Source organism: Neoroseomonas marina, from assembly GCF_012927745.1.
GTDB lineage: Bacteria > Pseudomonadota > Alphaproteobacteria > Acetobacterales > Acetobacteraceae > Neoroseomonas > Neoroseomonas marina.
In genome coordinates, this window is sequence record NZ_JABBKX010000015.1 from 1 (window position 1) to 57671 (window position 57671).

Genomic DNA, 57671 nt, shown 5'->3' on the forward strand with positions numbered 1-57671 from the left:
CTGCTGGCCTCCTGCCCAGCCAGCAGCTTGAATCACATCAGACGCCCGTGCCGGAATCCCCCACGACTCAAAAAGATGCGATCATGCTCTAGCGCCCGGCACGCGGCTCAGCGTTCCGCCCGCCAGCGCGCCCAGGGCGCGACTTCGGGTTGCCGCCGCGGCGCCTCGGCGGGGCCTGTGACCCGCAGCGCGATGGGGGGCGCGCCGTCACCCGGCGGCTGGACCGCCAACCGCAGATCCAGGGCGCCGCGCACGATGTCGATGCGCCCTTCGATCGTCCCGGTCGCGCCACCTTCCGCCGCGAGGCCCACGCCTTCCAGCGAGACCTCCCCATCCGCCGTCCGCCAGCCGCCCGTCAGCCGGTCGACCGCCGTCGCTCCGCCCTCGAGCGCCTCGCGCACCCCCTGCTCGGCCGCGACGCCGTCGTCCAGCGCGGCCGCCGAGGCGGCGCCCGCCAAGGCGACGCCGCCGAGGACGCCATTCGCGATGGCGAAGCGTCCCTCCCCCGTCAGGGTGGACAGCAGCGCCGAAGCACCGTGTCCGCTGGCGGTGAACCGCCCCTGCGCATCGAGTTGCCCGGACGCGATGTCGATCGGGGTGCCGAACAGCGGCCCCGTCAGCGTCGCCCCGGTGAGGCCCAGGGCCCCCGAGACGACCGGCGGCTGCGCCATCGCGTCGAGGGCGAGCCGCCCGTCGAGCCGCCCACCGCCCAGGCCGGCGCGCAGGCCGTCCAGGACTGCCCGCCCTTCCTCGATCGTCAATCGTGCCGCGAAGGCCTGGAGCACGGGCAGATCGGGGGTGACGACCTCGACGGCCTCGACCGCGACATCCGCATCGATCCGGCCGATCGGCGCCAGCACGAGCGGCGGCGCCTCCCGACCGGGCAGGCCCGGCAACGGCAGCCGGTCGGCAGCCAGGCGCCCCGTCAGCCGCGGCCGGGCCCCGTCCAGCGCCAGAGCCAGTTGACCGCGCGCCCGGAGGCCGCCCGCGACCAGTTCCAGGTTCTCGGTCGTGACATTGTCCGGCGCGACGGCCAGCGTCGCGACCAGCGAGAGCGAGCCCTCCCCGAGCCATTCCGGCGGCTCGGGCGCCCCCAGCAGGAAGGCCAGACGCGGCGCGCCCGGATGCCGCAGGGTCACCGAGCCGGTGCCGCGCCCCTGGCCCAGCACCAGATTGGCCTGGCCGGCGAGGCGGAGCTCGCCGAGTTCGCCCTCCGCCGTCACCGCCAAGGCATCGGCGGGGCCGGTACCGGCGATGCGCACCCGCAGGGGCTGACCGAGCAGCGCGTCCGACAGCCCGGCGTTGGGCAGCAGGGCCCGCGCCACGCCGCCCGCGGTCCCGCCGCCGAGGTCGAGCGCGACATCCGTGAAGCGCGGCGTCGCGCCGAAGGCGATGGTGCCAGCCAGGCTCACATCATCCTCGCCCAGCCGGGCCGCGGCGCGTCGGATCGTCAGCCGGCCCTGGTCCACCGCCGCATCGAGGCTGGCGCGGTCGGCCCGCACGCCCGCCCAGGCGATGCTCTCCGCCGCGAGGCGCAGGTTGACGTCCATGCCGGGCGCCGCGCGCAGCGCGTCGAGTGGCGCGATGCGGGTGGGCAGCAGACCGTCCAGGTCGAGATGATCGAAGGTCAGACCCGCGGCAATGACGGGCCGAACGCCGAAGCGCAGCACGCCCGCGCCGCTGAGGCGGGCGCCGTCCACCATGCCCGCGAGTTCGGGCACCGCCAGCTGCGCGGCATCGAGGTCGACGCGGCCCGTTCCCTCGAAGGCGCGCAGGCGCGTGGCGGCGAAGCGATCGACCGGCACGCCGAAGGCCGCCAGGGTGGCGCGCAAGCTCGGCCCGCTCACCTGGCCGGTCAGTTCCAGTCGCCCCCCCTGCGCGCTGCCGGAGGCCGTGAGCTGCGCCTCTCCCGGCAACATCGTCGAGATGTTGGACAGGACCAGGCGATCGCCTTCCCGCATCACGCCGCCACGCAGGCCGCGCAGGGTCGCGCCGTGGAAGGCGGCGACCTCGGCCGAGAGATCCAGCCCCATGGGCAGCGGCGGCTGCGGCGCGCGCCGCAGCGCCGCGACCCACGCATCAAGGTCGAGCCGCGCCAGGGCCAGCGCGACGTCGAGCCGCGGTTCCGGCGCAAAACGGAAGGTCGCCGCCCCGCGCCCGGTCACCCCGGCGATGTCGAGGGCCAGGTCGTCCGCGGCGGCGAGCTCCCCGGTGACGGCAAGCCGGCCGGTCGCCCGGAAGGCGCCCGACGGCGCGGCGAACAGCGCCGCGATATCGCTGCCCGACGCTTCCACCCGCCCTTCGAAGCCGCCTTCCGCCACCAGCACGCCGCGGGCCGAGGCCGAGGCCCCGGTCACGCCCAGCACGACGTCGAGCGTCGCGACGCCGTCATGGCCCGGACGACCGACCACGGCCTGGAAGCGCACCGGCGCGCTGCGCCAGGTGAAGCTGCCTTCGATGCGGACCGCGTCGAGCGGGCCGGGAGCCGCGAGCCGTGCCGCCACGCCTTCGAAGACCGCGCCGCCAACCGAGACACGGCTGGATTCGATGCGCGCGTCGAAATCCGTCAGCCAGGGCGGCGGCCGCAGCGCGCCGATGGTCTCGGGCGGCCAGGGGAGCCGGACATCCGCGCCCACCAGGACGAGGTCGCGCGGCTCCAACCGTCCGAGCAACAGCGGCAGCAAGCCGAGACGCAGCCGCAGCGCGCGCGCGGTGATGCCAAGTCCGTTCCCATCCGGCGTCCCGACATGCACACGCGATGCCTCGACCATCGGCTGCGGCAGAAACGTGACGCGCAGCGGGCCGCCGAGCCCGACCGGTCGGCCAAGCCGCGCCTCGGCGATCGCGGCAACCCGCAGGCGCTGCGCCTCCCAGTCGAGCAACCGCGGCGCGAACCAGGCGAGCCCGAGCAGGGCAAGCGGCAGGCCGAGAAACAGGAGGAGAAGACGACGGCTCACCCCGCGGGCGGCCCCCACCCGCCGCCGCCCGGCGTCTCCAGCCCGAAGACGTCGCCGGGTTGCAGGGAGGCGCGGTCGCTGCCCTTCAGCACCTGCACCGCGCCATCAGCCCGCTCCACCCATTGCCGCCCGGCCGCGCCGTCCCGCCCGCCATGCAGGCCATGCGGCCCCACGTCGCGGCGAGAGGCGACGATCACGGCCTCCATCGGGCGGAGGAAGCGGATGCGCCGGCGCGACCCGTCGCCGCCGCGCCACTGCCCTGCGCCACCCGAGCCGCGACGGATCCCGAATTCCTCGAGCCGCACCGGGTAGCGCAGTTCCAGGATCTCGGGGTCGGTCATGCGCGTGTTGGTCATGTGCGTCTGCACCGGCCCGCTGCCGTCGAAGCCGGGGCCGGCGCCGGTGCCGCCGCAGATCGTCTCGTAATACTGGTAGGTCGCGTCGCCGAAGATGAAGTTGTTCATCGTCGCCTGGGCGGAGGCGCAGGCGTCGAGCGCGGCGAGCACCGCGTTGCAGGTCATCTGCGAGACCTCGGTGTTGCCCGCGACCACCGCCGCGCCGGGGCGCGGCGAGAGGAAGGTGCCCTCCGGGATCACGATCTCCAGCGGCTTGAGGCAGCCGTCGTTGAGCGGGATGTCCTCCCCCACCAGGCAGCGGAAGCAGTAGAGCACCACGGCCCTGCACACGGCGGAGGGCGCGTTGAAATTGTCCGGCCGCTGCGGCCCGGTGCCCGCGAAGTCGATCACCGCGCGCCGGTTCGCGTGGTCGACGCGCACCGCCACCTTGAGCGGCGTGCCGTCGTCGATGGTGGTCGCGAAGGCGCCGTCCGGCAGGCGTTCCAGCACGCGACGGACGGATTCCTCGGCATTGTCCATCACGTGACGCATGTAGGCCCGCACCGTGTCGAGGCCGAATTCCGCGACCGCGCGCTGCAGTTCCTGCACCGCCTTCTCGTTGGACGCCACCTGCGCCTTGATGTCGGCGACGTTCACGTCGGGGCTGCGCGCGGGATAGGTCGCGGCGGCGAGGATGGCGCGGAATTCGGCCTCGCGGATCCTGCCGCCATCGACCAGCAGGAAATCGTCGATGACGACGCCTTCCTCCTCGAGCGTCTTCGATCCTGGCGGCGTCGAGCCGGGCGTCAGCCCGCCGACATCGGCGTGGTGGCCGCGGCTGCCGACGAAGAACAGGATCTCGCGCCCCGCCTCGTCGAAGACGGGGGTGATGACGGTGATGTCCGGCAGATGCGTGCCGCCGTTCGACGGGTTGTTGAGCGCCACCACGTCGCCCGGCTTCAGCGTCGTACCGCGGGACCGGATGACGGTCCGCACGCTTTCGCCCATGGCGCCGAGATGCACCGGCACATGCGGCGCATTCGCCACCAGGAAGCCCTGCGCATCGAAGATCGCGCAGGAGAAGTCGAGCCGTTCCTTGATGTTCACCGACAGCGAGGTGTTCTGCAGCACCGCGCCCGCCTGCTCGGCGACGTTCATGAAGAGGTTGTTGAACAGCTCGAGCATCACCGGATCGGGCCGCGACGCATCCGCCAGCCGCGCCGCTGCGCGCTTCTCGGTCCGGCGCAGGACCAGGTGGTTGCGCGCCGTGATCTCGGCGGTCCAGCCAGGCTCGACGACGGTCGTCGCATTGGCCTCTCGGATCAGCGCGGGGCCCTTCAGCCGATCGCCCGCATGCAGCGTGTCGCGGTCATAGACCGGCGCGGCATGCTCGGCGCCTTCGGTGAACAACGGCACGGTGTCGATGACCGCGGGCGCGTCACCACCGGCACGGGCGGGCAGCGCGGCTTCGTTCACCTGCTCGCCGGGCATGGTGACCTCGGCGATGCAGGCCTCGACCACCACCGGGCGTTCGGGTGTCGCGAAGCCGAAGCGGCGGCGATGCGCGTCGGTGAAATCGGCGAGGACCGTCGCGTGGTCCCCGAAGGCCACCGGCAGGAAGGCGTCGGTGCCGGCGTAGCGCAGGTGCAGGCGCCGGGCGACCTGCAGTCGCGCCGGATCGGCCCCCTGCCGGATCAGTTCCGCCCGCCCCTCCCCGGCCAGCGCGTCCAGCCGCGCGGCGAGGTCCGCCATGCCCTCGGCCGAGAGCGGCGCCTCGACCGCGCCCTCCCGGATTGCCGCCTGGTCGGCGAGGCCCATGCCATAGGCCGACAGCACCCCGGCGAAGGGATGGATGAACACCGTCTCCATCCCCAGCGCATCCGCGACCAGGCAGGCATGCTGCCCGCCCGCGCCGCCGAAGCATTGCAGCGCGAAGCGCGTCGCGTCGTGGCCCTTCTGGATGCTCACCTGCTTGATCGCGTTCGCCATGTTGGCCACTGCGATGCGCAGGAAGCCTTCCGCGACCTTGCGCGGGTCCTGCGGCGTGCCGGTCGCGCGCGCGATCTCCGCGGCGAGCGCGGTGAACTTCTCCCGCACGACCTCGGCATCCAGCGGCTGGTCGCCGTCCGGGCCGAAGATCGCCGGGAAATGCCGCGGCTGGATCTTGCCGACCATGACGTTCGCGTCGGTGACCGCGAGCGGCCCGCCGCGCCGGTAGCAGGCCGGCCCCGGCACCGCGCCGGCGGAATCCGGCCCGACGCGCATCCGCGCGCCGTCGAAATGCAGGATCGACCCGCCGCCGGCCGCCACCGTGTTGATCGCCATCATCGGCGCGCGCATGCGCACGCCGGCGACCTCGGTCTCGAAGGCGCGCTCGAACTCGCCGGCATAGAGCGCGACGTCGGTCGAGGTGCCGCCCATGTCGAAGCCGATGATGCGGTCGAAGCCGCCCATCCCCGCCGTGCGCGCCGCACCGACGATGCCGCCCGCCGGGCCCGACAGGATCGCATCCTTGCCCTGGAAGCGCCCGGCCTCGGTCAGGCCGCCATTGGACTGCATGAAGTATAGGCGCACGCCCGGCAGTTCGGATGCCACCTGGTCGACGTAGCGACGCAGCACGGGCGACAGATACGCATCGACCACCGTCGTATCACCGCGCGGCACGATCCGCGGCAGCGGGCTCGCCTGGTGGCTGAGCGAGACCTGGGTGAAGCCTTCCTCCCGCGCGATCTCGCCCAGGCGCATCTCATGCGCCGGATGCGCCCAGGCATGCATCATCACGATGGCAACGGCGCGGATACCATCGGCGAAGCCCGCCTTGAGCGCCGCCCGCGCCGCGGCCTCGTCCAGCGGCTCGATCTCTGCGCCATCGACGGCGACGCGCCCGCCGACCTCCGTCACGCGCTCATGCAGCAGTTCCGGCAGCCGCACGTCGAGGTCGAACAGCCGCGGCCGCGCCTGGTTGCCGATGCGCAGCATGTCGGCGAAGCCGCGGTTGACGATCAGCAGCACGCGTTCGCCCTTGCGCTCCAGCAGCGCATTGGTCGCGACCGTGGTGCCCATCTTCACCGCGTCGATCGCGCCGGGCTGGATCGGCGCGCCCGGGGCGACGCCCAGCACCTCGCGAATGCCGGCCACGGCGGCGTCGCGGTAGCGCTCGGGATTCTCCGACAGCAACTTGCGGGTGGACAACCGTCCCTCCGGATCGCGCGCGACGATATCGGTGAAGGTGCCGCCGCGATCGATCCAGAACTGCCAGCCGGCCATGAGGTCCCCGTCCTTGCGTGAAGTCGGCCGGAGAATGCGAGCCCGGCCGCGCCAGGACAAGCCGGACCGGCGCTTCAGGCCGCGGCGAAGCTGTCCGGCCGCGCCATCGCCCAGGCCGCCGCGAAGCGCGGATCGTCGGTCCCCTCCAGCAGCGCGCCGGGCCGCAGCAGGGGATAGAGCGTGGCGAAACTCGCCACCTCATGTTCCGAGATGCGGCGGAAGAGATGCTCGCGCCGCACCTCGGCCGGGGAGTCGAGCCCCGCCGCGGCGACCAGTTCCGCCAGCGCATGCAAGGTCTGGGCGTGGAAATTCGCCACCCGCGGCGCCTTGTCCCGGATGACGAGGGCGCGCTGCCGCGTCGGGTCCTGGGTCGCCACGCCGGTCGGGCAACGGTCGGTGTGGCAGGACTGGGACTGGATGCAGCCCAGCGCGAACATGAAGCCGCGTGCCGCGTTGCACCAGTCGGCCCCCAGCGCCATGGCGCGCACCATGTCGAAGGCGGTGACGATCTTCCCGCTCGCCCCGATGCGGATGCGGTCGCGGGCATGGATCCCGACCAGCGCATTGTGGACGAAGTCCAGCCCCTCGCGCAGCGGCGTGCCGAGGTGGTCCATGAACTCCATCGGCGCGGCGCCGGTCCCCCCTTCCTTGCCGTCCACAACGATGAAGTCGGGATAGATGCCGGTCTCGAGCATGGCCTTGCAGATGGCAAGGAACTCCCAGCGATGCCCGATGCAGAGCTTGAACCCCGCCGGCTTCCCGCCCGAAAGGCGCCGCATCTGCGCGACCATCTCCAGCAGGCCGATGGGTGTCGAAAAGGCGGAATGGGACGAGGGCGAGATGCAATCCGCCCCCATCGGCACCCCGCGTGTCGCGGCGATCTCGGCACTCACCTTCGCCGCCGGCAGCACGCCGCCATGGCCGGGCTTGGCACCCTGGCTCAGCTTCAGCTCGACCATTTTCACCTGCGGATGCGCCGCCGTCTCGGCGAAGCGCTCGGGCGAGAAGCGCCCCTCCGGCGTGCGGGCGCCGAAATAGCCCGACCCGATCTCCCAGATGATGTCCCCGCCGGGCGCGAGGTGATGCGGGCTCAGCCCGCCCTCGCCCGTGTCGTGGGCGAAGGTCCCCAGCCGGGCCCCCTCATTCAGCGCCCGGATGGCGTTGGCGCTGAGCGACCCGAAGCTCATCGCCGAGATGTTGAAGACGGACGCGGAATAGGGCTGCGCGCAGTCCGGTCCGCCCACCGTCACGCGGAAATCCGCACGTGGCAGCGGCCGCGCTGCGATCGAATGCAGCAGCCATTCGTAGCCGCGGTCATACACCTCGAACTGGGTGCCGAACGGTCGCTTGTCGGGCTGGGTCTTGGCCCGCTGGTAGGCCACGGCACGTTGGTCGCGGCTGAACGGAAGGCCCTTCTTCTCATCCTCGAAGAAGTACTGCCGCATTTCCGGACGGATATCCTCCAGGATGAAGCGCAGATGCGCCGCGATCGGGTAGTTGCGCAGGATCGCGTGGCGGTCCTGCGTCAGGTCGTGCAGGCCGAGCGCCGTCAATCCCCCGAACAGGCCAAGACCGGGCAGCCACCAGGCCCAGGCGCCGGGGCTGGCTCCCAGGCCGACAAGGCATACGAGGCTCGCGGCCGTCACCAGGGTCAAGGTGACGTAGCGCGGCGCGAAGGCGAGTTGCCAAGCCTGCATGAGCGATTCCCTCCGGGGTTACGCACGCTAGCGGAACGCTCGCCGTCTGGTGAGGGGGGCGGAAGGCCGCCGGGCCGGCCGGAGGGGCATCCGAAGCGCCTGACGCGAGCGCGCCGGCGTGCTAGCACGGCCGCGACGATGAGCTTCTGGGGCAAGATCCTGGGCAGCATGGCAGGCTTCGCCATGGGCGGCCCCTTCGGCGCGATGGTGGGCGCGGCGCTCGGCCATGCCGCCGACCAGGGCGCCGGCCCTGGCGGCGCCCGCATTCCGCCCAATGCGGCGGACATGGTCCACATGCTCGGCGGGAAGGAGAACCTGTTCTCCTTCGCCATCGTCGTGCTCTCCGCCAAGCTCGCCAAGGTGGACGGCCCGGTGAAGCGGGCCGAGATCGACGCCTTCCGGCAGATGTTCCGCGTGCCCGAGGAGTCGCTGCGCGATGTCGGCCGCCTCTTCGACCAGGCGCGCGAGGATGCCGAGGGCTGGGAATCCTTCGCCGAGAAGCTCGGCGAGGCCTTCGCGGACAACAAGGCGATGCTCGAGGACGTGCTCGCCGCGCTGGTCCGCATCGCCCGCGCGGACGGCCCGGTCACCAGATCCGAAGGCGACATGCTGCGCGGCATCCATGCGCGCTTCGGCCTCGATCGCGCCGCATGGGAACGCGCCAAGGGCGGCACGCCGCGCGGCGTCACCGCGCAGCAGGTCGAGGATCCCTACCGCATCCTCGGCCTGACGCGCGACGCGACGGACGAGGAAATCCGCGCCGCCTGGCGCCAGCTGATGCGGGAGAACCATCCCGACAGCCTCGCCTCCCGCGGCGTGCCCGAGGAGTTCGTGAAGCGCGCCACCGCGAAGGTCGCCGACATCAACGCCGCGTGGGACTGGATCAAGCGGGAGCGCGGCCTCTGACGCTGCGCGTCATCGATGCCCCGAGCCCGAACCAGGACGACCGGCCCGACGGCGTCCCGGTCGATACGCTCATCCTGCACTACACCGGCATGAGGACCGGCCCGGACGCGATCGACCGGTTGCGCGACCCCGCGGCCAAGGTCTCGTCGCACTATGTCGTCGAGGAGGACGGCACCGTCTTCCGCCTGGTGCCCGAACAGCGCCGCGCCGCCCACGCCGGCATCTCGCACTGGCGCGGCCACACCGCGCTGAACGGCCGCTCGATCGGCATCGAGATCGTCAATCCGGGGCACGAATGGGGCTACCGCCCCTTTCCCGCGCTGCAGATGGCCGCGGTCTGCGACCTCTGTCTCGAGATCATCGCCCGCCACCCCATCCCGGCGCGCAACGTCGTCGCGCACAGCGACGTCGCACCGGACCGCAAGGAGGACCCGGGCGAGCTCTTCGACTGGGACGGCCTCGCGCGGAACGGTGTCGGCCTCTGGCCTCGGCACGATCCGGCACCGCCGCCCGACGCCGCAACGCTGCCGCTGCTCGGTACCATCGGCTACCGGACCGACCTGCCGCTGCCCGTGCTCGTCACCGCGTTCCAACGCCACTGGCTGCAGCATCGCACGGATGGCATCGCGGATGCGGACACCCGGGCGCGCATCGCCGCGGTCGCCGCGCTCTGCGGCTGACCAGCCGGTGACCCTCGCGCAGGTCGTCGCGCGCGAGCCGCATCTGATGCGGGCGCTGTCGGCCGTGGCGGCGCATGGCCCACCCGGCGCCTGGATCGGCGCCGGCCTGCTGCGCAATGCGGTCTGGGACCGTCTCTCCGGTCGCGACCCCGCAGAGATGCCCCCAGCCGACATCGACGTCGTCTTCCACGACCCCACGGATGCGACCGCGGCGCGCGACGCCGCCTACGAACAGGATCTGAGGGCCACCGCGCGTGACCTGCCCTGGTCGGTGACGAACCAGGCCCGCATGCACGGGCGCAACGGCCACGCGCCCTATGCCGACGTCGAGGACGCCATCGCCCATTGGCCCGAGACCGCAACCGCCATCGCGGCGCGGCTCGGGCCGGCAGGCATCGAGATCCTCGCCCCCTGGGGCGAGGCCGACCTTTTCGCGCGCGTCGCGCGCCCGACGCCGGCCCATCGCGCCGATCCCGCGGCGATGCTCGCGCGCATCGCCGCCAAGGGCTGGATCGTGCGCTGGCCGACGTTGCGGGTCAGGCTCGACTAGCGGTTGGTCGGATCGCGCCACCATGGCAGGATCGGATCCGGACTGGCGTGACCGAAACGCGCGGCCCGATCGATGTCGCTGCGCGTGATGCCGATGTCTTTCAGCATGCGGTCTTCCATCTCCGCCATCAGGGTGCGCGCGCGTTGGCGCTCGACGAACGCCGCCAGCGCCAGCCAGACGCGCGTCGCGATGCCGGGCGCGGTCTCGCGCCGGCCGGTCGCGGCACGGATCGACAGGGCAGAGGGCTCGACGGACATGGGTCTCTCCATCGGCGCGGGGGTTACGGTCCGCGCCGCGGGAGAAGCCTTGCGCTGAAGGCATGGCTCGCGGAAGCGCCTAGCATTCACGCCGCATGTGAGGAATACTCACGCCCATGCGCCCGACCCGCCTGCCGAGCATGGAGCAGCTCCGCGCCCTCGACGCGGCGCTCCGCGCAGGCTCCTTCGGGCGCGGCGGCGCAGCCCTCGGCCTGACGCATGGCGCCATCAGCCGTCACATCGCGGCACTGGAGGAGATGCTCGGCGCCAGGCTCTTCACCCGCGGCCCCCGTGGGGCCGAGCCGACCGCCCTCGCGCTGCGTTACCACGCCGAGGTCACGCCCCTGCTCGCCGCCATCGAGGAGGCGACGCAGCGCGCCGCGGCCCCCCGACGCCGCCGGGCGCAGGATACTGCCGGCGAGGTCCGCGTCGGCCTCGTCCCGTCCTTCGCCGCCCGCTGGCTGCTGCCGCGCCTGCCCGGCTTCACCCGCGCGCATCCCGCGATCCGCGTTGACCTGATGGCCACGACCGACCTGCAGGATCCCGGTCGCAGCGGCCTCGACTTCCTGGTGCGCTACGGCGTGCCACCCTGGCCCGGGCTCGAGGCCGAACGGCTGCTCGCCGAGACGCTTCGTCCCGTGTGCGCGCCAGGCTTCCCGCTGCGCGGCACGCCGTCGGTGCGCGCCATCGCGACACGACTGCCGCTCCTGTTCGACACCAACGCCGACACCTGGGAAGCGTGGCTGTCGGCGGCTGGCTGGACCGGGCCGCGGCCGACCAAAGGCACCGTGTTCAGCGACTACACGCTGACGCTCGAAGCCGCGGCGGCGGGCATCGGCCTCGCCCTCGCGCGCGGGGACCTCGCGGATCGCGAATTGCTCTCGGGGCGTCTGGTGTACGCGCATCCGCTCACGGCGCCCGGACCCCGCGCCTTCCATCTCGCGAAGCCGCCGGGGCCCTTGCGCCGTCCCGCGCAGGCGTTCTGGGACTGGCTGCGCGCGCAGGCCGCCGCGCCGGCTTGACGCGTGGCCTCGCGCCGGCGCACACCGCGCACGGCGTCAGACGGCCGGGCGGCCGCTGGCGCGGGAGCGATCCCGCGCTGGAGGAAAGTCCGGGCTCCACGGGACTACGGTGCCGGTCAACGACCGGCGGGGGCGACCCCAGGGAAAGTGCCACAGAGAACAGACCGCCCGGCCGGCTTCGGCCCGACGGGCAAGGGTGAAACGGTGGGGTAAGAGCCCACCGCGCTTCCGGCAACGGCGGCGGCACGGCAAACCCCACCGGGAGCAAGGCCGAATAGGGGCGGACGGCGAGGCGCCGAGAGGCGCTGACGCAGGGGCGGTCCCGCCCTTCCGCCCGGGTTGGCCGCGCGAAGTCCGCAGCGATGCGGGCTCCAGAGGAATGGCCGTCCATGCCCGAAAGGGCATGACAGAACCCGGCTTACAGGCCGTCTGACGCCGCCTTCCGCACACCATTCCGCGATTTCATTCGCCATGCTTCAGCAGGCCATGCAGTCTCGCGCCGCAAGCATCTCGATTCATGTTGTTTTTCGAGTTGCTCCTTGATCCGGCAACAACGTTTCTCGCTTGCTGTCCCGGATTTTCCCATGTTATCCCATGTCATCCCGTGAGGGTCCCACAGCGCTCGGGGGGGCGAGCGGGGCACGGAGCGGGATGGTCGGGCGAGCCGGCGGGGTCGGGGGGCCTCGCCGGCCGCTGACCCGGAACAGTGAAATTTTCGGCGGCATCGCGCAGCCGGCAGCGGGGGGCGATGACCCAGTTCCTGGGCACGCACAAGGGCAAGCTGGACAAGAAGGGCCGCATCTCGGTCCCGGCCCAGTTCCGTGCGGTCCTCGAAGCATTGGGTACCGCTGACATCGTGCTCTTCCCCTCCTTCCGTCATCCCTGCATCGAAGCCTGGCCCGCGCCCGCGTTTGCCGCGCTGTCGGCCGGCCACACGCGCCTCGACGTCTTCTCCGACGCCTCCGACAATCTCGCCGCCGCGCTGTTCGCCACCGCGCATCCCGCGCGCCCGGATGGCGAGGGCCGGCTGGTGCTCCCCGAGGATCTCGTCGCCGAAGCCGGCCTGTCGGAAGCGGTGTCCTTCATCGGCGCCAACCAGTGCTTCCAGATCTGGGACACCGAGCGCGCACTCGCGCATATCCGCGACGCTCGTGCCCGCGCCCGCGATTTCCGCCTCACCCTGCCCTCGCCGGGCCGCAGCGACGGAGAGGCCCGATGAGCGGCCATCTCCCCGTGATGCTGCGCGAAGTGCTCGACACGCTCGCCCCGCGCGATTCGGCGACCTACCTCGATGCGACTTTCGGCGGCGGCGGCTATTCGGCGGCTATCCTCGACTCCGCGCCGCACTGCACCCTGTTCGCAATGGACCGCGACCCAGACGCGATTGCGCGCGGCGCCGGCCTCGTCGCGCGCTACGCCCCCAGGCTGCACCTGATCGAGGGCCGCTTCGGCGACATGCTCGAGCATCTCGCCGCGCGCGGCGTCACCGCGCTCGACGGCGTGGTGATGGATCTCGGCGTCTCCTCCTTCCAGCTCGACCAGGCCGAGCGGGGATTCTCCTTCCGCGCCGACGGCCCGCTCGACATGCGGATGGAGAAGTCCGGCCCCTCCGCCGCCGACCTCGTCAACACGCTTCCCGAGGCCGAACTCGCCGACATCTTGTTCCGGCTCGGCGAGGAACGCTTCGCGCGCCGCATCGCGCGGGCCATCGTCGCGCGGCGGGCCGAGCAGCCCTTCGCCACCACCGGCGACCTCGCCGCGCTGGTGCGATCCAAAGTGCCGCGCGATCCGTCCGGCATCGATGGCGCGACGCGGTCGTTCCAGGCGCTGCGCCTCGCGGTGAACGACGAACTCGGCGAGGTGGAGCGCGGTCTCGACGCGGCCGCGCGCCTGCTCGCCCCGGGCGGGCGGCTCGTCGTCGTCGCCTTCCATTCGCTCGAGGACCGCATCGCCAAGCGCTTCATGGCCGAGGCCACCGGCCGCGCCGGCGGCGCCTCCCGCCACGATCCCGGTGCGCTGACGCAGCGTGCCGCACCCCGCTTCCGCCTCGTGACGCCGCGCGCCCTGCGCCCGGCCGATGACGAGACGTCCGACAACCCCCGAGCCCGGTCCGCCCGCCTGCGCGCGATGGAACGGCTGGAGGAGGCCGCATGATCCGACCCCTGACGCTGCTGAGCATGGCCGCTGCCGCCGGCGCCGGCCTCTACCTGTACCAGGTCAAGCATTCCGTCGCGGAGCTCGATCGGGAGCTGCGGAACATCAACCGGCAGACCGAGCAGGCGCGCGAGCGGACGCAGGTGCTGCGCGCCGAATGGGCGCTGCTGAACGAGCCGGAGCGCCTGCGCCAGGTGGCGCAGCGGCACCTGCCGCTCGAGCCGATGGCGCCGACGCAGTTCGTCCGCCTGAGCGAGATGGAGCGCCGCCTGCCGGCCGCGCGCCTCTTCGCCGCGCCCGCCTCCCTCTTCGCGCCCACCGAGCCGGCCGGCGACGGTCGTGCCGCGCCGCTCGCCATCGCCACGGCCGAACCGCGGAACCGGCCGGCCGCTGCCGCACCGGCCGCACCCGCGACGCCGGTCGCGGCCGAGCCCGCCCCCACGGAGCCGCCGGCCGCAGCCGTCATCGCCGCCGCCATGGCGCCCGCCGCCGCTGCGACGCCCGCGCCCCTGCCCGCGCCCGCCGCCGCCGCGGCTGCCGTCGCGGCCGTGCAGGCGACGCGGGCGGCAGCGCCGCGCACCACCGAACCGCCAGCGACGCGCCTCGCCGCCGCCGCGACCCGCCCGGCGCCGGCGCCGGCCGCGCCGCGTCCGCCGGTTCAGCGTGCGCTGCATGTCGAACAGGCGGCGCCGACCGCACCGGTGCAGCGCGTCGCGGCGCCGCCGATCACCTCCGTGCTCGCCACCGGCGGGCCCGCGCTGGCGCCGCCCGTTCCCATCTCGCGCGCATCCGCCGCCACGCTTTCCGGCGGGGCGGGGCGGTAGCCGCCGCGCAGACCATGACCCACATCCCCCCCCACACGCCGGTCGCCGCTCCGGCACCGCATTCGGCCCCCGCCGATGCGCCCATGCTGCGACGTCCCGCCATGCCGGCCGATCCGCCGCGCGCCGTCGTCCGGGTCACCCAGCCCGACCTGATGCGCCGGGCGATCCTCGACAAGACGCGCGGCCGCCTGGTCATCGCCGCCTTCGGCTTCGCCACGCTGTTCGGTGCCGTCGCGCTCAAGCTCGCGATGGCCACCGTCATCCATCCGGCCGAGCCGCGCCGCGCGGTCGCCCTCTCCCGCCCGCCCGCGCCGCCGGCCGAGGCACCGGTCGCCCGCGCCACCGTCACCGACCGCAACGGCGAGATCCTGGCCGTCTCGCTGCCGCTGACCGCGCTCTATGCGAACCCGCGTCAGATCGAGAACGCCCCCGAGGCCGCCGACCGGCTCCGCCGCGTCCTGCCCGAGCTCGACCGCGAGCGCTTGATCCAGCGCCTGTCGGGCGAGCGGCAATTCGCCTACATCGCGCGCGCCCTGACCCCGCGCCAGGTCGCCCAGGTCAACACCCTCGGCATCCCGGGCCTGTACTTCGAGGAAGCCGAGCGGCGCTTCTTCCCCCAGGGCCGCACGGCCGCGCACATCATCGGCGGCGTCGACGTCGACGGGAACGGCATCGCCGGCGTCGAGCGCTCCTTCGACCAGCGCCTGCGCGCCCAGCCGAACGAACGCCTGCGGCTGTCGCTCGACATCCGCGTGCAGCTCGCGCTGCGCGAGGCGGTGCAGCGCGCGATCGACGAGTTCAACGGCATCGGCGGCGCCGGCGTGGTGATGGACGTCAACACGGGCGAAGTGCTGTCGATGGTCAGCCTGCCCGACTACGACGCCAACGACGTGGGCGCGGCCACCAACGACCAGCGCTTCAACCGCGTCACGGTCGGCGTCTACGAACCGGGCTCGACCTTCAAGCTGCTCACCGCCTCGATGGCGCTGGAGAACGGGCTGCAGCCCTGGCAGGGCTATGACGCGTCGCGTCCGATCTCGGTCGGCCGCTTCACCATCAACGACTATCGCGGCAAGGGGCGTTGGCTCGCCCTGCCCGAGATCCTCGCCTACTCGTCCAACCTTGCCTCGGCGCACATGGCCGCCGCCGTCGGCGTCAATCGCCACCGCGACTTCCTGCAGCGCATGGGCATGACCGCCCGCCTGCGCATCGAGATCCCCGAGACCGCGCTGCCGCTGGTTCCCTCCCAGCGGACGTGGCGCGAGCTCAACACCATGACGATCGGATTCGGCCACGGCATCTCGGTCACGCCCCTGCATGTCGCGACGGCGGGCGCGACCATCGCCAATGGCGGCATCCTGCGCCAGCCGACCATCCTCGCCGTGCCGCCCGGCACCCAGCGCGAGGGCACGCGCGTCATCAGCGAACGTACCTCCGAGATCATGCGCCGCATGATGCGCCTGGTGGTGACCGACGGCTCGGGCCGCGGCGCCGACGTCCCCGGCTATTTCGTCGGCGGCAAGACCGGCACGGCGCAGAAGACCGGCCCCCGCGGCGGCTACCTCGAAAACAAGCGCATCGCCGCCTTCATCGGCGCCTTCCCGATGTACGCCCCGCGCTACGCCGTCTACGTCATGGTCGACGAACCGAAGCCGAACGCCCGCAGCCACGGGTTCGCGACGGCCGGCTGGGTCGCGGCGCCGGCGGCCGGCATGGTCATCTCCCGCATCGCGCCGATCCTCGGCATGCTGCCCGAGCCGGTCACACCCGAGATCACGCGCGCCATCACCATGCCGATGAACGGGCGCGGCATCCCGGGCTACAACCCGCCGGCCGCCGCGCCGGCCACCCGACCTGCCGCGCCCGCCCGCCCGTCCGGTCAGCCTGCCGCCGCCGCTCCGCAGCGGGAGGCGAGCCTTGTTCCTCGGTGAGCTCATGCGGCGCGCCGGCCTGCCCGGGTTCCCCGAGAACCGCGACGTCGCAGGCCTGACCGCGGACAGCCGGGCCGTCGCACCCGGCATGATCTTCGCGGCGCTGCCCGGGCTGCGCGCCGATGGCCGCGCCTTCATCGCCGATGCGGTGGAACGGGGCGCCGCCGCCGTGATCGCGCCGGACGGCACCGACTGGCCGCCGGGCGTGCCGGTGCGCCCGCTGATCACCTCGGGCGACCCGCGCCGGACGCTCGCGCTGATGGCCGCCGCCTTCCATGGCGCGCAGCCGCGCACCGTCGTCGCCGTGACCGGCACCAACGGCAAGACCAGCACGGTCGATTTCCTGCGCCAGATCTGGTCCCTGGCTGGCGAGCGCGCCGCTTCCCTCGGCACCCTCGGCCTGATCGCCGAGGGCTTCCCGCGCGGCCCCTCCCTGACCACGCCGGACCCCGTTGCGCTGCATGCGACGCTCGCGGCCCTCGCCCGTGCGGGCTTCGGCGCGGCGGCGATGGAAGCCTCCTCCCACGGCCTCGACCAGCGACGCCTCGACGGCGTGGTGCTGACTGCGGCGGGCTTCACCAACCTCACGCGCGACCACCTCGACTACCACGGCTCGATGGAGGCCTATCGCGCGGCCAAGCTGCGGCTGTTCGACACGCTGCTGCCGGCCGGGGCGACCGGCGCCGCCTGCACCGAGATGGACGCCGCGACTCTCGACGCCCTGCGCGCCGCGGCACGCGCCCGCCACGTCAACCTGCTGACCGTGGGCGAGGCCGGGGAGGATGTGCGCCTCCTCGCCGCCCGCCCGTTGCCGGATGGCCAGGCGCTCGAGGTCGAGGCCTTCGGCGCGCGCCACGACCTGCACCTGCCCCTGCCCGGCCGCTTCCAGGCCGACAACGCGCTGCTGGCCGCGGCCCTCGCCGTCGGTGCGGGCCTGCCGGCCGACCAGGTCTTCGCCACGTTGCCGCGCCTCGTCGGCGTGCATGGGCGGATGGAGCGCGCCGCCGTGCTGCCGAACGGCGCCGCCGTCTATGTCGACTACGCGCACACGCCTGATGCCCTGGCGCGCCTGCTGGCGGCCCTGCGCCCCCACACCCCCGGCCGCCTCCATGCCCTGTTCGGCGCCGGCGGCGACCGCGATCCGGGCAAGCGTCCGCTCATGGGTCGCGCCGCGGCCGAAGGCGCCGACAAGGTCTGGGTCACCGACGACAATCCCCGCAGCGAGGATCCCGCCACCATCCGCGCCGCGGTGATGTCGGGCGCACCGGGCGCGATCGACGCCGGCGCGCGGGAGGACGCCATCGCCGCCGCGCTCGCCGACCTCCGTCCCGGCGACGTGCTCGCCGTCGCCGGCAAGGGCCACGAGGCCGGCCAGGAGATCGCCGGCATCAAGCACCCCTTCGACGACATCGAGGTCGTCCGGCGGCTCGCCGGGGTGGTATCGTGACCGCCCTCTGGACCAGCGACGAGCTCCGCGCCGCCACCGGCGGGACGCTGGCGGCCGAGGTCGCCGTGACCGGCATCTCGATCGACACGCGCAGCCTCGCGCCGGGCGACCTCTTCGTCGCGCTGCGCGATACGCGCGACGGGCACGACTTCGTCGCCGACGCGCTGGCCAAGGGCGCGGCCGCCGCGCTGGTCGACCGCGACCCGCCCGGCGTCGCGCCGGACGCCCCGCTGCTGCGCGTGGCCGAGACGCTGGCCGGCCTCACCGCCCTCGGCGCCGCCGGCCGCGCGCGGTCGGATGCGCGCGTCGTCGGCGTCACCGGCTCGGTCGGCAAGACCACGACGAAGGAGATGCTGCGCGTCGCGCTCGCCGCCTTCGGCCCGACGCATGCCTCCGCGGCCTCCTTCAACAATCACTGGGGCGTGCCGATCACCTTGGCCCGCATGCCGCGCGACGCCGCCTTCGCGGTGATCGAGATGGGCATGAACCAGCGCGGCGAGATCGCGCCCCTCACCCGCCTCGCCCAGCCGCATGTCGGCGTCATCACCACCACCGGCACCGCGCATATTGGCAATCTCGGCAGCGAGGAGGCGATCGCCGAGGAGAAGGGCGACATCCTCCTCGGCATCGAAGCGGGCGGCACGCTGGTCATCCCGGCCGACAGCCGCTTCGCCACGCGCCTCGCCGCCCGCGCCAAGGAGACCGGCCTCGCCGTCCTGACGCATGGCGAGGCGCCCGGCGCCGATGCCCGCCTGCTCTCCTATGAGGGCTCCGAGGATGGCGGGCGCGCCGAGATCCTTCTGCGCGGCGAACGGATCGGCGTCATGCTGGCCGCGCCGGGCCGCCACGTCGCGCTCAATGCCTGCGCCGTGCTCGCCGCCGTCGCGGCCCTTGGCCTGTCGCCGCGGACCGCCGCGGCCGCCCTGCCCGCCTTCGGCGCGCCCGCCGGGCGCGGCCGGCGCAGCCGGGTCGTCGTGCCGGGCGGCGAGGCGCTGCTGATCGACGATTCCTACAACGCCTCCCCGCCCTCGATCCGCGCCGGGCTTGCCGTGCTCGCGGCCCAGGCCGCCACCCGCCGGATCGCCGCCCTTGGCGACATGCGCGAATTGGGCGATGAGGCCCCCGCCATCCACGCGAGTCTGGCGCCCGACGCGGCGCAGGCCTGCGACCTCGTCTTCTGCTGCGGGGAGATGATGGGCCACCTCTACCGCGCTTTGCCCGAGGGGCGGCGCGGTGCGCACCTGCCGGATTCCGCGAGCCTCGCGCCGGTGCTGAAGCAGGCGCTGCGTCCGGGCGACGCGGTGCTGGTGAAGGGCTCGCTCGGATCGCGCATGGCGGTCGTTGTGGAGGCGCTGACCGAAGGCATGCGGCCGTGATCTATAATTTCCTCACTCCCTTCGCCGAGGATTTCGCGCTCTTCAACCTCGCGCGCTACCACACCTTCCGCGCGGGGGCCGCGTGCCTGACGGCGCTGCTGATCTGCCTCGTCTTCGGCGGCGCGATCATCCGCTGGCTGCGCTCCTTCCAGCGCGGCGGCCAGCCGATCCGCGACGACGGGCCGGAACGCCACCTGATCGAAAAGAAGGGCACGCCGACCATGGGCGGGGTGATGATCCTGCTCGCCCTCGTCGTCTCGACGCTGCTGTGGGCCGACCTGCGGTCCGGGATGGTGTGGGCCGTGCTCGTGGTGACCATCGGCTATGGCGCGCTCGGCTTCGCCGATGACTGGCTCAAGGTGACCAAGCGCAACACCAAGGGCGTCTCCGGCCGGATGAAGCTGATCTGCCAGGCCGGGCTCGGCCTCGCGGTCGCCGTGTGGATCACCGCGCTGATGCCCGGCCCCCTGGCCGACAAGCTCGCCTTGCCGGTGTTCAAGGAATTGCTGATCCCCTTCGGCATCTTCTTCCCGCTCATCGGCATGCTGGTGATGATGGGGTCGTCGAATGCAGTGAACCTCACAGACGGGCTCGACGGACTCGCCATCGTGCCGGTCATGATCGCCGCGGCCGTCTTCGCGCTGATCGCCTACCTGGTCGGCAATCGCGTCTTCGCGGACTACCTGCAGCTCCATTACGTCCCGGGTACGGGAGAGCTCGCGGTCTTCGCCTCGGCGCTGATCGGCGCGGCGCTCGGCTTCCTGTGGTTCAATGCGCCGCCGGCGGCCGTCTTCATGGGCGACACCGGCTCCCTGTCGCTCGGCGGCGCGCTCGGCGCGCTCGCGGTCGCCACGAAGCACGAAATCGTTCTCGCCATCGTCGGCGGTCTCTTCGTTGTCGAAACCGTCTCCGTGATGATCCAGGTCTTCTGGTTCAAACGGACCGGTCGCCGCGTCTTCCTGATGGCGCCCCTGCACCACCACTTCGAGAAGAAGGGCTGGGCCGAACCCACCATCGTCATCCGCTTCTGGATCATCGCGATGATCCTCGCACTCGTCGGCCTCAGCACGCTCAAGATCCGATGACCGTCCCGGCCCCGCCCTTCACCCCGTTTCTCGGCGCGCGCATCGCGGTCGTCGGGCTCGGTCGGGCCGGGCTCCCGGCCGCGCTGCGCCTCGCCGATTGGGGCGCGGAGGTGGTGGCCTGGGACGATGAGGAGACGAAGCGGCGCGCGGCCGCCGCTGCGGGCCTGGTGGTCCGCGACCCCACGGAGGGCCGCTTCCGCGCCGACGCCCTGCTGCTGTCCCCCGGCATCCCGCACCGCCTGCCGAAGCCGCACCGCATCGCCGCGGCGGCACAGCAGGCCGGAACGCCGATCCTGTGCGACGCGGAATTCCTCTACCGCGCGGTGCTCGCCGCCCATTCCGGCGCCCGCTTCGTCGGGGTGACCGGCACCAACGGCAAGTCCACCACGACGGCCCTGATCAACCACATCCTGCTGCGGGCGGGGCGCGAGGCGGAGGTCGGCGGCAACCTGGGGCCGCCTGCGCTGGGACTCAACATCTTGGGGTCCGAAGGGGTCTACACCCTCGAAATGTCGAGCTACATGTTGGAGCGAATCGCCACGCTGCGCTTCAACGTGGCTGTCATGCTGAACCTCAGCCCGGATCACATCGACCGCCATGGCAGCATGGCCGGCTATGCCGCTGCGAAGGCGAATATCTTCGCGCGGCAGGGGGTCGGGGACGTCGCGGTGCTGGGGCAGGACGACGCCATGACCGCGGCCTTGTCCCGCGGTATCGCCGCGCGGATCGTTCCGGTATCGGGCCTCGCGCCGCAGCCGGGCGGGGTCTGGGCCGAGGGTCGCTCCCTGCGCGACGATTCCGGTCCCATCCTCTCGCTCGACGACGCGCCGGCCCTGCCGGGCAGCCACAACGCGCAGAATGCGGCCGCCGCCGCAGCGACCGGCTTCGCGCTCGGCCTGTCGCGGCAGGATGTCGCGGCCGGCATCGCCACCTATTCCGGCCTGCCGCACCGGCAGGAACGCGTGGGCACCGCCCGCGGCGTCACCTTCGTCAACGACAGCAAGGCGACCAACGCCGACAGCGCCGCCCGGGCCTTGGCCTCCTACGACCGCGTCGTCTGGATCGCCGGCGGCATGGCCAAGGAAGGCGGCATCGAGGGCTTGGCCCCCTTCTTTCCCCGCATCGCCAAGGCGCTGCTGATCGGCCGCGATGCCTCCGCCTTCGCGGCGACGCTCGCCGCTCATGGCGTTGCCCATGAGGTCGTCGGCACGCTCGATGCCGCGGTGCCCGCCGCCGCCGCGGCCGCCTTCGCCGGTGCCGCGCCCGTCGTGCTTCTCTCCCCGGCCTGCGCCTCCTGGGACCAGTTCAGCGGCTTCGACGCCCGCGGCGACCGCTTCCGCGAGCTCGTCGCCGGCCTGCTTTCGGCGGGTGCCGCCTGATGGCCTTCTCCCGCGCCGACACCTCCGTCCTTGGCCGCTGGTGGTGGACGGTCGACCGCTGGACGCTCGGCGCGCTGCTGATCCTGATCGGCTTCGGCTACGTGATGATGCTCGCCGCCTCCCCGGCGGTCGCCGAGCGCATCGGTGCCTCCTCGCGCCACATGTTCTTCATCAAGCAGGTCGCCTACCTCGCCATGGCGGCGCTGCTGATGGTCTCGGTGTCGCTGCTCTCGGTCCGCGGGGTGCGGCGGCTGGCCCTGTTGGGCTTCACGGCGGCGCTGGTGCTGACCGCGGCGACGCTGGTCGTCGGCGTCGAGATCAAGGGCGCGCGACGCTGGCTGCCGATCCCGGCGCTGTCGCTGCAGCCGTCGGAATTCCTCAAGCCCTTCTTCGCCGTCGTTGCCGCCTGGCTGATTGCCGAGGGCAAGGCGCCGGGATCCAAGGTCTGGGGCGCGACGATCGCGCTGGTCCTCTACCTGACCATCGCGGCAATCCTGAAGGGGCAGCCGGATATCGGCATGCTCATCGTCATCTCGGCGGTGTTCTTCGCACAGTTCTTCGTCGCCGGCATGAACCTGTTCCTGGTCGGCGCGGTCGGTGGGATCGGCGTCGCGGGTGCGGTCGCGGCGTATTTCATGTTCCCGCACGTGCAGTCGCGCGTGCAGCGCTTCCTCGACCCGTCGTCCGGCGATTCCTACCAGGTCAGCGTCGCGCTCGAGGCCTTCGCCAATGGCGGCCTGCTCGGCCGCGGCCCCGGCGAGGGCCGCGTGAAGAACGTGCTGCCCGATGCCCATGCCGACTTCGTCTTCGCCGTGGCGGCGGAGGAATACGGGATGGTCCTCTGCCTCGTGATCATCGCGCTGTTCGCCTATGTCGTGGTGCGCGGGCTGATGCGGCTGCTGGGCGAGAGCGACCTCTTCGTCATGCTGGCCGGCACGGGCCTGCTGACGCAGTTCGGCCTGCAGGCCTTCGTCAACATGGGCTCGACCCTGCACCTCATCCCGACCAAGGGCATGACGCTGCCCTTCGTCTCCTACGGCGGCTCCTCGGTGCTCGCCATCGCGATCGGGATGGGCATGCTGCTCGCGCTCACGCGCCGGCGGACCGGCACGCGGGCCGGAGAGGATGCCGACCCCGCTGCCCCCGCCGTCCCGGCGGGAGGACTCCGGTGAGGGGCCCCGCCGTGCGCCCCATCGTCATCGCCGCCGGCGGGACCGGCGGCCATCTGTTTCCGGCCGAGGCCCTGGCCGCCGAGTTGCTGCGCCGTGGCGAGCGCATCGCGCTGATGACCGATGCGCGCTCCGCCGCGTACGAAAGCGCCGCCTTCGCGGCGGCGGAGCGCTTCGTGCTCAGCGGCGCCGGCCTGTCCGGCCGCGGCGTCCGCGGCGCGGCCAAGGGCGCGGTCGCGCTCGTCGCCGGCACGGTCCAGGCGCGCCGGCACCTCGCGGAGCTGAACCCCTCGGCCGTGGTCGGCTTCGGCGGCTATGCCTCCTTCCCGCCCCTCGCCGCGGCCCGTCTGACGGGCGCGGCACGCCGCCCCGCCATCGTGCTGCACGAACAGAATGCCGTGCTCGGCCGCGCCAATCGCCTGATGGCCCGCGCCGCCGACCTGCTCGCCCTGTCCTTCGAGGGCACGACGAATGTCCCCGCCGGGACGACCACCGCCGTGGTCGGCAATCCTGTGCGCCCGGCGCTCGCCGCGCTGGCGGGCCAGCCCTATCCGCTGCCGCCCGAAGGCGGCGCGCTGCGCCTGCTGGTCACCGGCGGCAGCCAGGGCGCGCGGATCTTCGCCGATGTCGTGCCCCCCGCCGTCGCCGCGCTGCCCGAGGAGATCCGCGCGCGGCTGCTGGTGACGCAGCAATGCCGCGCCGAGGACCTGGCCCGTACCGAGAGCGCCTATCGCGCCGCGGGTGTGGTCGCCGACCTCGCGCCCTTCTTCCCCGACATCGCCGGGCGGATCGCGACCGCGCATCTCGTCGTCGCCCGCGCCGGCGCCTCGACGGTCGCCGAACTCGCCTGTGCCGGGCGGCCCTCCATCCTGGTGCCGCTCCCCTCGGCGATCGACGACCACCAATCCGCGAACGCCCGCGCGCTCGCCGAGGCCGACGCCGCCTGGGTCTACCCGCAGCCCTCCTTCACCTCGGCAGCGCTGGCCGAACGCCTCCTCTCGCTGTTCGCGGTTCCGCTTCGCCTTGTCTCGGCCGCCGCCGCGGCGGCCGCCCTCGCCCGCCCGCATGCGGCGCGGGACCTTGCCGATCGCGTGCTCGCGCTCGCCCACCACGACGCCATGGGGACCGCCTGATGCGCGCGCTTCCGCTCAACATCGGCCCGATCCATTTCGTCGGCATCGGCGGCATCGGCATGTCCGGCATCGCGGAGGTGCTGCACAACCTCGGCTACCACGTGCAGGGCAGCGATCTCGCCGAGGGCTACAACGTCACGCGACTGCGCGAGGCCGGCATCCACGTCGCGGTCGGCCATGACGCCGCCCATCTCGGCGACGCGCAGGTCGTCGTGGTCTCCACGGCGGTGAAGCGCGACAATCCCGAGGTGGTCGCCGCCCGCAAGCGGTTCATCCCGGTCGTCCGCCGCGCCGAGATGCTGGCCGAGCTGATGCGGCTGAAATGGTCCATCGCCATCGGCGGCACCCACGGCAAGACGACCACCACCTCCCTCGTCGCCGCGGTGCTCGAGGCCGCGCGCCTCGACCCCACCGTCATCAACGGCGGCATCGTCAACGCCTACGGCACCAACACCCGCATGGGCGCCGGCGATTGGATGGTGGTCGAGGCCGATGAATCCGACGGCTCCTTCCTGAAGCTGCCCGCCGTTGTCGCGGTCGTGACGAACATGGACCCCGAGCACCTCGACCACTGGGGGACGGGCGATGCCATGAAGGAAGGCTACGCCCAGTTCGTCGGCAACATCCCCTTCTACGGCTTCGCCGTGCTCTGCATGGACCACCCCGAGGTCCAGGCGATGATCCCGCGCCTGTCGGACCGCCGCATCGTCACCTACGGCTTCTCGCCGCAGGCCGATGTGCGGGCCGAACGCATCATCACCGACCGCATGGGTGCGACCTTCGAGGTGACGGTGACCGACCGCGCCACGGGCCGGTCGCGCACGATGAAGCCCTTCCGCCTGCCGATGCTGGGCCAGCACAACGTGCAGAACGCGCTCGCGGCCATCGCGATCGGCGTCGAGATGGACGTCGACGAGAGCACCATCCGCACCGCGTTGGCCGGCTTCAAGGGCGTGAAGCGGCGCTTCACCCGCACCGGCGAGGCCGGCGGCATCACCGTCATCGACGATTACGGCCACCACCCGGTCGAGATCGCGGCCGTGCTCAAGGCCGCCCGCCAGGCCGGCGCGCGGGACGTGATCGCCGTCGTCCAGCCGCATCGCTACTCGCGCCTGCATACGCTGTTCGAGGAGTTCTGCACCTGCATGAACGACGCCGGCACGGTCATCGTCGCCGATGTCTACGCGGCGGGCGAGCAGCCGATGGCCGGCGTCGACAAGGACGCGCTGGTCGAGGGCCTGCGCGCCCGCGGCCACCGTTCGGTCGTGCCGCTGCCCGGTCCCGACAGCCTGCCCGAGATGATCCACGCCATCGCCAAGTCCGGCGACTACGTGGTCTGTCTCGGCGCCGGCAACATCACCGCCTGGGCCCATGCGCTGCCGGGGCAGCTCGGCGATCTGCAGTCGCGCGCGCGCGGGCGTCTGGCCGGAGCGATGAAGTGAGGCCCGGGATGGAAGCGCATGCCACGCTGCCCCCGCTGCGCGGCCGCGTGCAGCGCGATGCGCCGCTCGGCCCCGCGACCTGGTTCCGCGTCGGCGGCCCGGCCGATGCGCTCGTGCGTCCGGCCGATGTCGATGACCTGCTGTTGTTGCTGCGCGACCTCCCGGACGACGTGCCGCTGACCGTGATCGGCGCGGCGTCGAACATGATCGTGCGGGATGGCGGCGTGACCGGCGTCGTGGTGCGCCTGGCGCGCGGCTTCGGCGACATCGTGGTCGAGAATGACGGCATCGTCGCCGGTGCCGCCGCGCTCGACGTCACGGTCGCGGAGACGGCCGCCGCCCATGCCCTGGGCGGCCTTGAATTCCTCGTCGGCATCCCCGGCACCATCGGCGGCGCGGTGGCGATGAACGCGGGCGCCTACGGGGCCGAGATCAAGGACGTGCTGGACTGGGCCGAGGTCGCCACACCCGCCGGGCTGTTGCGCCTGACCGCCGCGGAACTGCGCTTCGCCTATCGCCGTGCGTCGCTGCCCACCCGCGCCGTCGTCACCCGCGCCCGCCTCCACGCGACGCCTGGCGACGCCGCGGTCACCGCCGCGCGCCTCAACGAGATCCGCGCCGCGCGCGAGGCGACCCAGCCCGTCCGGGCCCGCACTGGCGGTTCCACTTTCAAGAATCCACCAGGTGCGAGGAAGGCCTGGGAACTGATCGATGCCGCCGGCTGCCGCGGCCTGATGCACGGCGCCGCGCAGGTCAGCGAGAAGCACTGCAACTTTCTCCTCAACACCGGCGGCGCCACCGCCGCCGATATCGAGGCTCTCGGAGAAGAGGTGCGCGCCCGCGTGCGCGCCGCCTCGGGCATCGACCTCGAATGGGAGATCAAGCGCGTCGGGAGGCCCGCATGACCCAGAACGTCGCGGTCCTCTACGGCGGCATCTCGGCCGAACGGGAGGTCTCCCTCTCCTCCGGGGGCCAGGTCATCGTCGCACTGCGCGAGGCCGGCTTCCACGTCACGCCGATCGATGTCGGGGAGGACCTTGGCGCCGTCATCCACGCCCTGACGCATCCGCGCCCGGACGTGGTGTTCAACGCCCTCCATGGCCGATTCGGCGAGGATGGCTGCATCCAAGGCGTGCTCGACTGGCTCGGCCTGCCCTACACGCATTCGGGCCTGCGCGCCTCCGCCCTCGCCATGGACAAGGCCGCGGCGAAGGCCGTGTTTCGCTCGGCCGGCCTGCCGGTGGTGCAGGACCGCCTGGTGACACGCGAGGAACTCGAGGCCGCCGATCCCCTGCCTCTCCCTTACGTCGTGAAGCCGGTGAACGAGGGCTCCTCGGTCGGCGTGCACATCCTGATGGCCGGCGACAACCGCCGCGCCGAGATCGCGCGCAACTGGCGCTATGGCGCCCACGCCATGGCCGAGACCTATGTCCCAGGCCGCGAGCTCACCGTCGGCGTGATGGGGGACCGGGCGCTCGCGGTGACCGACATCCTCGCCGACGCCGGCACCTTCTACGACTATGACAGCAAGTACGCCGCGGACGGATCGCGCCATGTCCTTCCGGCGCAGATGCATCCGGACGCCTATGCCCAGGCGCTCGACATCGCGCTGCGCGCGCACCAGGCGCTGGGCTGCCGCGGCGCCTCGCGCGCCGACCTGCGCTACGACGACACGACGGGCGAACCCGGCCGCCTGGTGCTGCTGGAAGTGAACACCCAGCCCGGCCTCACGCCGACCTCGCTGCTGCCCGAACAGGCGGCCCATTGCGGCATTCCCTTCGGCGCGCTCTGCGCCTGGATGGTGCGGGAGGCCCGGTATGGCGCGTGAGCGGCTCGCCCGCACCTCCGCAACCCAGAAGGAACCATCCCGCCCGTCACGGCTGCGCATCTGGATGCGCCGGCGGCGTGGTCTCGCGCGGCCGTCGCTCTATGCCGCGATGGGCCTCGGCGCGATCGGCGTGCTGGTGCTCGCCGTCCGCGCGATCGACCCGGGGGCGCGGATGCGCGACGTCGCCTCCTCGCTGGCCGGCCTCGGCGATACTGCCGGGCTGAGCGTGAACGCGGTGATCCTGGAAGGCCGTCACAACACGCCACGCGACATGATCGTGGCCGCCCTGGGTGTCTCGCGCGGCGATCCGATCCTCGACTTCTCCCCCGAGGCCGCGCGCCAACGGCTCGAGACCATCGCCTGGGTCCAGCGCGCGCATGTCGAGCGGCACCTGCCCTCGACCATCGTGGTGCGCATCGAGGAACGCCAGCCCTTCGCGATCTGGCAGCACAATGGTCGCTTCGTGATCATCGACGCCGCCGGCAAGGTGGTGGCGACGGAACGGCTCGACCAGTTCGGCTCCCTGCCGCTGCTCGTCGGCGCCGGCGCCGACACCAGCGGCCACGCGCTCTACACCGCGCTCGCCCGCCACACGGAACTGCGGGATCGCGTGCAGGCGATGGTGCGCATCCAGGAGCGCCGTTGGAACCTGCGCCTGCACAACGGCACCGACGTGCTGCTGCCGGAAGGCCATGAAGCTGCGGCGCTGGAGCGCCTCGCCGAGTTGCAGCAGGAAGCGCGCCTCCTCGACCGCCCGCTCGCAGCGATCGACATGCGCCTGCCGGACCGCCTGGTACTGCGCCCCACCCGCCAGGCCGAGCCCGCCGAGCAACCCTCTCCCCAGCAGGCCAGCCGGGCGCGGCGCGGATGAACCAGTTGACCCGCCTGCCCGCCCCCATCGAGCCTGGCACGCCACAACGCAAGCGCCGCCACGCGCGCAGCGGCACCTTCGGCGTGCTCGACATCGGTTCGACCAAGGCGGTCTGCCTGATCGCGCGGATCGAAAGTGACGGGGCACCGCGCGTGCTCGGCTTCGGCTGGCAGCGCGGCCGCGGGGTGAAGGGCGGGTCGATCGTCGACCTCGAGGAAGCCGAGCGCGCCATCCGAGCCGCTGTCGGGCAGGCCGAGGACATGGCCGACACGCGCCTGCCCGGCGTGATCGTCAATCTCTCCTGCGGCCAGCCGGACAGCCGGCAGCTGCACATCCAGTGGGGCATTGGCGGGCGCGCCGTCACCGATCAGGACCTGCGCGCCATCCTGCACGAAGGCCGCCGTCGCACCTCGGAGGAAGGGCGCGAGACGGTCCACGCCATCCCGCTCGGCTTCACCGTCGACGCGACGCCGGGCGTCGACGATCCGCGCGCGATGATCTGCGACACGCTGGCCGCACGGCTGCACATGGTCTCGGCCTCCCAGGCCTCGCTGCGCAACCTCGGCGCCTGCCTGATGCGCTGCGACCTCGAGGTGGAGGAACTGGTCTCCGCCCCCTTCGCCGCGGGTCTCGCGACGCTGGTCGAGGACGAGAAGCAGCTCGGCTGCACCGTCATCGACATGGGCGGCGGCGCGACCAGCCTCGCGGTCTTCAGCGAGGGCCATCTCGTCCATACCGCCCAGGTCGCGGTCGGCGGGGGGCAGGTGACGAACGACCTCGCCACCGTGCTGTCGACGCCCGTCGCGCATGCCGAACGCATCAAGACGCTGCACGGCAGCGTCCATGGCGGCGCCGACGACGACCGCGAATTCCTCCCCGTCCCCTTGCTCGGCGAGGACGAGCACGCCATCGCGCGCATCCCGCGCGCCATGGTGGTCGGCATCATCCGCCCGCGGCTCGAGGAGACCTTCGAGCTCGTGCGCGACAGGCTGGAGGCCGCGGGCCTCGGCAAGGAAGGCGGCAACCGCGTCGTGCTGACGGGCGGCGCGAGCCAACTCGTCGGCGTGCGCGAACTCGCCGCGCGGATCCTCGATCGGCAGGTGCGCGTCGGACGCCCGCTGCCGGTGCGCGGACTCGCCGAAGCAGCGTCCGGCCCGGCCTTCGCCGCGGCGATCGGCCTGCTGCTCTGGGGTGCGGGCGAAGGTCGTCCCGTGCTCGACATCGCGCCGGGCCCCGCGCGGTCCGAAAGCGCGTTCCGCCGCTTCGTCAATTGGGTGAAGGACCGCGTGTGATGCGACCCCTCGCCCCGACTCGATTCCACCGCGTAGAGAACCTCAAAGAGGAGGCTCGCCCATGACCCTGAACCTGACCGTGCCGCAGAGCGCGCACACGGATTTCAGCCCGCGCATCACGGTCGTCGGCGTCGGCGGCGGCGGCACCAATGCCGTGAACAACATGATCGCGATGGGCCTCGACGGCGTCGAGTTCCTCGTCGCGAACACCGACAGCCAGTCCCTCTTCCACTCGCGCGCCGAACGTCGCGTGCAGCTCGGCCCGCACCTGACGCAGGGGCTCGGCGCCGGCGCGAAGCCCGAGATCGGCCGCGCGGCCGCCGAGGAAGCGATGGAGGAGATCGCGCGCCACATCGAAGGCGTGCACATGATCTTCATCACCGCCGGCATGGGCGGCGGCACCGGCACGGGTGCCGCGCCGGTCATCGCGCGCATGGCGCGCGAGCGCGGCATCCTGACCGTCGGCGTGGTCACCAAGCCCTTCGACTTCGAAGGCCCGAAGCGCCGCAAGTCGGCCGATTCCGGCATCGAGGAACTGCAGTCCTTCGTCGACACGCTGATCATCATCCCGAACCAGAACCTGTTCAGGCTGGCCAACGAACGCACCACCTTCCAGGAAGCGTTCAAGATGGCCGACAACGTCCTCTACATGGGCGTGCGCGGCGTGACCGACCTGATGGTCAACCCGGGCATGGTGAACCTCGACTTCGCCGACATCCGCACCGTGATGGCGGAGATGGGCAAGGCGATGATGGGCACCGGCGAGGCCGAGGGCGAGGATCGCGCCCGCAAGGCCGCCGAGAGCGCGATCAACAACCCGCTGCTCGAGGACATCTCGATGGCGGGTGCCAAGGGCGTGCTGATCAACATCACCGGCGGCTACGACATGACGCTGTTCGAGGTCGACGAGGCCGCGAACCGCATCCGCAAGGAAGTCGACGAGGAAGCCAACATCATCTTCGGCACCTCGGTCGATGAGGGCATGAACGGCCGCGTGCGCGTCTCGGTCGTCGCCACGGGCCTCGATGCCGTCGCGGCGCGCGAGGCCGAGCGTCCGCGCCTCGTCGCCGTCGGTGGTGGTGCCGCGGCGCCGGTGTCCGCCGTCGCGACCCAGGCGGTCCCGACGGGACCGGCCGCGGCAGGCGGCGCGCGCGCGCCGCAAAGCTTCATCCGCACCGCCACCCAGCCGGTGGCGATGCCGACGATGCGGCCCGCCGTCGTCGAAGCTGCACCGGAGCCCACCGCCGAAGCCCATGCCGCCGAGCCGGTCGTGATGGAGCCGACCTACGTCCATGCCCAGCCCGCCATGCGCGAGGCGCCGGTCGTGGTCGGTGAACCGGTGGCGGCTCCCGAGCCCGCGCCGGCGCCCCGCCACGCCGCCGCGGAGCCGATGAGCCGCAGCGGCTCCATGATGCGGGGCCTGTTCCAGAAGGCCACCGGCCTGGGCAGCATGATGCGCCGCAGCCTGCCCGAAGCGCCTGGGCCGCTCGGTCACCCGACCGCGCCGCGGGTCGAACCCTCGGTCATGGCGCCGCAGGCCGCGGCTCCCGCCCCGATGGCGGCTGCGCCCCGCCCGGCGCCGCGCCAGGTGCAGCAGGACGAAATGGGCCTCGAGATCCCGACCTTTCTGCGCCGTCAGAGCAACTGACGCCGCATCCCGCCCGAGCCGCCATGCCGGCATCGGGCGGGATTTCCGCGCAGCGGCGGCGGGTCGAGCTCCGCATCTCCACCCGCCAGGGTTGCAGCATTGGCCCCAATTTTGCCCCATTTTGCCGCGCACCAATTCAATGTTTTCAATGGCTTGCGGCGTAATATAGAGAAACAAGGCTTGAATTGGCTCCACACCCCCCGTGGTGCTTCCTTGATGCGGGGCGTTGTGCACCGCCGCAGTGACAGCAGGTTCTCCGGACCGAATGTCCCTGGCGGCCCAGGTACGGCGCCCCGGAAAGGCACGAGGGTTATGGACGGTTTTCTTCCGGCAGAAGCGGGACGGCGCAGGACGCTGAAGGCACCCATCGGGTGCGTCGGCATCGGCCTGCATTCCGGTCGCCGTGTGTCCATGACCCTGCGCCCGGCCGCAGCGGGAACAGGCATCGTGTTCCGCCGCACGGACCTCGGTGTCGACATCCCCGCCATCTTCGACGAAGTGACGGACACCCGCCTCTGCACCGCCATCGGTGAAGGCGCGGCCCGCATCGGCACGATCGAGCATGTCATGGCTGCTCTGGCCGGCACCGGCATCGACGACGCGATCGTCGAGGTCGACGCCGCCGAGTTGCCGATCATGGACGGCTCCGCCGCCCCCTTCGTCTTCCTGATCGACTGCGCCGGCATCGTGACCACGGCCGCGCCGCGCGCGGTGATCGAGGTCCTGCGCCCCATTCGGGTCGAGGATGCGAACGGCGCCTTCGCCGAACTCCTCCCCTCGCGTGAGGCCGCCTTCGACGCCGAGCTCGAGATCGACTTCCCGAACACCGCCATCGGCCGCCAGGCCTTCGCGCTGCGCCTGTCGCCGCACGCCTTCCGCGAGGCGCTGGCCGACGCCCGGACCTTCACGCTCGCCGAGGACATCGCGCGGCTGCGGGCTGCCGGCCTCGCGCAGGGCGGCAGCCTCGCGAACGCCGTGGTGGTGGACGGTCCGCTGGTGCTCAATCCGGCCGGCCTGCGCCGTCCTGACGAATTCGTGCGTCACAAGCTGCTCGATGTCGTGGGCGACCTTGCCCTTGCCGGCGCCCCGATCCGCGGGCGCTTCCGTGGCGCGCGGTCGGGTCACGCCCTGAACAACCGGCTGTTGCGCGCCCTTTTCGCCGACGCCTCGGCCTGGCGCTACGCGGGCATCCCCGTGCTCGCGGAAAGCGGCGCGACGGTGCCGATGCGTGCCGCCGCCGCCCCGGCCATCGCCTGACCGGGCCCGGTTGGCGGCCCGGCGGGCCGCCGTGATATAGAGCGGCCCGACATCATGGCTGCCCCGATGATTCGCATAATCCTGCCCGTCCTTGCCATCGTGCTGCTCGCCGGTTGCAGCGAGCGCTACCGCTTCCGGCAAGGCACCGGCGCCGACCCCTCGCTGACCCGCACGGCGGTGCCGGACGATGCCGCGAACCAGTCGCCGGAAGCGCTCTACGCCGCCGGCATGGCGGAACTCCGCCAGAACCGGTTCCAGCGGGCGGTCGATCTCTTCGACTCGGTCGAACGCGAACATCCCTATTCGACCTGGGCGACGAACGCGAAGCTGATGGCCGCCTATGCCGACTATCAGCGGAACCGCTACACCGAAGCGATCGGCGCGCTCGACCGCTTCATCCAGCTGCACCCGGCGCATCGCGACATCGCTTATGCCTATTATCTGCGCGCGCTCGCGCAGTACGAACAGATCAACGACGCGCAGCGCGACCAGCAGCAGACCATCGTCGCCATGGCGGCGTTGCAGGACGTGGTGAACCGCTTCCCCGACACCGCCTACGCCCGCGACGCGCGCCTCAAGATGGACCTGGCCCGCGACCACCTCGCCGGGCGCGAGATGAATGTCGGCCGCTACTACCAGCGGCAGGGCCTGTATTCCGCCGCCATCGGCCGCTTCCGCCGCGTGGTGGACGAGTACCAGACCACGAACCACGTGCCCGAAGCGCTGCACCGTCTGACCGAGATCTACATCGCCCTCGGCCTGACGGATGAGGCACGCCGCACCGCCTCGGTGCTCGGCTTCAACTATCCCGGCAGCCCCTGGTACCAGGATTCCTATGCGCTGCTGGTGGAAGGCGCGCGGCCGGCCGCGCAGGACCGGCCGGGCTTCTTCACCCGCGCCTTCAACTGGCTGTTCTGAGCAGGGGCACGGCGCCACCGTGCTCGCTTCCCTCGCCATCCGCGACGTGGTGCTGATCGAGCGCCTGGACCTCGCTTTCGGTCCGGGCCTGACGGCGCTCACCGGCGAGACCGGCGCGGGCAAGTCGATCCTGCTCGACAGCCTGGGCCTCGCCCTCGGCCAGCGCGCCGAGGCGGGCATGGTGCGCGCCGGCCAGCCGCAGGCCTCTGTCGCCGCGGCCTTCGCCCCACCGGCGGGCCATCCGGCCTTCGACATCCTCCGCGAACAAGGCATCGAAGCGGAGGACGAACTCGTCCTTCGCCGCGTCGTGCAGTCCGACGGCCGTTCCCGCGCCTTCGTCAACGACCAGCCCGTCGGCGTCGCGCTTCTGCGACGTCTCGGCGCCGCATTGGTCGAGGTGCAGGGCCAGCACGACCAGGTCGGCCTGGCCGATCCGGCCTCCCATGGCGGCCTCCTCGACGCCTTCGGCGCGCTCGAGCCGCGCCGCGCCGCGGTCGCCGAAGCCTGGTCCGCCTGGCGCACGGCGACGAAACGCCTCGTGGAAGCGCGCGACGCCATCGCCGCCGCGCAGCGCGAGGAGGAATGGCTCCGCCACGCCGTCGCCGAACTGAAGGACGTCAACCCGGAAGAAGGCGAGGAAGACCGCCTCGCCGCCGAGCGCCAGCGCCTGCAGCAGGGCGAGCGCCGCGCCGAGGCCATCGCCGCCGCCATCGCCGAGCTCACCCCGCGCGACCGCCGCAGCCCCACGCCCTCCCGCGCGCTGCGGGAAGCCGCCCGCGCCCTCGAACGCCTCCCGCCGCCCAACGAGGACGCGCAGCCGGCGCTGGCCGCCCTCGCCGCCGCCCAGGACGCCCTGGCCGAGGCCGAGGCCGCCCTCTCCCGCCTGATGAACGAGGGCGGCCCCGATCCGCGGCGGCTCGAGCAGGTGGAGGAACGCCTCTTCGCGCTGCGCGCCGCCGCGCGGAAGCATTCCGTCGCGGTCGTCGAACTGCCCGCGCTGCTCGCCGACCTGCGCGCGCGGCTCGAGGCACTCGACGCCGGCTCCGGCCGCGTCGCCGCGCTCGAGCGCGACGAGGCCGCCGCGCGCAAGGCCTACCTCACCGCCGCCGCCGCCCTGACGGAGGCGCGCCGCGAGGCCGCCGCGCGGCTCGAGAAGGCCGTCGCGAAGGAACTCCCGCCGCTCAAGCTCGACCGTGCGCGCCTCGCGATCGAGGTCGCGGCCAAGGAGGAGACCGCCTGGGGACCCGATGGACAGGACCGCGTCACCTTCCTCGTCGCGACCAATCCCGGCCAGACCCCCGGGCAGCTCGCAAAGATCGCCTCGGGCGGCGAACTGTCGCGCCTGATGCTCGCGCTCAAGGTCGTGCTCGCGCGGGGTTCGCCGGTGCCGACGCTGGTCTTCGACGAGGTGGATTCCGGCATCGGCGGCGCCACCGCCGCGGCGGTCGGCGAACGGCTGGCGCGCGTCGCCGAACGCCTCCAGGTCCTCGTCGTCACCCATTCGCCCCAGGTCGCCGCGCGCGGGGCCGCGCATATGCGCGTCGCCAAGCAGGTGAAGGGCGGCCGCGCCGAGACGCGCGTCGAAACCCTGCCCGACGCGGAGCGCCGGGAGGAACTCGCCCGCATGCTGGCCGGGGAACGCGTGACGGACGCCGCCCGCGCCGCCGCCGAAAGCCTCCTCGCCGATGCGCGCTGAAGGAATCCCGGCCCCGTGACCGCGCGGCGGGCCACCGCCGACGATGCCGCGGCGCTGCACGCGCTGATCCTCGACCTCAACCGCGACCAGGGCGACCCGACCGACTTGCTCACAGCGGAGCATGTCGCGCGCGACCTGATCGCGGCCCCGGCCACCATCGTCGTCGTCGCCGAGGCGCCGGACGGCGTGCTCATCGGCTACGCCACCGCCCACCCGACCTACGAGACCGGCACCGCCGAACATGGGCTTTATGTCGGGGACCTCTATGTCGTGCCGGCGCATCGCCGCCAGGGCACCGCACGGGCGCTGCTCGCCACCCTTGCCCGCGCCGGCCATGCACGGGGCGCACGCCATCTCTGGCTGACGGCGAAGCAGGACAACGCCGCCGCGCACGCCTTCTACCGCCGGCTCGGCAGCCGCGGCGAACCGGTCATGGCCTTCGCCGTGGTCGAGCAGGATTTCCGCAACCTCGCCGCCGAGGCGCCATGACCACCGGCACCATCATCCGCGCAGCGACGATGGCCGAGGCCGACGAGGTCGCGGCGCTGTTCAACGCCATCAACAGCCTCGACAGCGAGGGCCCCGTGGTCACCATGACCGGGGCCCATGTGCGGCAGCACCTGCTCGGTCCGCGCCCGCTCTCGATGCTGCGCGTCGCCGAGGCGGGTGGCGTCCTCGCCGGCTTCGTGACCGGCAACCTTGTCTATGACTCCACGCGCGCGGCGGCCGGCTGCATCGTCGTCGACCTCTATGTCCGTCCCGATTTCCGCCGGCGCGGCATCGGCCGCGCGCTGATGGCCGCGCTTGCCGCCGAGACGCGCCGTGACGGTGCCGTCTGCCTGTGGTGGGGCGTCGACGACGGAGACGACGAGGCGACGGCGTTCTACATCTCCCTCGGCGCGGAATCGGAAGGGGCCTTCGAGGGCCGCATCCTCACTGGCGCCGCCTATGAGACCCTCGCCGCCGAGGCCGCGCCATGACCACGCTCCGAACCCGCGACGTCGATCGCCTGACCGAGACCGAGGCCGCCGAGGAACTCGCCGCGCTCGCGCGGGAGATCGCGCATCACGACGCGCTCTACCACGGCCAGGACGCACCCGAGATCAGCGACGCCGACTACGACGCGCTGGTGCTGCGCAACCGCGCCATCGAGGCCCGCTTCCCCCGCCTGGTGCGGGAGGACAGCCCCTCCCGCCGTGTCGGCGCCGCCGTTGCCGAAGGCTTCGCCAAGTCGCGCCATGGCGAGCCGATGCTCTCCCTCAACAACGTCTTCTCCGAGGAGGAGTTCGCCGAGTTCTGCGCCTCGATCCGCCGCTTCCTCGGCCTGAAGCCGGAGGACAGGCTGCCATTCGTGGCGGAGCCCAAGATCGACGGCCTCTCCATCAACCTGCTCTATGAGAAGGGCGCCTTCGTGAAGGGGGCGACGCGCGGCGACGGCAGCGAGGGCGAGGACGTCACCCAGAACCTCCTCACCATCGCCGACCTGCCGCGCCGGTTGCACGCGCCCTATCCCGATCGCATCGAGATCCGCGGCGAAGTGTTCATGGAGAAGGCGGACTTTCTCGCCTTCCGCGCCACGCAGGAGAAGGCCGCGGAAGAACGAGAGCAACGCCGGGTCCGCGGCGAGAAGCTCGGCGACGCCGTCGTCATCCCCGCCAATCCGCGCAACGCGGCGGCTGGATCGGTACGGCAACTCGACTCCCGCATCACCGCGTCACGACCGCTCAAGCTCTTCGCCTATGCCATGGGGGCGACGAGCGCAGCACCCTCCGACTCGCACCATGCCTTCCTCGAGCGCCTGAAGCATTGGGGCTTCCGCGTGAATCCGCTCTCCACGCTGCTGGGCAGCGAAAGCGACGCCGCGGCCTTCCAGCGCCGCATGGGGGAGGATCGCGCGGGCCTCGGCTATGACATCGATGGTGTCGTCTACAAGCTCGACCGCATCGACTGGCAGCGCCGCCTCGGCTTCGTCGGCCGCGCGCCACGCTGGGCCACCGCGTGGAAGTTCCCGGCGGAGCAGGCGACCACGAGGCTCCTCGACATCGAGATCCAGGTCGGCCGCACCGGCGCGCTGACGCCGCGCGCGGTCATGCAGCCGGTCACCGTCGGCGGCGTCGTCGTCCGCCACGCGACGCTGCACAACGAGGACGAGATCGCCCGCAAGGACGTGCGGATCGGCGACACCGTGATCCTCCAGCGCGCCGGCGACGTCATCCCCCAGATCCTCGGCGTCGTGCTGGACAAGCGCCCGCAGGACGCGCAGCCCTTCGTCTTCCCCACCACCTGTCCGGTCTGCGGCAGCCACGCGATCCGCGACGGCGAGGACGTGGTCCGCCGTTGCACCGGCGGCCTCACCTGCGCCGCGCAGACGGTCGAGCGCCTCAAACACTTCGCGTCCCGCCGCGCGATGGATATCGAGGGCCTCGGCGAGGAGAACATCCAGCTCCTGTTTGACCGGGGCCTGGTGAAGAGCCCCGCGGACATCTTCCGGCTGCGCGACCGGCGGGGCGCGCTGCTCGAACTCGAAGGCTGGGGCGAACGCAAGGTGGGCAAGCTGCTCGACGCCATCGAGGCGCGGCGCAACGTCCCGCTCGAACGCTTCATCTTCGCCTTAGGCATTCGTCGGATCGGGGAACAGAACGCCAAGCTGCTCGCGCGCCACTACCACACGCTCGACGAATGGCGCGCGAAGATGATCGCTGCGCACATCGTCGGGTCCGAGGCGCGCGAGGAGCTCGGTTCCATCCAGGGCATCGGCCCCGCCATCGCCGAGGAGCTCGTCGAGTTCTTCGCCGAACCGCGCATGCTCGCAGCACTCGACGACCTCGCGCAGGAAGCCCCACCCCTCGCCGCGGAAGCCCCGGCCGCCGCCGACAGCCCCTTCGCCGGCAAGACCCTCGTCTTCACCGGCACGCTGGAAACGCTCACGCGCGACGAGGCCGAGGCGCAGGCCGAACGCCTCGGTGCGAAGGTCACGAAGTCCGTTTCCAAGAAGACGGACTTCGTGATCGTCGGCGTGGATGCGGGCTCGAAGGCGACCAAGGCCGCCGAACTCGGCCTTCGGACGCTGACCGAAGCGGAGTTCCGCGACATGGCGGGCGTGTGACCGGCGCCGTGCTTGTCCCCGGGAGCCCGCGGCCCACCTGATCTGTATCGTCAAACGGGAGAGCACCATGGACAGGATCGACCCCAAATTCACCGCCACCGCCACGGCCACGGGCGGCCGGAACGGCCACACGGCGGCCGATGACGGCACCGTCTCGGTGGACCTGTCCGTTCCCAAGGCCATGGGTGGGCCTGGCCGGCCCGGCACCGCGACGCCGGAACACCTCTTTGCCGCAGGCTATGCGGCATGCTTCGGCGGCGCCGTCGACTTCGTGGGGCGTCAGCACAAGAAGAACGCCGCCGGCGCCAAGGTGACGGCGGCCGTGTCGATCGGCCCGCGTGACGGTGGCGGTTTCGGCCTCACGGTCGAGCTGACCATCGAGGACCCCTCCCTTCCCCAGGCGGAGCTCGAGGCGCTGGCGAAGGAAGCGCACGAGAAGATCTGCCCGTATTCCCACGCCACGCGCGGCAACGTCGATGTCCGCCTGACCGTGAAGGGCGGCTGACCGGCATCAGCTCTTCTGATGCATAGCATCAGGCCAATGCGTTGGACGAATGGCATCATGGGACGGCATCCGGTCGTCCATGATGCCCGTCGATCCGGATCTTCTTGCCGGCTATCTCCTGGCCTGCCTCGTGCTCATCGTGACGCCCGGGCCGGACATGGCCTTCGTGCTGGGGCAGACGCTGGCCGGCGGAGCCCGTCGCGGCTGGGCGGCGACAGCCGGCGTCTATGCCGGCGTCTGCATCCATATCGGCCTGGCGGCCGCCGGCGTGGCGGCCCTCGTGGCGGCCAGCCCGGTTCTGTTCACGACACTGCGGATTGCCGGCGCCGCCTACCTGGTCTGGCTGGGAACGCAGGCGCTACGCGCCGCGATGCGCCACGATCCCTCGGGACATCCTGTCGAAGCGACGCCGAGCCTGCTCGCCGCGTTCCGGCAGGGCTTCCTGACCAATCTCCTGAACCCGAAGGTGGGCCTCTTCTTCCTCGCCTTCGTGCCGCTGTTCGTGGATCCGGCACGCGGTCCGGCCTGGCTGCAGATGCTCATCCTGGGCCCGATGGCCCCCACGCTCGCGCTGCCCTTCTACGCGATGCTGATACCGGGCGCCGCCCACGTCGCCGGCCGGTTGCGGACGTCCTCCGCCGGCCGGTGGCTCGACGCCGCGGCTGGGGCGTTGTTCCTCGGCCTGGGCGTCAGGCTGCTGGCGGGATCGCTGGGCTGACCAGGAGATCCAGGCCCGCCCGCATCAGCCCGACCGGGTCCCGGCCCGGCCCGCCGCTCACCGTCGCGATATGGCTGCCCGGCAGGATCAGGTGCCGGGCGCCGGGGATGAGAGCGCTCGACACAGGGACCAGGCCGTCATTCGGCCCATGGCCGCGCTTTTCCATCCATTGCGCCGCGGCCAAATGCAGGCGTTCCCGGCCGCGGGCATGCCCATCGTCGAGCGCCGTGGCGAGGCACACCACCGGCAACGCCGCCAGGAGGCGGCTCACGCCCGCCGACGCCGCCGCCATCCAAAGCCGCCGCGCCCCGGTCGTCAGGTCGCGCAGGCCGTCGCCGGAGCCGATGCGCAGCAACCGCGCGAGGCCCCCCGCGGCAGCCTCCATCGGCCGAGCGGCAAGGACGGCGTCCGCAACCGGGCTTCCGAAGAACGGGGACTGCATCGCCAGCAACCCGAGGCACCGCGCCTGCGCCGCCGGGTCGATCAGCGCCGCCAGCGTTTCGAGCCCCCCCTTGCTGTGCGCCACGATCAGCGCCGGCCGCGGATCGTCCAGCAGCACCGCCCTCAACCGCGCCGCGTTGGCGGAGACGGATTCCGCTGTCCGCAGCGGCACGACGGACACATCCGCCCCCTGCCCGGCCAGCCAGTCCCGCAAGGGATGCATGTAGTCGAGCCCGAAGGGATGGAACGCGGCGACGAGCTCGCCCATCAGCCCATAGACGAGAAGGACGCGTTGACCGGCGAGGATCACGTCGGTCAGCCGCCGCCCTCCTGACCGTCCTCGGGCAGCGCCAATCGATACCCGAGCCCGCGCACGGTCTGGACCACGACCCCCGCCCCGGCCGCCGCCAGGCGGCTGCGCAACCGGTGCACGCAGACCTCGACGGCATTGGGCTGCAGCACGCGGTCGATCCCCGCCAGGCGACCTTCCAGCGTCTGCTTCGCCACGGGCCGCGGCACGCTGCGCAGCAGGGCCTCGAGCAGCGTGCGCTCCCGCGGCGGCGGATCGAACGGAGCGCCGCCAACCGACAGCGCCCGGCTGACCGGATCGAAGGACAGCGCGCCCAGGGTCAGCGGCGTCACGTCACGCGAGCCGCGCCGCTGCAACGCCTTCAGGCGAGACACGATCTCGGCCAGCGTCACCGGCTTCACCGCGTAGTCGTCGGCGCCCAGATCGAGACCCTGGCAGATCTCCTGCACCGTGCCCCGCGCCGTCATGATGAGCACGGGCGGGGCCCCCGGCCGGGTGCGCAGCTGGCGCACGAGGTCGAGCCCATCCCCGTCCGGCAATCCCCGATCCAGCAGCACGACGTCGTAGTCGCCGGTCATCGCGGCCGCCTCGGCTTCCTCGAGCGTCCCGACGCCCTCGGACTCCCAGCCCGCGCGCCGCAGCCCCTCCGCCAGGAGGTCACGGAGCCGCTCGCTGTCCTCGACGATCAGAACCCGCATGCGATCCCGTCTATCCCTGCATGCCCCGTCCGCGCATGACATCCCGGCCATGTGGCACGGCGCATCTTCGCAGACATACACGCCGGACCGGCCCAGGGGCTAGACTGCGTCATGCCCGCCGCCCGAACCACGGACGACCAACCGAGCCTGCTGCGGCAGCTCGCCGCCATCCATCTCTGCCTCGGGCTGATCGCGCTGGTCGTCGGCGCCATCGTGCTGCACCGGACGCTCACGGACGTCGTGTGGGACCAGCACCGGCGCAGCCTGCTCGCATCCGGGCAGGACGTGATGCAACGGCTGCGGCGGGAGGGCGTCGAGGGCCTGCGCCGCCCCCTGCCCGCCGAATCCAACCGCCGCTTCGATGCCGCCACCGGGTCGATGCGCTATGCGGTGCTGTCCCTCGGTGGGGAGGTCCTCGCGATCTCGCCCGGCGCGCAGGAGGTCCTGCCGAAGCGGGACGAAGGCCATCTCGCATCCTTCTTCCGCGAAGGCGCCGACGGTTCGAACGTGTGGGGCATCACCGAGCGCATCACCACCCCGCGCGGACCGGTCATCGTGCAGATCGCGCAGGACATGGATCGCTCCTACGTCGTCGTCGACGATATCGCCCCGGCTGCGCTGTGGCCCATCCTGACCGTCCTTGCGACCGGCTCCCTGATCCTGTTCGGGGCCAACGCGCTGCTTCTGATCCTGATGCTGCGCCCCATCCGCCGCGCGGCCGCCGAGGCCGCCCGCATCGGCCGCGGCGGGACGACGCGGCTGAGCGAATCAGGCCTGCCCGATGAGATCCGCCCGATGATCGCGGCGGTGAATGGCGGCCTCGACCGGCTCGACGAAGCCCTCACCTGGCAGCGCGCCTTCTCCGATGAAGTGGCGCACGAGCTGCGAACGCCATTGGCGATCATGCTGGCCGAACTCGAACTGCTCGATCCCGGCCCCGCGCGCGACCGGCTGCAGCGCGACATCGAAGGCCTGTCCCAGCTCGTGAGCGACCTGCTGGAGGCTGCGGAAGCGTCCCGGGAGTTGCCGGTCGGCGATTCCCCCTTCGATCTGGCCGAGCTCGCACGCGAAGCGGCCGCGCGTCTCAGCGCCATGGCCGAACGCAGCGGCCACCGGATTGTCTCCCCGCCGGCCGGCCCGCCACGCCTTGTCCGCGGCAACCGGGACGCCATCGGGCGCGCCCTGCGCAATCTGCTGGAGAACGCCCTGGCGCATTCCCCGCCCGGTGCGCCGGTCGACGTGCTGATGCCGGAGACAATGCCCGACGAAGTGGCGGTCGCGGTCGCGGATCACGGCCGCGGCGTGCCGCCGCCCGAACGCCAGAAGGTGTTCCGCCGCCACTGGCGCGCGGGGGACAGCCACCGGCCCGGCCTCGGGCTGGGTCTTTCGATCGTGGAGCGGGTGGTGCGGGCCCATGGCGGGCGCGTGGAGGTCGGCGACACGCCCGGCGGCGGCGCCCAGTTCACCATCACGCTGCCATCGGCAGCGCACCAGCCGACGCCGGAAGCACGGCAGCGGCAGGTCGCGGCGGCGTCCGGCGCCGCCGACTGAACGTGTCGATCAGTCCGCGGTCGCGGCGCGATCGACGAACAGGGCTCCGCCCGTCACGACCCGCGCACCCGGCGCGACGCCCTCGGTCACCTGCACGAGGTTCCCGTCGCGCAGGCCCGTGCGCACCGGCCGCAGGATGAAACGCGTGTCCTCGAGCGCCTCCCACACGGCGGCCTCGGCCCCGCGATAGATCAACGCCCCGGTCGGAATCGCCACCGAGCCCTGGCTGTCGCCGACCGCGATCCGGAACGACGCGAACATCTCGGGCTTCAGCACATGGTCCGGATCGGCGATCGCGGCGCGCACCGGCAGGCGCCGGGTCGAAGCGTCGAGCGCCGTCGCCACGTGTTCGATCCGCGCGGGAAAGCTGCGACCAGGCAGCGCATCGACGCTGACCTGCACCTGCTGCCCCACCCGCACCAGCGGCGCATCCAGTTCACGCACCGCGGCCACCAGCCAGACGTCCGACAGGTCGGCGATGGTGAAGACGGGGTCGGACCCGCCGGCATTCAGCCATTGGCCGGGGCCAATCCGGCGCTGAACCACGGTGCCGGCGAGCGGCGCGACGACCGGCACCACCGCATTGACGCGCCGGGTGCGCTCGATCTCCGCGATCGCATCGGCATCGCGGCCGAGCACCCGCAGCTTGTCGCGCGCCGCGGCCAGCGACGCCTCGGCGGTGCGCAGGTCGGCCTGGGCATTCTGGTGGTCGGCCTCGGCCTGCTCGACATCGCGCCGCGCAGCCGCACGCACGGTGAACAGCTCGCGCTGCCGCGCCTCGTTGCGACGGGTGAGCTCGAGCTGATTGCGCGCCCGCGCCAGTTGATCGCCGGCGGCCAGCAGATCGTTCGCCGCACCGGTAAGGTCCGTGGTCTCGATCTCGAACAGGACGTCGCCCGGCGCCACGGCCTGGCCGGGCTGGGCGACCACGCGCACCACCCGGCCGTTATAGGGCGGGTAGATCGGCGTGGAGCGATCCTCGTTGTAGGAAATCCGTCCTTCGGCAACACGCTCGGGGCGGAAGTCGCGCACCGCCACCGGCTCGACGCGCAGCATCCGCGCCTCGGCCGAGGAAAGGCGGAAGCTGCCGTCCGGCAGGCGTGCGCTGGTCGTCGCAGCCTCCGCCGGCGCGACGATCGCCGGCGCATGACCGTGCTTGAACCACGCGGCGCCGCCGCCCCCGGCGGCGATCGCGATGGCGATCGTACCCAGAAGCAGGGCGCGGCGCCGCGGCCGCGCCGCAACGGGCGCCGGAGCGATCTCCGTCGGGGTCATCGGCGTGGCTTCGACCTTCGGCGCCTCGGCCGGGGGAGCGATGTGCATCTGAGCCGAACCTTCCATGTCTCGGCCCGCGGATCGCGTCGGTAGCTGCGACACGATGCAAGCCGGGTCCGTGGCTTTCGGCAGCTTTGTCGCCCATGCCCCTTACGGCTGCCTTACGGCGATCCCGCCCCCGGCGGGCGCAGCCTTACAGGCGGCTTTCAGCGCGAAACGCCCCCTTGTCGGCATCGGGACGCGCATCCTAGTCCATGACGCCCGGTGCGCCGTTGCACCGTCGGAGTTGGTCCCGTGCAGCATATCGTTGCCTTCTCGCTCGAGCGCCGTCCGCTGGTGCTGCTGCTCTTTGCCGTCTTCCTCGTCGTCGGCGCCGTCGGCTTCCGATCGCTGAACATCGAGGCCTATCCCGACCCGGTGCCGCCGACGGTCGTGATCATCACGCAGAATCCCGGCCAGAATGCCGAGGAGATCGAGCGCACCATCACCATCCCGATCGAGGTGGCGATGTCCGGGCTGCCGAACCTGACGACGGTGCGTTCCACCTCGCTGTTCGGCCTGTCGGACGTGCGGGTGCAGTTCAACTTCAACTACACCTACGACGAAGCGGTGCAGCAGGTGCTGAATCGTCTCGGGCAGCTTGGCGAGTTGCCGGCGGGCGCGCAGCCGGGCATCTCCCCGGCCTCGCCGATCGGCGAGATCATGCGCTACCGCCTGGTTGGGCCGCCCGGCTTCGCGCTGGACGACCTCAAGACGTTGCAGGACTGGGTGCTCGACCGCCGGTTCAAGCGCGTGCCCGGCGTGATCGACGTGACCACCTTCGGCGGCCTGTCCAAGACCTATTCGGTCGAGGTGGATCTCGGCCGGATGCGCGCCCTCGGCCTCGAGCTACCCACCGTGATCGACCAGATCCGCCGCGCCTCCGTCAATGTCGGCGCGGGCACGATGAATCTCGGTCCGCAATCCGTGGTCGTGCAGGGCGTCGGCCTGATCCGCTCGCTCGACGACCTCCGTGCCGTCGTGCTGGGCAGCCAGAACGGCGTGCCGGTGCTGCTGTCGGACATCGCGACGGTACAGACGGGCAACCTGCCACGGCTCGGCATCGCGGGGCACGAGAACGACGACGACGTGGTGCTCGGCGTCGTGCTGATGCGGCGCGGCCAGCAGACCCTGCCCACCATCCACGGCGTCCAGGAGGCGGTCGCCGAGATCAACGGCGGCGGCGTACTGCCGCCCGGCGTGCGGCTGGTGCCGCTCTATGATCGCGAGGACCTGGTCGCCACCACGACCAAGAAGGTCGTGAAGAACATCATCGAGGGCGTGCTGCTGATCCTGGTGATCCAGTGGCTGTTCCTCGGCGACTTCCGCGGCGCGCTGGTCATCGCGGCGACGATTCCCTTCGCCTTCTTCTTCGCCGTCCTGATGATGCTCGGACGAGGCGAGAGCGCGAACCTGTTGTCCGTCGGCGCGCTCGACTTCGGCCTGCTGGTCGATGCGACCGTCATCATGGTGGAGAACATCTTCCGCCACCTCTCGCTCGCACGGAAGGCGCCAGGCGGACCGCATCCGGTGGCCAAGACCGTCCTGCGCGCGGCGAACGAGGTCGGGCCCGCCATCTTCTTCTCGGCGCTGATCATCCTCGCCGCCTTCATCCCGCTCTTCACCATGGGTGGCATCGAGGGCCGTATCTTCGGCCCCATGGCCAAGACCTATGCCTATGCGATCGGCGGCGCGCTGGTCGCGACCTTCACCATCACGCCTGCTCTCTCGGCCACACTGTTCAAGGCGGACACCGAGGAACGCGACACGCTGATCATGCGCTGGATACGTCGCGCCTTCGACGCGACCTTCGCGGCCGGCATGCGGCGGCGCCTCATCACCCTCGGCCTCGCAGCGATGATGGTGGTCTCCTCGATGGGTATCCTCACGCGGCTCGGCGCGGAGTTCCTCCCGACGCTCGAGGAAGGTTCGATCTGGCTGCGCGCGACCATGCCGAGCACCATCTCGCTCGAGGAAGGAAACCCCGTCGCCAACCGCATCCGCCGCGTGCTGATGGAGTTCCCCGAGGTCATCACCGTGACGTCCCAGCAGGGCCGCCCCGACGACGGCACCGACAGCGCCGGCTTCTTCAATGCCGAGTTCTTCGTCCCTCTCATTCCACAGGAACGTTGGACGACGTCGCATGACCGGGACGGGCTGGTGACCGCCGTGAACAACCGGCTGTCGCGCGAGTTTCCCGGCGTCGAGTTCTCCTTCTCCCAGACGATCTCGGACAACGTCCAGGAAGCGGCATCGGGCGTGAAGGGCGCGAATGCGGTGAAGGTCATCGGGCCCGATCCCGCCGTGGCGTCGCGCATCGCCGAGCAGATCCGGCGCGAGCTGGCGCAGGTCCAGGGTATCGCGGATCTCGGCGTGCTGCTCTCGGTCGGGCAGCAGACCATGTCCATCACCGTCGATCGTGCCCGTGCGGCGCGCCAGGGCCTCGCGGTCGGGGACGTCAACGCGGCCCTCGCCGCGGCGGTGGGCGGCCAGGAAGCCGGTCGCTTCTACGAACCCGGCGGCGACCGCAACTTCCCGATCATGGTGCGCCTGTCCCCGCAGTACCGCGACGGCATCGACGCCATCGGCCGCATTCCGGTCGGCGGCAACGCCACCCTCGCCGATGTGGCGCGGATCGAGCTGCTCTCCGGCCCGTCCTACATCTACCGCGAGAATTCCTCCCGCTACGTCCCCGTGCGCTTCTCGATCCGCGAACGCGACCCGGCGAGCGCGGTCACGGAGGCCCAGGAACGCGTCGCGCAGAACGTCCGGCTCCCGGATGGCTACCGCCTGGAATGGGTGGGCGAGTTCCGCAACCTGCAGCTTGCGGTCGCGAGGCTGACGGTCGTGGTACCGGTCGCGCTCGCCGTCATCGCCGTGCTGCTCTACATCGCCTTCGGTCGCCTGACGCAGACGCTGATGGTCTTCGCCATGCTGCCGCTGTCGATATCCGGCGGCGTGCTGGCGCTCGCGCTGGCAGGTCTGAACTTCTCGGTGCCGGCGGCGATCGGCTTCCTCGCCCTGCTCGGCATCACGGTGATGGAAGCGATCATCTTCCTCACCCACTTCCAGCACCTGCGGGACCATGAAGGCCTGGCCTGGGCGCGCGCCTTGACCCAGACCGGGACGGATCGCCTGCGCCCGGTGATGATGACCTGTTTCGCCTCCTTCTGCGGCCTGCTCCCGATGGCCATGGCGCACGGCATCGGCGCCGATGTGACGAAGCCTCTCGCCATCGTCGTCGTCGGCGGCATCGGTCTCGTCCCCCTGTTCATCCTTGTCGTGCTGCCCGCGGCCGTCGACCTCGTCATGCGCCCCAAGCGGGAAAACGAGGAGGACAGCCTCGAATCAGCCACGCGCAACCAATCCGAACCGCGCCCCGCGGAATGAACGCCCGGATGCCGACCGCCATGATCCGCCCGATCCTGATTGCCTTGGCCGTCACGGCCGCCATTGCGGATGCGCACGCGCAGACGGCCGTCATCACCCCCGCGCCGGTGACGACGGCTCCCGCCGCCGGACCGGCCGTAGCCGCGCCCGAGGCCTCGGCCGCGCAGGCACAGCTGCCCATATCCCTCCCGAGCCTCACGCTCGCGGAAGCCGAAGCGTTGCTGCTGGAACGCAATCTTGTCCTGGTCGCAGCGCGACGCGGCGTGGATGCGGCGCGGGCACAGGTCCTGGTGGCCGATACCTCCCCGCCGCCCACGATCGGCTATCAGCAGCAGGTGGGCGGCTGGAGCGAGTCGGCCCGCTTCCGGGGCTACAACGGGGCGCGCGGCACCTCGCCGCTGAGCAACGGCACGGCCACGCTGACGGTCACGATCGAACGTGGCGGCAAGCGCGAGCTCCGCACACGCCTCGCGCAGGAGAACGTCTCGGTCGCCGAGGCGCAGGTGCTCGATACCTTGCGGGGGCAGATCTTCCAGCTGCGCCAGGCCTTCATCGGTGGGCTGGAGGCCCGCGCCAATCTCGGTGTGGCGCTGGCGAACCGGCGCGCCCTCGACAACACCGAGGGGCTGCTGCGGCGCCAGGTGCAGGAAGGCCAGATCCCGGAATCGGACCTGCTGCGCTTCCAGGCGAGCCGCCTGCCATTCGAACAGGACCTCGCCAACGCCGCGCAGGCCTATGCGGCTGCGGCGGCGCAGGTCGCGGCCATCCTCGGGAGCAACGCGACGGCGATCCGGACCCTGTCGGGAGCGGCAGCCCGGGATCCGGTCGCGATCGTGCTGGCGCCGGTACCGTTCGACCTGCGCGGGCGCATCGAGACGGTCCCGCCGGCACCGCCAGCGCGTGAACAGCTTGCGGAGGCGGTCGCCGGACGTCCCGACGTGGTCGCCGCCCTGCGCAACGCCGCGGCGGCGGAGGCCAATACGCGGCTGGCGGAAGCCGCGCGGTCGCGGGACCTGACGGTGACCGGCTCGGCGTCGCGCAGCGAGCTGTCGCAGGATCTCCCTGGCGGCAGTCGATCCTTCGCCGCCGGTTCCGTCTCCCTGGGCGTGTCCATCCCGCTGTTCACCAGCCGCCTGGTCGAGGGCGGCGTTGCCTCTGCGACGGCGCAGCAGGGCCAGGCCCGCGCCCTGGCGCAGGCGGCGCTGGCGCAGGCCCAGGCGGACGTGGCCGGTGCCTGGGCCTCGTACATCCAGGCGCGCCAGCTCCTCACGTTGACGACCGCCCAGGCGCTGCGGCGGGCCGAGGAGGCGTACCAGTCGACCGAGGCCGCCTACCGCGCCGGTGGGCGGACGCTGCTCGACGTCCTGGACGCGCTGCGGACGTTGAACGCCACGCGCGTCGCGGCGAATGGCGCGCGGGCCCAGATGCTCCGGGCACTGGCTGGCCTCGAGCAGGCGAGCGGTGTTGGCGGAATCTCGCCGCGGCTTTGAATATCTGACCGCCGCATATGCTTGGCGTGGCGACGCCTAGGGTCCGGATCGACTCTGGGCGATCAGTGCAGCTGGTCCAGCGATGAGCAAAGGCGGCGAGTCACCGATACGGGCCATGTACGCGACGCCATGACACATGGCCCGATGCCGCGCGCGGTCACCGCTGACCCAGCCGGCGCCTTCGTCCCGCTGATTGTTCGATCGCCGTCGTCCTTGGATCCTGGTCATGGACCCGATTGACGATGGCAGTTCTCCCTCCGTCCCGACCGCCCACTGCCAACCGCTGCCGTGTCATCCGCGGCCGGGCGGTCGCGACAGCGCAGACAGGCGACCGCCCATTTTCACGTTGGATCAAGGCGGCACGAGTCGGTAACTATCTCGCCTCCTCAAGATCTGCGCTGAGGGCGGCACCCCCGTCGCGTCGAGTGCAGGAGCGAACGAATGGCCTACGACCAGACGAATCGCATACTCCGCATCGATACGGACCTCGGGCGAGACGCCGCCGTGCTGACCGAGCTCGTCGGGCACGACAGCATCTCCAAACCTTTCCTGTTCAAGATCCGCTTCGCGACTGCGGCTGAAGACGACCAGGTCCGAAAGCTCCTCGGCACGAACGTCGCGCTCTGGTTCGGGCAGCCCGGCGACCCTGCCGACGGACCGACGGGCGGCGAGCGGCGGGTCGTCCACGGCCGATTTCGACGGCTCGTCATGTCCGCCACGTCGCGAGCCGGCGAGCGGGAATGGCAGGCCGAGGTGGTACCGCAGATCTGGTTTCTCTCGAGCACCAGCGATCTCCGCATCTTTCAGGAGAAGACCGTCGTTGAGATCATCGAAGAGATCCTCAAGATCCATCACGTTGAGAATTTCTCCATAAAGACCCTCGAAAACTACCCAAAGATCGGATACTGCGTTCAGTATAGAGAGTCGGCGCTCGATTTCATTTGCCGACTCATGGAACAGTACGGTCTTTTCTTTTGGCATGAGCATGAGATCGGGCGGCATACGCTGATGATCTCGGATCACAACAGCACAACCTTTCCTGCTCCCTTCCCCGAACTGGAAGTGCGTTCATCCCTTCACCGCTACGGGATCACGGAGCTCGAAGACGAATTCAACGTGGGTTCGGGCACCTGGACCATGCGTGACTTCAACTTCGAGACGCCCTCGAACGATCTCGAGGTGACGGACCCGACTCACGTCGACGTCGCGGAAACAAAGAAGCGTGAGCTCTACGACTATCCGGGCCTCTATCCCGACAAGGGTGCGGGCAAGGCTCTGGCGCGCGTCCAGATCCAGGCCGAGGAGGTGCTCTACAGCCGCCGGCGGGGCGAAGGCGTGATTTCGGGGATGGATGCCGGCATGCGGGTCCGGATCGCCCCGCCGCCGACCAACACGGCGGCCGAGAAGGAGTATCTCCTGACCGAGGTTCGGCACGAAGCGAAGGACTACAGCCACTGGACCACGGACCGCTGGTCGGGCCGTGACCCCGAGGAGCCCTTCTACCGCAACGCCTTCAGCTGCATCCCGAACAAGGTCCCATTCAGGTCGCAACGACGCACGCCCAAGCCGTTCGTCCACGGCCCGCAGACCGCGATCGTCACCGGCCCGAAGGGCGAGGAGATCTACACGGACAAGTACGCGCGCGTGAAAGTGCAGTTTCACTGGGATCGCCTTGGACGGAAGGACGAGCGCAGCTCGTGCTGGGTACGCGTAAGCCAGTCCTGGGCGGGATCAGGCTACGGCTTCATCCAGATCCCTCGGATAGGGCAGGAGGTGATCGTCGACTTCCTCGAGGGCGATCCCGACCGTCCGATCATCACGGGGCGTGTCTACAACGCCGAACAGATGCCGCCGCACGGGCTGCCGGGCGCGGCGGTCAAGTCAGGCCTCAAGAGCAATTCGACCAAGGGCGGCGGCGGATCGAACGAGCTGACCTTCGACGACACCAAGGGGAAGGAGCAGACCTACTTCCATTCCCAGTACAACCACGTCGGCGTGATCCAGAACGATGAGACCCGCACGATCGTGAAGGGCAACCGCTCGATCACCGTGCAGACCGGCACGCACACCGAGACGATCAAGGGCGACACCAAGATCACGGTGGTGACCGGCGCCTACACGCACGGCGTCGCCACCAAGACCGCGACGCGGCTGTCGAAGCAGAAAAGCACGCTCGCCTCGACCGACGCCGACGTGCTGATCACGGCCAAGACGCAGATCAAGCTGCATGTCGGCGACAGCAGCATCACCATGCTCGCCGACGGCACGATCACGATCCATGGCAAGAACATCTCGATCCTGGGCGACGATTCGGTCACCGTCTCCTCCAAGAAGGTCCAGATCACCGGCAGCGAGGAAGCGAAGATCGGCGTCGGCGCGCAGAGCACCGTCTACGACAAGCAGAAGGTCGGGACGTCGGGCGCTGCGATCAACTCGGCGGCCGTCGGGCAGCACGAGATCACCGGGGCGATCGTCAAGATCAACTGAGCCGCCGCGCAGGCGCGGCGGTCAGTCCTCGTCGACCGAGGAATCCGTCAGCTGGCCCGACGCGTAGATGCGCGTCAGCGCCCCGCGGGGCCAGTCGGGAATGTCGCGGAACAGGTCGCGCGTGATGGGCGGTGCGGCGCCGCGGAGCCTTTCGAGCGCGGCGTCGATCACCGCGACCTCCTCGCGCCGCGACGCCATCGCGTCCTCGTATATCGTGCCGATCAGGACCGCCGGTCCGTCGAGCGCGCCGACCACGAAGTCCGCCGTCGCGGATCCGGGGTCCTCGAGGAAGCGCATGCCTTTCGCGAGCACGCGCGCGGCCGAGACGAGGGTGATATCGCGCGCATAGACCACCGCCTCGCCACTCGCATGGGGGCGTTCGTACTGCGCGACATGGTCGCGCACCAGCGCGACGCGGGCCTTGTCGGTCGGCGCGGTGCCCGAGGCAGCCGACCACAGCAGCTCGACGCCTTCGCGCAACAGCGGTTGGTTCTCGAGCTGCGCGGCCGCGGCGGGATGCCGCCGCGCCTCGGCCAGGCAGCGCTCGGCGCAGAACGCGACATAGGCGATGCGCGCCTCGTAGCTGAAATCCGCGAGCATCGCCTCGCGGTCGCGTGTGGTGATCCTGCGTGCCATGGGCCTACCAATGGTCTCCATGCTGCCCGGGCTTGCGGCCGAAGTCGGACACATTGTCCGAATCGCCGCCCCATCCCCCGGTGCCGTTCTTCTTCGCCGGCGTCTGGATCGCTGTGCTACAGCCTTCGCAACATGGGCGCGTCGGCGCGATGAAGGCAACCCCCTCGGCGTCCTTGTCGCAGTCGACCGCGCGTAGCCCGCGCTGCTCGGCGTGCTTGTGGGTGGACGGGTCCGTCTCGCCGTCGGGCCTGGTGCGCGGAAAGCGCCAGTCGTCCTGGTCCTTGCCCACCGGCGGCGGCCTGTCGTCACCATGGCCGACGACCCGTATGCCGTCGAACTCGTCGAGCACGCGCTGCGGCATCCGGGCAGGGTTGACGTTGCCGGTGACGACGACCTCGTAGGTCCCGTCCTTGCGCTTGACCACCATCGTCGCGAGCGTGACGCCGGCGGCGTTCAGCGGATGCACCTCGCCCTTGTCCACGGCCTCCTGGAGCGCCTTGCGCATGTTGTCGGCCACTTCCTCGGCCTCGCGCTTCGCCTTCTGGAACTTCTTGTCCTTCTCATCAGCCTCGACCATCGCCTTCTTCGGGCACGGCGCGAGGCCGTCGACGTCAACCATGTCGAGCGGCCGCGCCGGATAGCCGTAGAGGTTGACGCCGCCTTCGATATCGCGCGGATCGACCTGGATGTAGCGTCCGAGAACCGGGCTGTAATACCGATGGCGGTTGTAGTGGAGCCCGGTCTCCTCGTCGAAGTAGTGGCCTGGCCAGCGGAGGTTGAGCGAGACCTGCGCGTTGGCCGTGACCTTCGTCGCGCCATAGGGCTCGTGCTCCGCCCGCCACAGGACGCGGCCCTCTCCATCCTCGACGAGCACCGGGCACGACACCTGGTTCGTGAAGACGTGGCGCATCACGCCGGTCGCCGGATCCGCCTCGGCGCTGGCATAATCGACGAAGGCGAAGGGGCTCATCGCGTCGCCGTCGGCGTATACGTAGATGCGCAGCGCCCCACTCGGCGCGATCTCGGCCGCCAATCTCTCGCCGTCCCAGACGAATTCGGTGCGGCCCTGCCCCGAGGTCTTGGCGAGCCGCCGCCCAAGGCCGTCATACTCGAATGCGACGCGTCCGGCCGGCGTCTCGCATTCGACGAGCCGGTCCTCGGCGTCGTATCGGTAGCGCCGCACAGGCGCATCGTCCCATTCGGCGATCACCGCGTCGCGTGCGTTGTAGGTCAGGCGCCGGCCGTTCGCGCTCACCAGGCGGTTGCCCGAATGCGTCGCGCCGCTCAGGGACGGCGCCGCAAGCAGGTTCCCCGCGGCGTCGTACGCGAAATGCTGCGTCTCCCCCCGCGCCCTCTGCGCGCCGACCAACCGGTGCGCCGCGTCGTAGCGGTAGCTGGTGGCCCCGGCGAGCGAATCCGTCTCGGTCAGCAACGTACCCACGGCCGAGTAGCGGTAGCTGCGCGACCAAACGGCATAGGATTCCGAGCCCCGGAAACGCACCTTGGCCCGGCAGCGTCCGTTCCAGTCGTATTGCACCACTTCCTTCACGCCGGTCGCGCGCTCGAGCAGGAAGACACCGCCGTCGAGCTGCCGCACCGCGTGGCGACCGCCCATCGGATCCATGATCGACCAGCCCCCGCTGTCGTCATCCCGCCTGTACTGGATCGTGTAGCGGCCGAGCACGGTGATCTCGGCCAGCAACAGCCCCTCATGGACGCGCTCGACGCTGCGCCCGCCCTGGGTGTCGCGCACACGATGGCCGACCTTGTCGTAGGCGAAGGCGACCGCGGCCCCCTCATCCGACGTCACCGCCAATAATCGGCCGCGGTCGTCGTAGGCGCAGCGCCGTTCCGGCGCGCCCTGCGGCGCGACAAGCAGCGGCCGGCCATGCGGACCGGGAAGGAAGGCCACGCGCTCCTCTGCCTCCGGCCCGCCCGCCGCGACGATGCCGGCGGAGAGATCGTGGCGGAACCGGTCGCGCGGCTTCCCGTCGCGTGCGCGGGTGACCATCCGATCCTTGAGGTCGAAGCCGCGCTCGGTGCGCGTGCCGCCCGGATCCTCCACGCTCACGAGTTGTTCCGTCGGACCGTAGCCGAAGCTCGTCGCACCCCCGAGCGGATCGGTCTCCCGCACCAGAAGATTCCAGGATGCGTAGTCGTAGCGCCATTCGGAACCGGCATGGTCGACGTAGCGCACGGCATTGCCGTTGCCGTCGTATTGCCAGCGGCATCGCGACCCATCCGGCTGCTCATTGCCCAGGACCAGCCCGAAGGCATCACGCAGCACCCGCCCCGCATGCGCCGGCCGGGCCATCGGCTTCTTCGGCATCGGGTGGTCGGGCCGTGCCGGGATGGCCTCCGCGACGAAGCGGGGCGGCACCGGGCCGGGCCCCGCCGCCTCCCGTGGCACGCTCCCGCCCTCCGCGAATTGCAGCGCCGCGAGCGCGGCCCCCGGGAGGCTCACGCCCCATGCCCTGTAGGCATCGCGGGCCGGAAGGCGAATGGCCGCGTGGTCGCGCCGCGCGCCGAATCCGTCCCAGCCGATCGGCTCGCGCGGATAGGCGAGTTCCCCGGCCGGCACGAACCACGGGTCGCCGATCGGCAGCGCCATGCCATCCGGCGGTCCGTAGGGCGAAGCGACGAAGCCGGTCTCTGCGTCGACCACGGTGCGAAGCACTTCGCCTTCCGGCCCGGTCTCCTGCACCAGAGCCCCGTCGGGCCCGTAGTCGCGCCGCGTCACGCCGCCATAGGGGTCGACGATCCGGATCACGCGCCGGTCGAGATGGTGATAGGCCCAGGCACCGCCATCGGCCCGCGTCACCACCGTGTGCCGGTCGTCGGTGTGGAAGCGGAGCCCGACCGCCTGCAACCCGTCCTCGCCGGCCGACCAGGCGCAGCGCCCGACGCGGTCGTACTGCATGGCGAAGCCGTAGCCGTTGCGGTCCCGCCGCCCGGTCATGCGGTTCAGCGCGTCGTAGGCGAAGGCCTCGGCATTGCCGCGCGCATCGGTCACGCGCACGAGGTTGCCGGCCCCGTCGTATTCGCCGCGCCAGACGGCGCGCGGCGCGCTGCCGTCGTTGCTCCAGTCGATGCCGACGATGCGGCCGCCCGCATCCGAATGCAGCAGCAGCGGCGGCTCATTGCCGAATGTGAGCGCCGCCCATTGCCCGCTCTCGTCGTAGTGCAGCTGCTGGAAAGCTGCGCCACGATACACGCGCGTCAGCCGCGCAGGCCGCTCGGGATGCGTGAACTCGAACTCGACCGCCGGCTCACCGCTCGCCTTGACCCGGTAGGCGGCGCGCCCGACCTGGCGAAGCTGCGCCGCGGGCGAGGCACTCACGCGCGCCGCGCCCCCCGGCAGCCCGAAGCCATGCCGCACCCCCGCCGGCGTGACGTAGGTCAGCCCGTCGAGGTCGAATTCCAGCCGATGATCGTAAGAATGCGTGTGCCCCCAGCCGAGCGGCAGCGCCGCCGTCACGCGTGACGAATCGTAGTACCGCCGCCACACGAAGGGCACGTCCCATTCGATCCGAAGGTCGAGTGCGACGTCGAACAGAGCACCGGTAACGACGTTGACCGGCATGGCCGCCTCAGCCGGGACAGGATCCGGTGCCCTCGCCGTCCTGGTCGACCGGCTTCGGCGCCGCCTTGTAGCGCTTCAGCCTGTTGAGCAGCGCAGACACTGGATCGGGGATGTTGATCATCGGGAAGCCGCCGATGAGAACGGTCGCATGGCTCGGGTCGATGATCGCGCCCATGCTGCCGGTCGGCGGCAGCGTCGGGTCCTTCCACATCGTCGCCTCCACCGCCGCTTTCGCCTGGTCCATGGCGAGCTGGGCCGCCTCCATCGCCGCGGCGAGTCCCTTCGCGGCCGCCATTGCGGCGTCGTCCTCCACGGCGGCCTCGGCTACGTTCGCGGCGGCGCCGAGCACCCCGGCGGCAATGCCCGCGACATGCATCGCGCGGGAGGCGACATCGGCGGCCTTGCCGATCGCAGCCATGACCTTGCCGGCCGGGATGGGCGGCGGGTCGGGGATGTTCTTGCAGGCGACGCAGATGTCGCCAAAGCGTGCCGCGCGCGACCCGCCAATGAAGACGTTGGACGACCCGGTCTTGATCTTGAACCAGGCCGGCGGGATGCCCATGCAGGTCGGCGCGAGACCGATGTCGTCGCAGCGCGCGGCCGGCATCGAGTTGATCAGCACGCGCGGCGTCACGCCGAGCAGCACGGCTCCCATGCTCGGGCAGGGGGTCGGCGGCACGGGCGGCGGGCCGCTTGGCGGATGCGTCGGATGGGCGTGCGGCGTGCCGAGGTACATCGAGCCCAGCGTCGCCGCAGGCAGGCTCGGCATGATGGCGGCAAGCGGCGCCGTGAGGTCGGCGAACGCGACGTCGAGCGCGCTCTTGACGCTGCCGAGCGCACCCATCACCGCACCGACAGTCGCCTGCGCCGCGCGGATCACGCGCGCCGTCTTCTCGCCTGCGGTGGGGGGGCGCTCGTCCTTCTCGCCCTTGTGGACCGGCGCGTTGATGCCCTTCCAGGCATCCGCGGCATCGTGCGCGGCCTTCGCCTGCTGGCCGAAGACCGCCGCTACGTCGTCCTTGGTCCTGCCCGCTCTGTCGATGCCCTTGTTGACTTCGGCGATGCGCCGGTCGGCGGCGGCCCGGAGGCTGTCGGGAATGGCCATCGTCACAACGGCCCAGTGTGGCCGAGATCGACGAGCTGCGCGTGCCGCTCCCGCGCTGCCTCGACCTGGCCGCTGTCGCGGTAGTGCCGGAACAGCCGAAGGACCAGCCCGCGGCAGGCTGCGACGTCCTGCATCTGGGCGGCGAGGACCGAGCCATCGGTCCAGCTGCTCTCCGCCTCCTCGTAGCGGCGCTGCGCGTGCTGGCAGACACCGCGCAATTCCAGCGCCTGGATGCGCATCGCCACGCTGCGTGCCGGGATCGCCAGCTGCTGCGCCATGTCGAACCAGGCCTCGGCCTCAGCGTAGCGGTCCTCCTTCAACCGCAGCCTGCCGATGCCCATGGTGAGGTTGAGGAAGAGCGGCACCGGCGGATGCGGCTCCTGTCCGGCAATCGCCAACGCGCGCTCGTAGCAGTCGCCGGCCTGCGCATCGTCACCCAGCGCCTCCGCGGCGTCCGCCATGCCGTTGAGCGCCACCGCAGCCATCGCCGTGTTGCCCACCGCGGCATGGTAGTCGTTGAGGAAGCCGTACTTCTCGAAGGCATCGCGGTGCCGGTGCATGGCCTGATCCGCCCCGGCCAGGATCATCAGGGAGCCCATCCGCTCGTCGACGGGCAAGGATTCGTCATCGACGTTCGCACCGAGATGCCGCGCCACCGCATCGGGCCCGAGGTCGGGCCGGAAGGCGCGCACCCGCGGCTGGGCGGCCAGGGCCGCAGCCGCGGGGTTCGCCGGATCGACGCGGATGATGAAGCGCAAGCGCTGGCACCAGGGATCCGGGAGCTCGTGCTGCAGGAGGCGCGCGACCATGTCGCAGAATGAGACCTCGTCGCTGACCTCAAGCGGATGAAGGATCCAAACCGAGGCGCCGAAGCTGGTGTCCGGCAGCAGCTCGCGCGAGAAGGCACAGACCAGCCGCAAGCGCTCCACGGGCGGCAGGTTCGGGTCCCGCAGCGCGGCGGGAGGAGGGCTCCAGGAGGCAATGCCTTCCCTGGCGGCCGACAGCCGGACCGCTTCCTCCCGCGTCAGGAAGGTATCGACGAGCGTGTCGACATAGGCCGCCAGGTCGTTGAAGGGCTCGGTGACCAGCCAGAACTGGTCCGCCAGGGACTGCGCCTCGACATCCTCGAGTGCCGTCAGGATCGGCAGGGCATCCTCCGATCCGGATAGCAGCAGCATGCCGACATCCGACCTCTGCGCCACGAAGGAGCGCAACT

The 57671-nt window shown here is 71.5% G+C and carries 43 protein-coding genes and 1 other RNA gene (1 of these 44 running past the window's edge); 33 read left to right on the forward strand and 11 right to left on the reverse strand.

Annotated elements, in window-relative coordinates; translation table 11 throughout:
- Positions 1-107: 107 nt before the first annotated feature.
- From GWK16_RS25825 to GWK16_RS24085, 3 genes are all read right to left on the reverse strand, one after another.
- On the reverse strand, positions 108-2957 hold the full coding sequence (locus GWK16_RS25825; RefSeq protein ID WP_170056527.1) for an AsmA family protein: 2850 nt from the start codon (positions 2955-2957) through the stop codon (positions 108-110).
- Positions 2954-6559 carry a hydantoinase B/oxoprolinase family protein gene (locus tag GWK16_RS24080; protein WP_170056528.1) on the reverse strand — a complete coding sequence of 1202 codons (3606 nt, stop codon included), beginning with the start codon at positions 6557-6559 and terminating at the stop codon, positions 2954-2956. The genes GWK16_RS25825 and GWK16_RS24080 overlap by 4 nt, the downstream gene beginning before the upstream one ends.
- A gap of 74 nt (positions 6560-6633) precedes the next feature.
- The gene (locus tag GWK16_RS24085; RefSeq protein ID WP_170056529.1) at positions 6634-8256 is read right to left on the reverse strand and encodes an FMN-binding glutamate synthase family protein; all 1623 of its coding nucleotides are present in this window, start codon (positions 8254-8256) and stop codon (positions 6634-6636) included.
- A 138-nt stretch (positions 8257-8394) separates the two neighbouring features.
- Here GWK16_RS24085 and GWK16_RS24090 point away from each other — a divergent pair, with 138 nt between their 5' ends.
- The 3 genes from GWK16_RS24090 to GWK16_RS24100 are packed head-to-tail and all read left to right on the forward strand — an operon-like array spanning position 8395 to position 10392.
- Positions 8395-9162, forward strand: a complete 768-nt coding sequence (locus GWK16_RS24090) for a TerB family tellurite resistance protein (RefSeq protein ID WP_170056530.1) — start codon at positions 8395-8397, stop codon at positions 9160-9162.
- Positions 9129-9842: an N-acetylmuramoyl-L-alanine amidase gene (locus tag GWK16_RS24095; RefSeq protein ID WP_338144558.1), complete on the forward strand. Its 714-nt coding sequence runs from the start codon at positions 9129-9131 to the stop codon at positions 9840-9842. Before GWK16_RS24090 ends, GWK16_RS24095 begins: the two co-directional genes overlap by 34 nt.
- A gap of 7 nt (positions 9843-9849) precedes the next feature.
- Entirely contained in the window at positions 9850-10392 is a 543-nt protein-coding gene (locus GWK16_RS24100) for a nucleotidyltransferase family protein (RefSeq protein WP_170056531.1), read from the forward strand.
- Here the strand turns inward: GWK16_RS24100 and GWK16_RS24105 are convergent.
- Complete coding sequence (locus tag GWK16_RS24105; RefSeq protein WP_170056532.1) at positions 10389-10649, reverse strand: DUF1127 domain-containing protein; 261 nt, start codon at positions 10647-10649, stop codon at positions 10389-10391. The two genes, GWK16_RS24100 and GWK16_RS24105, sit on opposite strands and share 4 nt — an antisense overlap.
- 116 nt (positions 10650-10765) lie before the next feature.
- On the opposite strand from GWK16_RS24105, the gene GWK16_RS24110 reads away from it, so the two are divergent.
- From GWK16_RS24110 to GWK16_RS24235, 26 genes are all read left to right on the forward strand, one after another.
- The gene (locus GWK16_RS24110; RefSeq protein ID WP_170056533.1) at positions 10766-11671 is read left to right on the forward strand and encodes a LysR substrate-binding domain-containing protein; all 906 of its coding nucleotides are present in this window, start codon (positions 10766-10768) and stop codon (positions 11669-11671) included.
- Positions 11672-11707: 36 nt separating this feature from the next.
- Positions 11708-12108: RNase P RNA component class A (rnpB, locus tag GWK16_RS24115), an RNA gene on the forward strand.
- A gap of 311 nt (positions 12109-12419) precedes the next feature.
- A complete protein-coding gene (locus GWK16_RS24120) occupies positions 12420-12890 on the forward strand; it encodes a division/cell wall cluster transcriptional repressor MraZ (RefSeq protein ID WP_170056534.1) in 471 nt (156 codons plus the stop codon).
- A complete protein-coding gene (gene rsmH, locus GWK16_RS24125) occupies positions 12887-13825 on the forward strand; it encodes a 16S rRNA (cytosine(1402)-N(4))-methyltransferase RsmH (RefSeq protein WP_170056535.1) in 939 nt (312 codons plus the stop codon). The genes GWK16_RS24120 and rsmH overlap by 4 nt, the downstream gene beginning before the upstream one ends.
- A complete protein-coding gene (ftsL, locus tag GWK16_RS24130; protein WP_170056536.1) occupies positions 13822-14649 on the forward strand; it encodes a cell division protein FtsL in 828 nt (275 codons plus the stop codon). Before rsmH ends, ftsL begins: the two co-directional genes overlap by 4 nt.
- An 83-nt stretch (positions 14650-14732) precedes the next feature.
- Positions 14733-16580, forward strand: a complete 1848-nt coding sequence (locus tag GWK16_RS24135; protein WP_170056537.1) for a peptidoglycan D,D-transpeptidase FtsI family protein — start codon at positions 14733-14735, stop codon at positions 16578-16580.
- A gap of 4 nt (positions 16581-16584) precedes the next feature.
- Positions 16585-18027, forward strand: a complete 1443-nt coding sequence (locus tag GWK16_RS24140; RefSeq protein WP_170056567.1) for a UDP-N-acetylmuramoyl-L-alanyl-D-glutamate--2,6-diaminopimelate ligase — start codon at positions 16585-16587, stop codon at positions 18025-18027.
- On the forward strand, positions 18024-19403 hold the full coding sequence (locus GWK16_RS24145) for a UDP-N-acetylmuramoyl-tripeptide--D-alanyl-D-alanine ligase (protein ID WP_170056538.1): 1380 nt from the start codon (positions 18024-18026) through the stop codon (positions 19401-19403). The genes GWK16_RS24140 and GWK16_RS24145 overlap by 4 nt, the downstream gene beginning before the upstream one ends.
- Complete coding sequence (gene mraY, locus GWK16_RS24150) at positions 19400-20488, forward strand: phospho-N-acetylmuramoyl-pentapeptide-transferase (protein ID WP_170056539.1); 1089 nt, start codon at positions 19400-19402, stop codon at positions 20486-20488. Before GWK16_RS24145 ends, mraY begins: the two co-directional genes overlap by 4 nt.
- On the forward strand, positions 20485-21867 hold the full coding sequence (gene murD, locus GWK16_RS24155; protein ID WP_170056540.1) for a UDP-N-acetylmuramoyl-L-alanine--D-glutamate ligase: 1383 nt from the start codon (positions 20485-20487) through the stop codon (positions 21865-21867). Before mraY ends, murD begins: the two co-directional genes overlap by 4 nt.
- Positions 21867-23039 (forward strand): FtsW/RodA/SpoVE family cell cycle protein, encoded by a 1173-nt coding sequence (locus GWK16_RS24160; RefSeq protein ID WP_211187702.1) that lies wholly within the window; start codon positions 21867-21869, stop codon positions 23037-23039. Before murD ends, GWK16_RS24160 begins: the two co-directional genes overlap by 1 nt.
- Positions 23036-24169, forward strand: a complete 1134-nt coding sequence (murG, locus tag GWK16_RS24165; protein WP_170056541.1) for an undecaprenyldiphospho-muramoylpentapeptide beta-N-acetylglucosaminyltransferase — start codon at positions 23036-23038, stop codon at positions 24167-24169. Before GWK16_RS24160 ends, murG begins: the two co-directional genes overlap by 4 nt.
- Positions 24169-25611: a UDP-N-acetylmuramate--L-alanine ligase gene (murC, locus tag GWK16_RS24170; RefSeq protein WP_170056542.1), complete on the forward strand. Its 1443-nt coding sequence runs from the start codon at positions 24169-24171 to the stop codon at positions 25609-25611. The genes murG and murC overlap by 1 nt, the downstream gene beginning before the upstream one ends.
- An 8-nt stretch (positions 25612-25619) precedes the next feature.
- Positions 25620-26516, forward strand: a complete 897-nt coding sequence (gene murB / locus GWK16_RS24175; RefSeq protein WP_170056543.1) for a UDP-N-acetylmuramate dehydrogenase — start codon at positions 25620-25622, stop codon at positions 26514-26516.
- Positions 26513-27439, forward strand: a complete 927-nt coding sequence (locus GWK16_RS24180; RefSeq protein WP_170056544.1) for a D-alanine--D-alanine ligase — start codon at positions 26513-26515, stop codon at positions 27437-27439. The genes murB and GWK16_RS24180 overlap by 4 nt, the downstream gene beginning before the upstream one ends.
- Positions 27429-28310, forward strand: a complete 882-nt coding sequence (locus GWK16_RS24185) for a cell division protein FtsQ/DivIB (RefSeq protein ID WP_170056545.1) — start codon at positions 27429-27431, stop codon at positions 28308-28310. The genes GWK16_RS24180 and GWK16_RS24185 overlap by 11 nt, the downstream gene beginning before the upstream one ends.
- On the forward strand, positions 28307-29602 hold the full coding sequence (gene ftsA / locus GWK16_RS24190; protein ID WP_170056546.1) for a cell division protein FtsA: 1296 nt from the start codon (positions 28307-28309) through the stop codon (positions 29600-29602). The genes GWK16_RS24185 and ftsA overlap by 4 nt, the downstream gene beginning before the upstream one ends.
- Positions 29603-29663: 61 nt before the next feature.
- Positions 29664-31250 (forward strand): cell division protein FtsZ, encoded by a 1587-nt coding sequence (gene ftsZ, locus GWK16_RS24195; RefSeq protein ID WP_170056547.1) that lies wholly within the window; start codon positions 29664-29666, stop codon positions 31248-31250.
- A gap of 312 nt (positions 31251-31562) precedes the next feature.
- On the forward strand, positions 31563-32507 hold the full coding sequence (gene lpxC / locus GWK16_RS24200; RefSeq protein ID WP_170056548.1) for a UDP-3-O-acyl-N-acetylglucosamine deacetylase: 945 nt from the start codon (positions 31563-31565) through the stop codon (positions 32505-32507).
- A 66-nt stretch (positions 32508-32573) separates the two neighbouring features.
- On the forward strand, positions 32574-33425 hold the full coding sequence (locus tag GWK16_RS24205; RefSeq protein ID WP_248291601.1) for an outer membrane protein assembly factor BamD: 852 nt from the start codon (positions 32574-32576) through the stop codon (positions 33423-33425).
- A 19-nt stretch (positions 33426-33444) separates the two neighbouring features.
- Entirely contained in the window at positions 33445-35121 is a 1677-nt protein-coding gene (recN, locus tag GWK16_RS24210) for a DNA repair protein RecN (RefSeq protein WP_170056550.1), read from the forward strand.
- Positions 35122-35136: 15 nt separating this feature from the next.
- Positions 35137-35610: a GNAT family N-acetyltransferase gene (locus GWK16_RS24215; protein WP_170056551.1), complete on the forward strand. Its 474-nt coding sequence runs from the start codon at positions 35137-35139 to the stop codon at positions 35608-35610.
- A complete protein-coding gene (locus GWK16_RS24220) occupies positions 35607-36101 on the forward strand; it encodes a GNAT family N-acetyltransferase (RefSeq protein ID WP_170056552.1) in 495 nt (164 codons plus the stop codon). The genes GWK16_RS24215 and GWK16_RS24220 overlap by 4 nt, the downstream gene beginning before the upstream one ends.
- Complete coding sequence (gene ligA / locus GWK16_RS24225) at positions 36098-38227, forward strand: NAD-dependent DNA ligase LigA (RefSeq protein WP_170056553.1); 2130 nt, start codon at positions 36098-36100, stop codon at positions 38225-38227. The genes GWK16_RS24220 and ligA overlap by 4 nt, the downstream gene beginning before the upstream one ends.
- Before the next feature lie 67 nt (positions 38228-38294).
- A complete protein-coding gene (locus GWK16_RS24230) occupies positions 38295-38732 on the forward strand; it encodes an organic hydroperoxide resistance protein (RefSeq protein WP_170056554.1) in 438 nt (145 codons plus the stop codon).
- A gap of 79 nt (positions 38733-38811) precedes the next feature.
- A complete protein-coding gene (locus tag GWK16_RS24235; protein ID WP_248291602.1) occupies positions 38812-39450 on the forward strand; it encodes a LysE family translocator in 639 nt (212 codons plus the stop codon).
- Here the strand turns inward: GWK16_RS24235 and GWK16_RS24240 are convergent.
- Together GWK16_RS24240 and GWK16_RS24245 are read right to left on the reverse strand one after the other, a co-directional pair.
- Positions 39422-40201: a hypothetical protein gene (locus GWK16_RS24240; protein WP_170056555.1), complete on the reverse strand. Its 780-nt coding sequence runs from the start codon at positions 40199-40201 to the stop codon at positions 39422-39424. The two genes, GWK16_RS24235 and GWK16_RS24240, sit on opposite strands and share 29 nt — an antisense overlap.
- Before the next feature lie 5 nt (positions 40202-40206).
- On the reverse strand, positions 40207-40899 hold the full coding sequence (locus GWK16_RS24245) for a response regulator transcription factor (protein ID WP_170056556.1): 693 nt from the start codon (positions 40897-40899) through the stop codon (positions 40207-40209).
- Positions 40900-41010: 111 nt separating this feature from the next.
- Here GWK16_RS24245 and GWK16_RS24250 point away from each other — a divergent pair, with 111 nt between their 5' ends.
- Positions 41011-42450, forward strand: a complete 1440-nt coding sequence (locus GWK16_RS24250; RefSeq protein ID WP_170056557.1) for a sensor histidine kinase — start codon at positions 41011-41013, stop codon at positions 42448-42450.
- A 9-nt stretch (positions 42451-42459) separates the two neighbouring features.
- On the opposite strand, the gene GWK16_RS24255 is transcribed toward GWK16_RS24250, so the two are convergent.
- On the reverse strand, positions 42460-43773 hold the full coding sequence (locus GWK16_RS24255; protein WP_170056558.1) for an efflux RND transporter periplasmic adaptor subunit: 1314 nt from the start codon (positions 43771-43773) through the stop codon (positions 42460-42462).
- Positions 43774-44019: 246 nt separating this feature from the next.
- Between GWK16_RS24255 and GWK16_RS24260 the strand changes: the two genes are divergently transcribed.
- The 3 genes from GWK16_RS24260 to GWK16_RS24270 all read left to right on the forward strand — a co-directional run bounded on the left by GWK16_RS24260 (position 44020) and on the right by GWK16_RS24270 (position 51131).
- Positions 44020-47154 carry a CusA/CzcA family heavy metal efflux RND transporter gene (locus GWK16_RS24260; protein WP_170056559.1) on the forward strand — a complete coding sequence of 1045 codons (3135 nt, stop codon included), beginning with the start codon at positions 44020-44022 and terminating at the stop codon, positions 47152-47154.
- 20 nt (positions 47155-47174) lie between these two features.
- Positions 47175-48644, forward strand: a complete 1470-nt coding sequence (locus GWK16_RS24265; RefSeq protein ID WP_170056560.1) for a TolC family protein — start codon at positions 47175-47177, stop codon at positions 48642-48644.
- Positions 48645-49085: 441 nt separating this feature from the next.
- Positions 49086-51131, forward strand: a complete 2046-nt coding sequence (locus GWK16_RS24270; RefSeq protein ID WP_170056561.1) for a type VI secretion system Vgr family protein — start codon at positions 49086-49088, stop codon at positions 51129-51131.
- Between the two features lie 21 nt (positions 51132-51152).
- On the opposite strand, the gene GWK16_RS24275 is transcribed toward GWK16_RS24270, so the two are convergent.
- The 4 genes in view from GWK16_RS24275 to GWK16_RS24290 are tightly spaced (at most 7 nt apart) and all read right to left on the reverse strand, a layout consistent with a single transcriptional unit that may run on beyond the window.
- Complete coding sequence (locus GWK16_RS24275) at positions 51153-51767, reverse strand: hypothetical protein (protein ID WP_170056562.1); 615 nt, start codon at positions 51765-51767, stop codon at positions 51153-51155.
- Positions 51768-51771: 4 nt separating this feature from the next.
- Positions 51772-55350 carry an RHS repeat domain-containing protein gene (locus GWK16_RS24280; RefSeq protein ID WP_170056563.1) on the reverse strand — a complete coding sequence of 1193 codons (3579 nt, stop codon included), beginning with the start codon at positions 55348-55350 and terminating at the stop codon, positions 51772-51774.
- Positions 55351-55357: 7 nt separating this feature from the next.
- Complete coding sequence (locus GWK16_RS24285) at positions 55358-56455, reverse strand: PAAR domain-containing protein (protein ID WP_170056564.1); 1098 nt, start codon at positions 56453-56455, stop codon at positions 55358-55360.
- Between the two features lie 2 nt (positions 56456-56457).
- Positions 56458-57671, reverse strand: the 3' portion of a protein-coding gene (locus tag GWK16_RS24290) for a tetratricopeptide repeat protein (RefSeq protein ID WP_170056565.1). Its footprint extends 31 nt past the window's final position; 1214 of the gene's 1245 nt are visible here — the last part of the coding sequence; its start codon lies off the right edge, out of view — the gene reads right to left on this strand; its stop codon occupies positions 56458-56460.

Excerpts from the sequence above, each read along its gene's own strand:
- GWK16_RS24080 (WP_170056528.1), bottom strand. The coding sequence starts at position 6,559 with ATGGCCGGCTGGCAGTTCTGGATCGATCGCGGCGGCACCTTCACCGAT.
- GWK16_RS24085 (WP_170056529.1), bottom strand. The coding sequence starts at position 8,256 with ATGCAGGCTTGGCAACTCGCCTTCGCGCCGCGCTACGTCACCTTGACC.
- GWK16_RS24090 (WP_170056530.1), top strand. The coding sequence starts at position 8,395 with ATGAGCTTCTGGGGCAAGATCCTGGGCAGCATGGCAGGCTTCGCCATG.
- GWK16_RS24105 (WP_170056532.1), bottom strand. The coding sequence starts at position 10,649 with ATGTCCGTCGAGCCCTCTGCCCTGTCGATCCGTGCCGCGACCGGCCGG.
- GWK16_RS24110 (WP_170056533.1), top strand. The coding sequence starts at position 10,766 with ATGCGCCCGACCCGCCTGCCGAGCATGGAGCAGCTCCGCGCCCTCGAC.
- GWK16_RS24120 (WP_170056534.1), top strand. The coding sequence starts at position 12,420 with ATGACCCAGTTCCTGGGCACGCACAAGGGCAAGCTGGACAAGAAGGGC.
- rsmH (WP_170056535.1), top strand. The coding sequence starts at position 12,887 with ATGAGCGGCCATCTCCCCGTGATGCTGCGCGAAGTGCTCGACACGCTC.
- ftsL (WP_170056536.1), top strand. The coding sequence starts at position 13,822 with ATGATCCGACCCCTGACGCTGCTGAGCATGGCCGCTGCCGCCGGCGCC.
- GWK16_RS24135 (WP_170056537.1), top strand. The coding sequence starts at position 14,733 with ATGCTGCGACGTCCCGCCATGCCGGCCGATCCGCCGCGCGCCGTCGTC.
- GWK16_RS24140 (WP_170056567.1), top strand. The coding sequence starts at position 16,585 with ATGCGGCGCGCCGGCCTGCCCGGGTTCCCCGAGAACCGCGACGTCGCA.
- murD (WP_170056540.1), top strand. The coding sequence starts at position 20,485 with ATGACCGTCCCGGCCCCGCCCTTCACCCCGTTTCTCGGCGCGCGCATC.
- GWK16_RS24160 (WP_211187702.1), top strand. The coding sequence starts at position 21,867 with ATGGCCTTCTCCCGCGCCGACACCTCCGTCCTTGGCCGCTGGTGGTGG.
- murC (WP_170056542.1), top strand. The coding sequence starts at position 24,169 with ATGCGCGCGCTTCCGCTCAACATCGGCCCGATCCATTTCGTCGGCATC.
- murB (WP_170056543.1), top strand. The coding sequence starts at position 25,620 with ATGGAAGCGCATGCCACGCTGCCCCCGCTGCGCGGCCGCGTGCAGCGC.
- GWK16_RS24180 (WP_170056544.1), top strand. The coding sequence starts at position 26,513 with ATGACCCAGAACGTCGCGGTCCTCTACGGCGGCATCTCGGCCGAACGG.
- GWK16_RS24185 (WP_170056545.1), top strand. The coding sequence starts at position 27,429 with ATGGCGCGTGAGCGGCTCGCCCGCACCTCCGCAACCCAGAAGGAACCA.
- ftsA (WP_170056546.1), top strand. The coding sequence starts at position 28,307 with ATGAACCAGTTGACCCGCCTGCCCGCCCCCATCGAGCCTGGCACGCCA.
- ftsZ (WP_170056547.1), top strand. The coding sequence starts at position 29,664 with ATGACCCTGAACCTGACCGTGCCGCAGAGCGCGCACACGGATTTCAGC.
- lpxC (WP_170056548.1), top strand. The coding sequence starts at position 31,563 with ATGGACGGTTTTCTTCCGGCAGAAGCGGGACGGCGCAGGACGCTGAAG.
- GWK16_RS24205 (WP_248291601.1), top strand. The coding sequence starts at position 32,574 with ATGATTCGCATAATCCTGCCCGTCCTTGCCATCGTGCTGCTCGCCGGT.
- GWK16_RS24220 (WP_170056552.1), top strand. The coding sequence starts at position 35,607 with ATGACCACCGGCACCATCATCCGCGCAGCGACGATGGCCGAGGCCGAC.
- ligA (WP_170056553.1), top strand. The coding sequence starts at position 36,098 with ATGACCACGCTCCGAACCCGCGACGTCGATCGCCTGACCGAGACCGAG.
- GWK16_RS24230 (WP_170056554.1), top strand. The coding sequence starts at position 38,295 with ATGGACAGGATCGACCCCAAATTCACCGCCACCGCCACGGCCACGGGC.
- GWK16_RS24235 (WP_248291602.1), top strand. The coding sequence starts at position 38,812 with ATGATGCCCGTCGATCCGGATCTTCTTGCCGGCTATCTCCTGGCCTGC.
- GWK16_RS24245 (WP_170056556.1), bottom strand. The coding sequence starts at position 40,899 with ATGCGGGTTCTGATCGTCGAGGACAGCGAGCGGCTCCGTGACCTCCTG.
- GWK16_RS24250 (WP_170056557.1), top strand. The coding sequence starts at position 41,011 with ATGCCCGCCGCCCGAACCACGGACGACCAACCGAGCCTGCTGCGGCAG.
- GWK16_RS24255 (WP_170056558.1), bottom strand. The coding sequence starts at position 43,773 with ATGCACATCGCTCCCCCGGCCGAGGCGCCGAAGGTCGAAGCCACGCCG.
- GWK16_RS24265 (WP_170056560.1), top strand. The coding sequence starts at position 47,175 with ATGATCCGCCCGATCCTGATTGCCTTGGCCGTCACGGCCGCCATTGCG.
- GWK16_RS24270 (WP_170056561.1), top strand. The coding sequence starts at position 49,086 with ATGGCCTACGACCAGACGAATCGCATACTCCGCATCGATACGGACCTC.
- GWK16_RS24275 (WP_170056562.1), bottom strand. The coding sequence starts at position 51,767 with ATGGCACGCAGGATCACCACACGCGACCGCGAGGCGATGCTCGCGGAT.
- GWK16_RS24280 (WP_170056563.1), bottom strand. The coding sequence starts at position 55,350 with ATGCCGGTCAACGTCGTTACCGGTGCTCTGTTCGACGTCGCACTCGAC.
- GWK16_RS24285 (WP_170056564.1), bottom strand. The coding sequence starts at position 56,455 with ATGGCCATTCCCGACAGCCTCCGGGCCGCCGCCGACCGGCGCATCGCC.